Genomic DNA, 57,671 nt, shown 5'->3' on the forward strand with positions numbered 1-57,671 from the left:
AAAATTAAAAAAGATGATAATCCTCCTGCTCAAACACTCGATGCCAACGGCTTGCTGCTCAAGTACTACCTGGATTAATTTTATTTCTTATTTGACTTATGATTTTACAAATTCCTGTAAGAATGGATTAACGATTGATAGAAAGTCTGTTGTTGAGTGGCTACATTATGCATAAGGCTAGGCTGGCGTAGTGCTCTGTTTGCTGGCAGCTTTGAGGTGGTTCGAAGTTATCTGATTACTCTATTTTTCTAAAGTTTTAAGGAGAGCAAAAAATGGGAATTGAAACTTATGCTCTTTCTAACAAGTACACTTTTAGAAAGGTAGCAGCTTATTGCTATACAACTTAAAAAAAATACTATGAAATTCACAACTACTAAATGGCTCTTTAACCTTTTGTTTGTCTTCTTTACACTAACACTAACTGGATGTGATTTTGTAGGTGATGTGCTAGAATTTGGCTTTTGGGTTGCACTGATTATCATCGCTATCGTGGTTGGGATTATTTACTTTGTGGTAAGACTTTTTAAAAAGTAAGGTTATTTGAGTAAGCTGATGGGGTAGACCTGTTGCATATTCTTTTTATAGTATCACTGCTAAAGTATTCTATCTGAAACTAATTTAACACCAGCTTACACACGGCAATTATCGTTTTTAAGGTATTCTTATTGTTTTACTGTTTAAGGAAATTTTAATCCTGTCCGAATATCTAGAAAGTCTGCCACATGGCGGTGAGCCTTTAGGTTGATCCCCCAGAACATTTTCTTTGCAGTGTGGTACTCCAGTCCGTAGCGCTGGTAAGCAGGATCCCGGGCAGTGGCAGGTGCATACACATATATGCCCAACTGTTGGCTAAATCTGAAACGGCCAACCTGGAGTTCGTGTCCACCTAAAAGTGCCGCTCTTTGGAAGCCTTCTTTCTGTCCACGGTCTTGCAACTCTTCTTTTAAAGTGTAGTCTGCCACCCATTCTGCACCTGCTGTAAGTGCACTTAGTCTACTGATTTTTTGGCTTGCATAGAAGGAGGCTCCTAGTACTGGTAGCTTATCAGTTGGATTGTCTTTCCTGTCTTTTAAGGTAAACATAAACGCAACTAAATAATGCCTGGATTTATCCGGAAAATTAGTTGTTAACAGCTCACGAGTTGCAAAATAGGTAGGCCGTAGTGCATAATCTACACCTAAGGAGGCGGATGGGAAATTGATACCCTTATTCGGTTGGCGTATGCCTCCATTCGAGATATGCTTGTAAGTGCCACCAGCACGTAGATTTAGGTATTGGTTAAGTCTGTAATTGGCCATTAAATTAACCACTAAAGGAAAGCTGATTCTCGTGCTATAGAATAAATTTTCTGGGTTACGATCAGGATGATATACTTTATCCATGTAAGCTAAACCTGCACCTAGACGAAGTGAGATGCTAAATTTATGCTGTGCAGTTAGAAACGGCTCTACATAGAGAATAAGGGCATATCCTTTTCCTAATACTTCTGGATTATCAAAATTATAATACGTGAAGGTTATCCCTAATCTTGGGTAGGTTTGTAGGTACTGCCAGGATAAACTGTCTGAGAAGTGAAAGCTTAAATCAGCAGCCAGCCCCCATGGATTAGAAGTTGATAGATCCCGTATGTCTTTTGAATGCGGAATGATGAATCCATAGTGATTGTAAATTCCAAGGTTTATGGCTGGCCTTTGATTAGTTTGAGTAGTATCTGTACCTACTTTAGTAGAGGCATAGAGGGGAGGGGAGTCAGTCAAAACTTTTGCAACTAACAATACAAATAGAAAAAGTTTTACCACTTCTAAATTCTGCATACAACTCAGCCCATTATATACCTTACGCAGAAAAGAGGCTTGAAGCAGAAAGATACATGGTATAGTAAGTGAGAATAGAAAAGTGCTAATAGCTGAAGGACAATAAATATACAAAAACAGTGGAGTAACACCCCAATAATTCTTTTCTGTTACTCTGGAAACAAAAAAACCGCATATTTGATGAAATAAGTGGGTTTTGATGGGTTATCCAGTAGACTAAAGGATGGAATTTTTGAACCATTTCCATAAAGATTTGGCCGTTTTGCGCTTGTACCTGCTAGATCAATAAACAGCGGAAACCCTTAGGGCTTTAATATCTTTCGGACATGGTTAAAACTATCACTATATACCCTGAGGAAATAAATTCCAGCTACCTTGGTTGAAAAGTCTAGCTCGTGATTTTTGGTATTGGGGGTTAGACGAAAATCACTTTGCCCGCTTGGTCGAGCATTTCAATCTGCCGTATATTTTCCGGATGGGAGGGGTGAAACCTATCTAGAACAGGGTTCGGATATGCTACCAGTTTTCGGTCTATAACTTTCCGTGAATTGGGATCAATAGTGCTGCATCTTTTTATCTCACCATACAGTGTTTCCCCGTTTACAGTTCCTTTCAGCCTATAGAAATACCCAGTAACAGGTAAGAGGGTGCGCACTTCAGCTTTCACATTGGAAGTAGATGTGCTATACTTCACGCCACTCTTCTCATAAATGAATCCTTCCTGAATATCCTGCACGCTAACTTCTGCACTTCTTTAGCTTTGTTCTTTTCTTTGCTGCGTGTCTGTATATCCCAGGCAGATGCCTGCGCTATGTTAGTCATCATGGCTTTTGCCGCCTCTGAACCTGGCTTCCATAAAGACGAAGAGCCCGTAGCAAACCAGGCCTATGGCCACGCAAAGCAGCAGGTAGGGGCCGTAAGGCAGGCGCTCCAGGAACCGGAACACGCTGATACTCCCTTCGGCAGTACCGGCCCTGGTGTAGAGCGAGGTGTGGAGCAGAAGGTAGCCTACCACTACCCAGACAGTGCCACGGGAAATATAGCCAACGGTGCCAGCCCAGATCAGGACTTTTTCCCCATCATGCTTCCAGCCCGCATCTTTGATTTTCTTCCTGTATCTCCCGGAGAATCCTTGGTACACCTGGTAGGCTCCCGCCAAGGCGACCACCCCTGCCAGGGCAAAAAGGGCCGCGTGGCCCAGTGGTTTCTGGAGCACTAGAAGCAGGATTGTTTGCCGAAGGCTTTCCTCTTCATCTGTACTGCCCAGGGCCAGCTTAGCGGCAAGCAGTGTTAGCAACCCGTAGAAGGAGCTGCTGGCAGCATAGCGCGCCCGATACGCCAAACCCTTTAAGGCGTTACCTTTGTTCTCTGTGTCTTTCAATGCCTGCAGCAGACGCCAGAAGCAGTAAGAGGACAGACCGATTGCCTCCAGCAGAAGCAACGCCTTCCCCAGCCAGAGGTTTTCAATGAAAAGGAAAACACTTTTACGATCTATATCACTGGCAGCCTTTCCAAGCTCTAGCGCGGCTATAAATGCCAAAGCACCTAGCAAGCAATAAAGTACTCCTTTCGCTGTGAGCCCAACCTTTGCCAGCATGATTAACCACCTTTCCGGTACAGGTGGAAGGTAGGCCGCTATATCTTTCATTTTAAGTTTTCCAGTTAGTGAAAGGTATCAAATTCGAACAATAATAGGTCTTTATTTTAAGAATTTGTTAGACGAAGCTTACCTATAGAAGATCTTGTAAGTAATTTTTACCGGGGGATAAACAGCAATGCCGACTGTATCTATGATTAGAAGCTGAACCCTAATAAGTGATCGATTCTTAAAGCTATTGTAAACAAGAATTGCGGCGAGATAGTAAGAACACAGCCATTAGAGAGAAATTACTTCAAAAGGGATGTGTCGCAGCACCTGAATGACTCTATTTTATAGAGACAGATTCATTATCTAAAAGTTGTTACTCCTTTAGAGTGAAGTTCAGGTTATGTAAATAGCTCACCTGCAGTGTGTGATTAGTCTCAAATACAATTCCCTTTGCTTTTTGTACTTACTGGTTCAGGTAACCGAGCTCAAATGAGGAGTAAGACTTAATTTGTACCCGATGGCTACATATGCCCTGTTCTGGTCAAAGATGTTCTTCTTTACATTTTCTCCAAAACCTACAAACACTTCATCATAAGTGCCAGAAAAGGCTCACGCACCTCAAGGGTCTCTCCGGCTAAGGGCAGCGTTGCTTTTAGCATGTAACGGGCGCGCTTCAGGTAAGTATAATCGTCTGCATCAGGTTGCTTTACCTACTGTTGCTCCAGCCTGTAACGGTGGGAGAAACCTAGCCGACTAAGGGTGCCTTTTACCTGTAGCTGCTGCTAAAGGCGTTGTTCCGGGAATCTAGCTGCAGACGGATATTCCTATATGGGTGGGTTTCAACGTATCCGTTGCCCAGTGTGAACATGGCAGTTGGAGTGAGATCATAATTAATACCGGTGCGGAGTAGCAACTGCTGCGGATCTTTAATGATATGGTGTCTCCGGAGTTGAATTTCCGTATGAATTCCCCACTTCCCGGTAAACTAATGATCTCCAAAGTACATTTACCAGCCATTTGCATTCTCATCATAAACACGTTCGTTCTGTTCCTGAGCACTGTTTAAAAAACAGCGCTGGAGCCACTAAGATCAGGACCAGTATCAAATAATAATGTATTTGCTTCATATCCTTATGCATCTTTAACTGTAACCTATTCTACCACAACCCTAAATTTCGGGCTCTAGGTATTTATATTATTTTCTTTAATTTTTTCTGTTTCCCCAACAATAAGATACATGTCCCTTCAGACTGCTTGCTTTCTTTTTCAGGTTAGGAGGAAGACCAGATAAGCTACATACAGGGACAGCAGTACACCGCCTTCCCAGCGAGCCAGTTGCCGACCTCTTCCTGTAAAAATGAATGTAAAAAGCAGGAGGCTAGAAAACAGGTTTACCAGTATGTCTGGGGTAGAGACCGGGTTGACTTCGAGTGGCGTGATAACCGTGGAAATTCCTAGAATGAAGAATATATTGAAGATGTTGGAGCCTACCACATTGCCGATCGCAATATCAACGTTGCGCTTGCGAACTGCCACTACTGAAGTGGCCAGCTCCGGAAGGGATGTGCCGATGGATACTATCGTGAGGCCGATGATCCGCTCCGACAAGCCAAAGTTTTGGGCGATGCTTACAGCGCTTGTAACAATCAGCCTGCCACCGAGCACCAGCCCAGCCAGCCCCAGAAGAATGAACAAGATGGCCTTGGTGTAGGTGTAGTGCTCTGTGGGAGTCTCTTCGTCGGATTGTCCGGACTTGGCTATTGTCAGGTTGTAGACCAGAAAAACAGAAAAAAACAGAAGCAGGATGATGCCATCGGTGCGGGAGATGGCATTCAGCGGGGATCCGTCTAGGTAAATGTCATTTGCAATGACGAGTACCGTCAGAGCCGCCAGGAAGCTTAATGGTATCTCCAGCCAGGTGGTATTGGTTTTAACAGAGAGTGGATAGATCAAAGCCGTAATCCCAAGTATACCCAAGCCGTTAAAAATATTGCTGCCCAGCACATTTCCCAGCACTAGCTCTGTGCTGTTACTGAGCGAAGCGAATACGTTTACCACAAGTTCAGGGGCAGACGTGCCAAAGGCTACAATGGTGAGACCAATAACAATATTGGGGACACCTAACCGGGAAGCAAGGCTGGAGGCTGCATCGACTAGTTTTGTTGCTCCGAAGATTAGGAGTACAAATCCGGCAAGCAGCAGTAAGATGTTGAGCACCATAGGTTGTTGTTTTAACGTGCAACAAGGAGATGCTTTTGGTATACCCGAAGTTTAGAGGGTTTGTTTTCTAACAACTAATTGTATCATCCTGAACTAACTTTTAGAAATTCTAAGCAGCATAGGACACGACGTCTTTGGGTTGACGCTTTTTATACCCATTTACAACAATTACCTGCTGATTAGGGTAGTTAAAATATATGAATATGTGTTTAAATATATTAAAACTATGAAAAAAACGAAATTTATGAACAGGTTCTGCCAGGGAGCAGTACTAACACTGGCAATGCTTATGGGTGCGTGTGGCAGTGAAACGGAAAGCACGGTTGAGTCAGTAGAAAATGCTGTGAAAGAAGATGTTGCATCAGCTGAGGAAGAATGGGACTATGAAAATACGAACTGGGAAAACATCTCTGACAGCGAGTGCCGAAGCAATGTTCAATCCCCTGTCGATATAAAAGCAGAGGATGTAATAGAAGCAAACCTGGAGCCAATCAAGTACAACTACACGCCCTTTGATATGAGAATTGTAGATACCGGGCACGCCGTGCAGGTCTATGGCACAGAGAACAGCTCTATTACAGTGGAAGGTAAGGAACATCAGTTTAAACAGTTTCACTTCCACTATCCTGCTGAGCACACTGTAGATGGAAAGCGTTATCCGCTGGAGATGCACCTGGTACATCAGGAAAAAGGCTCCGACAACCTGGCTGTGCTGGGCATTTTTATAGAAGAAGGCGAGCAGGTAAATGAGTTTCTGGAAAAAGTATTTGTGCGTGTTCCAGAAGAGAAAGAGAAAGAAGTACAGACCGATGTCACCCTCACTCTCTCAGATTATATTCCGCCCGCTCAGACACATTATACTTATACAGGATCCCTGACAACCCCACCTTGTACTGTAGGAGTAGACTGGGTCCTGTACAAGGAGCCAATCAAAGCATCCCAGGCGCAGCTGGAGAATTTCGCTAAATATTACTCTAATAACGCGCGCCCGGTGCAGCCACTCAATAACAGAAAAATTCTCAAGACAATGGAATAGGAGGGAATTGGCTGATAATGCCACCGTTTCTAAAGCTCTGCCTGATTACGCTTCACAGGAATTATAACCGGCAGGCCTGATTATTCTGGTCTCTGGCCTGCGGCCTTGCGTTGGTAAATGCCGTCCAGGTTTAGCAAAGGCTGCTCCACAGCTACTTTGGTGGCGAAGTTGGTTACCCGCTCAGGGTTGTTAAGTGCATTTGGGTCAAAATCAAGTGGCGAGATGATCTCCTGGTTTAATTTGGAGCCAAAGGCCATCAGCGGGTTTGTGGTAGTATAGCCGGTATGCGACAGCGTGATGTTTGGTAGGAACACCGCATTGGTTTGTCTGTAGTCGGCAAGGGATTTCTGGTACTCCTGTTGGGAGATTTTGATCCCGCGGTTTTGTTCCACCACTTTCGTTAGCACCTCTTCCTTTGCAATGGGCCTTACTTCCTGCGCATGCAGCAACTTGCCCTGCAGTAAAAGCATTACCACGAAATAGAGTATTTTCTTTCTCATCTGATGTAGTACTTTGGGTTAGAAGTTTTTGAAAAACCAGTATTTTTCAGACCACCATTTAGACCAGTGACTCAGGTGCTCTGGTGTTTTCATTTTTACTTCCGGGGCAGGAGAGTCATAGAAGTTGCCTTCGGTAGCACTGGCCATCCCTTTGCCGTATTCTATAAAGAACTGGCCTTCGCCGTTAAAGCTTTTGTCAGGTTGCTTGCCAGCCATTTTCCTTCCGATGTTACGGGCCACCACTGCGCCTTGCTGCTTCGCGAAAAATCCGATCTTAGGTAACGACACGCCCATTTCAAGCGGAATATCTGTGATGTCGCCGATAGCATACACATCCGGGAAAGCGGTCTCCATAGTGTTCCTGTCTACATTCACCCAGCCTGAATTTCCTGCTAAAGCGCTTTGCTGTATGGCAACCGGGCTCTGGTGTTTCGGGGTGTATGCTAGCAGGTCAAATTCATACTTTTCACCATTGCTGAACTCCAGCGTATTTCCTGAAATGGACGTGAACTGGTGGTTAGGGTAGTACTTGATGCCTTTCTGCACCAGCAGTCCCTTCAGTTCATCCGATAGCTCTTTTCCGGCAAACTCCATCGGTCCGCCTTCGGGTGTGAACAGGCTGATCTCTGTTTTGCTGCTCATACCATGCTTCGCAATGAAATCATCTATCAGCATGGCTGCCTCATAAGGCGCCGCCGGGCTTTTGAATGGGAGGGAGGATACCAGGATAGCAATCTTACCGTCCTCAAACCTTTGCAGGTCTTGGTTAAATTTGGTGGCACCCTCAACCGTAAAAAAGTTGTGGCCATTCTTCGCCAGCGGCTCTTCATACACTTGCTCAACCCCCAGCGAGACAACCATGTAGTCGCCCTTGTACTCCTCGCCATTAACTGTAACCGAAATGTTTTTGGGATCAATATTTTCAATCTCTCCTGTGATAACCTTAAGGCCAGGCGCGTCTAATTTTTTGATGTCTTCATAGATCTGGTTAGGTTTTCTGCTGCCCACCATTAGCCAAGGAAGAGAAGGAGAGTAAAGGCTCTTATTCTCTTTTTCAAAGACAAAAATTTCTACAAGGTTAATGTCTTCCTCGTTACCGCTGTTTTTGCTGAGTTCTCTGGCAGTTACCACGCCGCCTGTTCCGGCACCTAGTACTAATATTCTTTTCATGATGTGAATAATGTTATATGTTACATTCCCCCGGCTAAGCGCCCTGCATTATTACTGTTATGTAAAGTGTCTCTTGAAGAGGATACCCTTAAACCGGGTGGGAAAAAAATCCCGTTTTTCTGATGACAAAGGAAGCGGGTAACGGAGCAGGTGTTTGTAACTATAGTCACACTCAAAAATGACATTCGTCATGTTTGAGGTGGTGAGAGAAGGGAGAAGATGAGGTATATAAGGGTATTACTTTTGGATTCATTAAAATGTAAAGAACTATTTTAAATAGTTTTTAGAATTGCTTAGGAGTAAATCGCTATAAGAGGAGCATGTGAAAGAACTTCACAGCTTAGGAATTAATGGATAAAGTAAAAAATGTATAAAGTAAATCTCTAACACTAACAGGCCATTAGCTTAATTTATTCAGGTTCTTGCAGAAGGTAAAAGTGCTAAAGTCAGGAGAATAATAATTATGCTTTATGACAATATTTAAATCATAAACATGAATGATAACTGGGATGAAGGACGGTGTAAATCATTTTAGCCTTCCGTATAGAGATACTGTTAAAATATCTCTATACGGAAGGCTAAAATGATTTCTTTCAAGCTTTTCTTTAATGAAAAGCTTGACGTGAGTTGGTATTACTTTGTATTACCCTTGGCTTCTATAATCGGTTGGAATGGGCCATATTTGTGTTGCTTCTCATCAAACTTATCAGAAAAGGGGCCGAAGGGGTGATCAAAAGGTTTTCCTGAAATATCCGGCCAGTCTTTACTCAAATCCTTTTTAGGGCGTGGCTGGGAATTTACAAAAGCTGCCACATCCCAGGCTTCTTCATCGGTGAGCAAGGGGTTATCATGCGTGGCGCCAAGCGGCATGTTAGCTTTCACGTACTTTGCAAAAGTGGAGATGCGATATAGACCGGCGCCATCGTTATAACTTTTTTTACCCCACAATGGCGGAAACTGGTATTCAGCGCTTCCTTCTGTTTTTATCCCTTCACCATCTTTACCGTGGCATACCTGGCACTTTTGTACATAAACAGTTTTACCTAATTTAGGGCTTGCAGCACGGTCCAGCATGGTAATGTCTGTTAATCCAGATCCTTTTGGTTTTTTCCCTTTCGCTACATCTTTGCCAACCCAATTTATATATGCAACCATGGCCTGCATTTCTTTAGAGTCTTTTGATAGTCCTTTTCCATTCAGGCTTCGTTCAAAGCAATCGTTTACGCGCTTTACCAGGTCTTCTTCTGTGCCTGATCTGGCCCTGAACTTAGGGTAGGTAGAGGCAACCAGCGAATAATTGTTTCCATACGGTTTTGTGCCAGCATCAAGATGGCAGTTCTGGCAATTCATGCCGTTAGAAATATGAAGTACGCTTCCTTCAGGGCCTAAATATTTAGCAGTATGTACTACCAGCTCACGGCCATACCGTATCTGATCGCCTTCAGGAGTAGCTGGCAACGAAGCAATATCAGCTGCACGCCACATTTCTTCAGATGATGTTTCAGTAGCTACTGCAGGTGCAGGAGCCGGTTGCTCGTGGGTTGTTTTGGCTAATTCAGATTTAAAAAACAGCTCCGGCTTTACAACCATATATACAATCAAGCCAAGCAGTAATATGCCTGCTACTGCACTTACAATTTTTAAAGTTGTTGTACTTCCAAGGAAATCTGTTTCTTCCTCGTCATGGTGTGATTTCATTTTGTGTTTTGTTAATGTTCTGTTTAATGAGTTTACAGGGTAATGAACAGGATACAGGTAATACAGCAAATAAAGCTATCTACAGGCCCAGGTTTTAGCTATGACTTTTGCCACCTAGGGCTTCTATATTAAAATACCAGGTGAGGTAAATTCCGTTAGCCCCTGTTCTTGTTTAAGATTTACAGGTATTTAAACGTAGGCTATAGTTAAAAGGAGAAATTAAATTCCTTTTCTGTTAATGTGACAGACTTAGTTCAAAGGTTTTTATGTGTCAATACCTCATGTGATTTATGTCACCAAGGTTAATTTAGGATATAACCAACTTTATAGGACATATTTTGGTAAAGTGTCATAGTAGGCTATAGTGGTTTATTCATTTGAATTCCTGCTCCATTTAAGCCAGCATTCATTTAAGGTCTTATTTAAACATGCTTAATACTATTTACTTTTTCAGAGGTTTCTTACTGGCAACTATAATTCTGTTTTCTGCTGTAGCATCAGTTTTTGCACAGCTACCAGTCTCTGCTGATACCGTTCAAAGTAAAGCACCTGTAGATACAATTTCCGCTTTCCTGCAGCAGGACACCCTAGAGTCTGTAGGAGCACAGATTGTAGAAAAGGAATCTTTGAAGTCGTTTCTGAAGAAGGGCCAATTTACGGGCCACGTTCGGAGTTTCTTTATGCACACAGATAACACCGGCGATTACCCGGATTACCATGCACTGGCACTCGGTACAGGTTTATACTATGAGTCTGCTAAACTTCATGGTTTCCAGATGGGTGTCGGGAGCTTTTTTATTTATAATCTATGGTCTGATGAGTTAGGTGCTGATCCTGCGACAGGTTTCAACAGCCGCTATGAGATCGGCTTGTTTGACTTGCTGGACCCAAATGACAAACATGAGCTTGGACGCCTTGAAAGTCTTTTTGTACGCTACAACCATAACAAGTCTAAAGTAACGCTTGGCAGGCAGAAAATTAACACTCCCTTTTTAAATCCACAGGATGGCCGCATGCGTCCCACACTAGTAAATGCGCTGTGGCTGGAAGTGAACGAACTGCAGAAACTAAAGTTCCAGGGCGGTTGGGTATTTAGTATAGGCCCACGCTCCACCCAGGACTGGTTTGACGTAGAGGAAAGTATAGGGTCGTTACCGGTAGGACGCAGCGCTTATGGCGGGCCGTCGCAGTTTTTGGGCAATATCAACAGTGCAGGTATGGCGGTGGGGCAGGTAGCCTATACACCAATAGAGCCCCTCACTACAACGCTCACGCACTATTTTGTCGAAAACCTTTTCCATTTTACCTTCTCTCAAACAGATGTCAATCTACCCCTTAGTCAGGATAAGAAGAGGGCTGTAGTACTGGGTTTGCAGGCTGGCTACCAGGCAGCCTCCGGAGATGGTGGAAACCAAGATCCTATGAAAGCTTATATAGAACCTGATGCAGAGACCTGGCTATACAGTGGAAGGGTCGGGTATAAAACACCACGTTTCTTTACCAGCCTGAACTATACACGCATCGGTGACGGCAACCGCTGGCTGTTCCCGCGTGAATGGGGCATTGAGACCTTTTACACGTTTATGCCCCGCGAGCGCCTGGAAGGGAGTGCTGATGTACATATGACATCTTTTATTACTGACATTAACCTGGGCAAGCAGTGGAAAGCACGCATAGGCTATGGTATAGCCGAGTTACCGGATGTAAAAAATGTGGCCCAGAACAAATACGCCCTACCATCTTACTCCCAGCTGCAACTGATAACCAATTATAGTTTTACAGGTTTTCTGGATGGCCTGGACCTGCAGGCTCTGTACATCTACAAAGGAGAGAGGGGTGAAACGTACGACACACCAAATTTTATAGTAAACAAGGTAGGTATGTCGCACTATAGTTTTGTAATGAACTATAGATTTTAAACGGAAGACTATAAAGCAGATTATTACCGGGGAAAAAGCATACTTATAAAGTATTCGTTAAACTATGAATAAAACAGCCAAACTAACGATACTGCAGCTTAATGACAGCCACGCTTACTTAGAACCGCACCAGGAAATGTTTTGGGAAGGCGGTGATAAAGTGTACCGCCAGGCAGGAGGTTTTGCCCGCATTGCCGGCTATCTAAAACAACTGCGCGAAGAAGGTGTGGTGTTGGCCCTTGATTGCGGCGACACCTTCCATGGTACTTACCCGGCTATCGCTACCAAAGGTGAGGTAATGGTGCCCATACTTAACAAGCTTGGCCTTGCGGCCATGACAGCTCACTGGGAGTTTGCCTACGGCCCTGAGCAGTTCAAAAAACTAACTTCGGTGCTGAATTATCCCATGCTAGCTATCAACATCTTCGACAAGCAGACCGATAAACTGGTGTACAAGCCTTATGTAGTGCAGGAGGTGAATGGGGTGAAAGTAGGTATTATTGGAATAGCCTGTAACATCGTGGATAAGACCATGCCACCACATTTCAGCGAAGGATTATACTTTACGCTTGGAAATGAAGAACTCCCCCGCTATATAAAAAAGTTAAAGGAGGAAGATCAGGTAGACCTTATAGTTCTGATCTCGCACCTGGGTTTTCCGCAGAATATGAAGTTGCTTTCTGAAGTGAAAGGCGTTGATGTTTGCCTGAGCAGCCATACCCATTACCGTACACCTAAGCCAGCCATGCAGGGCAAAACTATAGTTATCGAATCAGGTTGTCATGGCTCTTTTCTGGGCAGACTGGATCTGACTTTGGAGAACGGCAAGATCACGGGATTTAGTCACGAGATGGTGGAGGTGGGAGATAAACTGCCAGAGGACGTGGAAATTAAATCTATAGTTGTGGAAGCTATGCAACCTTACCGGGATATGCTATGCGAAAAGGTGGGCGAGACTAAAACTGCTTTAGACCGCAACACCATTCTGGAAGCAACTATGGATAACCTGCTGCTGCAAAGTATGGTCGAGGCCACCGATGCTGAACTAGCCTTCTCCAACGGCTGGCGCTACGGTGCGCCCATCGTTCCAGGGCCTGTTACCCTAAATGACCTATACAACATCATCCCGATGAACCCGCCGGTGCAGACCGTGGATATAAGTGGAGAGGAATTGCTGGAGATGCTGGAGGATAACCTGGAAAAGACCTTTGCACCCGATCCTTATAACCAGGCCGGAGGATTCGTGAAGCGGTGTATGGGGCTCAAAGCCTACATAAAGATAGAAGCGCCGAAGGTAAACCGCATACAGAAGCTTTTTGTGAACGGCAAAGAACTGGAACCGCAGCGAAGATATAAAGCAGCCTTTGTAACGGAGCAAGGCGTGCCGAAGAAGTATGGACAAAACCGCTCCGATAGCGGGATAAAGGCTATTGATGCTATGAAGCAGTACCTAAAGCAACATTCGCCAGTGGAGCTACAGTTGCTGGGCACTTTCACGGCAGTATAAATAATGTATAACGCTGGGGCGGGCCTGCAGCTCATCCCTTTAATCATATTATCTACTAAACCCAAAACTATGAATACTTACAAACGTCGGGTTATACCACTTCTGTTTGCGCCACTTTTTTTAGTTGGTGCCTGCACTTCAACAGCAACACAGGAGCAGCAAACAGACACAACCGAAACTATGGAAAATGACAATCAAAAGATCATCACCATTTTACACACTAATGATATGCATGGCTCTTACATGCCATTCCATGCGGTAACGGACAATGCCACGGCACAAACCGGTGATTCAGGACGGGATCAGCTTCTGAATTTTAAGAAAGAAGCGGATGTAGGTGGCTTTGCCTTTGTGGCCAGCGCCATAAGAAAAGTCCGTGCCGATAAAGGCGCAGAGAACGTGCTGCTGCTGGATGGCGGCGATACCTTCAGCGATGACCAGCTGGGAAACCTGACAAAAGGGGAAGCCATGATTCGATTGATGAGCATGGTAAACTATGACCTGATGGCCCTTGGTAACCACGACTTCGACTATGGACTGCAACGCACCCGTGAGCTGGAAGAACTCTCTAACTTCCCAATGCGTGCGGCCAACATCATCGACAACAAAACCGGCAAAACCATTTTCGGCGAACCCTACATCATCAAAGAAATGGGTGATGTGAAGGTGGCCGTTATTGCCCTGAGCTACCGCAACACGCCAAAAACCGGTAACCCAGACAACGTAAAGGAGCTGACTTTCAGCGAAGGGCAGCAGGCAGTGCAGAAGTATATGCCGGAGCTGCGAGCAAAGGCTGACATCATTGTGGTGCTATCGCATGAAGGTACGGCGATAGACTATAAAATGGCACAGGAAGTGGAAGGTATTGATGTGATCATCGGAGCACATAGCCACGATATTATTGAGCCGCGCAAAAAGTTTGGCAACACCTACGTGGTACAGGCCATGTCTGATGCTGCCGTGCTGGGTGATACCGAGCTGATACTGGAGGGCAAAAAGCTGGTAGATGTGAAAGATAATTATCACTTCCTATGGCATGACGAGTGGCAGGCAGACGAGGATGTACAGGCGCTGGTAGACGAGCTGCGTGCACCGCACAAGGCAAAGCTGGAAGAGGTTGTGGTGCAGAGCAAAGACGTGATCGGCAGGCAGTATAAATCCGAGAGTCCTTTCGACAGGCTTGTAGGTAACCTGATGAACGAAGGCTATAATGGTGATGTAGCCATTATGCCGGGCGTTGGCTATGGTATCTCGTTTACACCGGGGCCAATTACCAGCGAGCAGGTTTACAAACTGCTTCCACACCCATCTAAGATTGTGACCCTGAGCATGACGGGCGCACAGCTGAAGAAAACACTGGAGCAAAGTGCTACTAACCTGAAGCCGGAAGACCCAATGAAAGTAGTGGGTGGCCTTATTCAGACATCGGGAATACAGTATGATATGGATTTTACAAAGTCGGTGGGGCAGCGTGTAAGCAACGTGCGCGTAGGCAACCAGCCTATCAGTGATTCCAAGACCTATAAAGTGGTGACACACAACGGCCTGCTTACCGGCCTACACAATTATGTGGAGATCGGTAAAGGACAGAACATCAAGCGCACCGAAAAATCACTTACCGAGTTTATTATCGAGAAGCTGAAAGAGAAGAAAGAAGTCGGTATGCCTGAGAACATGGGCGAAGCGAATGTGAAGCGTAAGTAATCTATAACTTCTTAGTAAATAGCAAGAGTCACATGGCCTGCATTAGGTTATGTGACTCTTGTTGTTAATAAGTGATCTGAAGTTTATATGTTAGTTCAATTCGAATTGTAACTATGGCTACAAAATTATTGTCCCACGCCAAGCTTGAATATGCAAAAAATAAGCTGGCTGAATAAAGTTATCAGCCAGCTTATCTATAGTTATTACTTTACCATCTGCTGCAGGAAATCCCGCACTTCTTTAGTATCATAATCGGCCATGCCTTCGTGTTTAGCTACGATCTTCCCATCCGGTGAAATAATAAATGTAGTAGGAATAGCATTAGAAGCAAACTCTTGAGGGAACTGGCTTGCCGGCATGTACACCGGGAATGTGTAGCCTTTTTTGCTCACAAATTTCTTCACCTTTTCTATGCCGCCTTCATCAACCGAAAGCATCACAAAAGCAATCTTACCAGAACCTACTTTCTCGTACAGTTTCTGAATATTTGGCATCTCGGCAATACATGGCGGGCACCAGGTTGCCCAGATGTTCATAAATACCACTTTACCTTTCAGGCTTTCGAAGCTAACGGTTTTGCCATCCAGCCCAACCATCTTAAATCCAGCACCTGCCATAGGAGTATTTGCTACAGGAGTTGCCGCTTCAGTAGTTATGGCTGAGTTTTCAGCAACTGCAGGAACGTCTGCTTTCTTAACGCCTGTTGCCAGTAAAATACGTTGCACCTGGCCGACAGCTTCGGTGTGCAAACCGGTTAAGTATAAAACACCGAAAACAGCCAGCATTATAGCCCAGCCTGGTATGTTTTTCATTGAGGATTTATTCTTGCTCATCTTTATTAAGTTAACATAATTCAAGTATTACTTCGGTAATGAAGTAGTTAAAATTGTGGCGTGTGAGACATTTTTAAGATCAGTCCTTCGCACACTAATAGGATGTGTGATTTATGTTAAGAAAGCCGGGGAGGGGCATGGTCCGTTTCTAAAAACGGTGATAACAGTTGGCGTGAGTCCGAAACGATAGTTGTCCGTATCAGATAAGGTTGATAGAATGAATTTTGCCCGCCAGCGGGAGCTACGGCATATACCTGCTGACCGCAATCGGTTACGGTAGTTGCAGCGCCTTTAGGCTCGGAATGCGACTGGTGTTTGATGCATTTCCTGGCACAAGGTTTCTTGAATCCCTGTTTTGTATGGCTGCACGATTTTGCCAAGATAACCTGCTTCATTTCTGCAACACTAGGTAGTATACTGCTTTTCTGTATGCCGAAAAGCAGTAACATGATGCTTAGAAATAATAGAAGACTATTCTTCATTTTGTTTTGTACAATTTGCAGCAACTATAGTTGAGTTAGCCGCATTTGGTAGGCTAACAAAAGGACAACTATAAATTGTTCAGTTTGGAGTTTTGGATAAAGATAAAAAATCAGTTTGCCTTTATCAAAGTTGACCGGCATTTGCAGTAACAGAGCTGCTTTTTAGTGCAGCATATGCGTATTATAGAAGGCACACCTACCCCAACCGTAATTATAGCTGTATTTGCAGTGTTTCCCATAGTTCAGGTTGTAAGTATACTGTTGTTTTGATATGCCTGAAAGCCACCGCTATTATACCGGTGACTTCCAAAACATATTCCACTTTTAGCCAAAGTTTTTTTAATGCGGTAATCTGTCTTTTATTGCTCCATACATGTATGTGCCTGCTAAAGCACCAACTACCGCTATCAGGATAGACCAGTACTGGAAGCCGATATTGACGAACATAGGACCTGGACAAGCGCCCGTCAGTGCCCAGCCCAACCCGAAGATGGTACCCCCGATCAGGTAGCGGGGAACAGACATTTCCTTGGGTGTAAAGATGATCGGGTTGCCCTGGAAATCGCGTAGTTTATATTTTTTAATAACATAAGTTATGATGATACCCAGTACAACGGCTGTACCAATAATGCCATACATATGGAACGACTGGAAGCGGAACATCTCCTGGATACGGAACCAAGAAATGGCTTCCGATTTACTCATCACGATACCGAAAAGTATTCCGGCAACTATAAATTTTAATCCTTTCACGGCGAATTAATGACTAGTGATTAATGATGAATGAATAATTATGGATTTGTAATGATTAACTGATGTGATCAGCACTTAGCCTCACTTCTTATTATTCATTACTCAATGCTAATTAATCATTAAAAAATAAGCGGCATCAGCACGAATGTGGTAATCAGACCACCAATAAAGAAGCCGATAACTGCAATAAGCGATGGCAACTGCAGGTTAGAGATACCACTGATCGCGTGGCCTGATGTACATCCGCCCGCATAACGAGCTCCAAACCCAACAGCAAAGCCACCCAGCAACAGGATCAGGAAGCCTTTCAGTGAAAAGGCATTTTCCAGGCTGAAGATCTCTTCCGGCTGAATGCCTTCCGGGGCTGAAATACCAAGGGCGCTCAGGTCCTGAATAGTTGCTTGTGAGATCTGAACAGCCTCGCCATTCGATAAAAACTCTGACGCAATAAAGCCACCTATAATAGCACCTACCAGAAACAACAGGTTCCAGGTCTGCGAGCGCCAGTCAAAATCAAAGAATTTTACCGTTTTGCCGGCACCACAAGCGGAGCAAATGGTGCGCAGGTTGGCTGAGAAACCAAATGATTTACCAAAAAATAGCAGGACCAGCATCACAAGGGATATAACTATACCCGATGTATACCAGGGCCATGGCTGACTCAAAAATTCTAACATGTTTTGTGCGTTTAGTTTCGGTTCACTAAGTAGGGCAGGAGCCAGGTGTCAGATCGCTGCCCTTACAATTTTATACTATATTATTTTGGCCAGGCACCAATACCGCCTGACAGGTTATAAGCTTTAAAGCCTTCTTTGCTCATGATGTCGCAGGCAGAACCGCTGCGGTTACCACTGCGGCAGAACACGAAATACTCTTTGTTCTTGTCCATGGTCTTCAGCGCCTGCTGAAACTGAGACGAGGTTACATCCAGGTTTTTAGCGCCTTTAATGGAGCCTCCGGCAAACTCACCGGCAGTTCTTACATCCAATAGCTCGGCTTTGGCAGCTTTATTATAGTTTGCCTTGAACGTGGTGCCGTCCAGGTTCTCGTAATTTTTTGGTTTTGATCCGAATATGTTAAACATAGCTCTTCTTTCTTTATTGGTTGTTGTGTGTTAGATGACGCTACAAATTTCGGAATAATAAGTGCCTGTGTCTGTGACTTATATCACGCTAAAGGTCTTAGGTAAAAAATATTTCTTTGATGATGATATAGATACCCATCACGAGCACAAACCAGCCAAAAGAAGTCTTTAGTTTATCAGCATGGATCTTGGTAGAAAGGTAGGTGCCAATGAAGATACCGGCAATGGATATGGTGGAGAAAATGCCCAGGAACATCCAGTCAATTTCATAGTTAAACACGTCTCCGATAAAGCCGAACAGCGATTTTACAGCAATGATGAGCAGGGAAGTACCCACAGCCATTTTCATGTCGAGTTTACTGAAAAGTACCAGTGCCGGGATGATCAGGAAGCCACCACCTGCACCAACCAGGCCTGTAAGTGTACCAACTACCAGGCCTTCGGCCAGGATGCCGCCATAGTTGAATTTTGGTTTCGGATGCGTTTCTGTTTTGTCTGTGTGCTCCACATCCAGGTCGGTGTCAATATTTTCGTCTACCACATCCACAGGCTCAGCCGGTACTTCTTTCTTCTTTTTGATCATGGAGATAGAAGCAAACACCATCAGGCCGGCAAACAGGAGCATCAGCAGCACACCTTTGGTTACGGCCAGGTCGCCTACTGTAAACAGGTTTTCGGGAATGGCCGGTACCAGGTAACGGCGCGTCAGGTAGACAGCAACTATAGAAGGCAAGCCAAACACAACAGCTGTTTTCATGCTCACCAACCCTTTTTGGTAGAACTTATAAGAACCCACCAGACTTGTAAGACCAACTATAAAAAGAGAGTAAGCTGTAGAGATGACCGGGCTAAGACCCAGCAAATAAACCAGCACCGGCACGGTAAGTATAGAGCCACCACCACCGATCAGGCCAAGTGATAAGCCAATAAGCATAGCGGCAATGTATCCTAGTATTTCCATTTTCCTTCGTTTTATTAAGTTAACGATACAAAGGTACTGCAGGCTACAGGCAGGCACAGTGACAACAGTCACAGAGAAGCATTTTAGTAAGAAAGTTAGAGAGTAAGAAAGTTGGGAGGGTAATAATGGGAGCAAGGGCTTAAGTGGTTGAAATGAAAAAGAGTTAGAAAGTGGCAAAACCTCCACTCTCTAACTCTTAATGTCGAAGTCTTAAATTTTAAAATACCAAACGCTCATTCAGCCCATTAAAGACAATGATATTCAGTGTCTGCACTAGCTCACTTTTATATTAAGCCTCTATTTGCTAGTTCAACGTTTTTCCTATGTAGTAGGCTCGGTGGAATCTGTATGTTTAATCTTGCTCTGAGGAATGCTGCAACGTGATGAACTGCAACAACCTGTATTAGTAGCAGCCTGTCCTAAAAGTAAAAAGCCAAAAACACCTAATAGTGTATCACTTGTTCCTATAGCCTGCATGAGCAGTGCTGTTCCAAGTGCCAGTCGAATCCAACGGGCTAAGTGCCAGCCTGTAAGTAGTTGATATTTTAAGTTCTTTATCATTCCTTTTCTGATAAGCTAAGTACTGCGTCCTGATCCTGCTCTATTGCATGCTCCGATTCCAGAGATGCCAGATAGCGCTCCGCATCCAAGGCTGCCATACAGCCTGAGCCAGCTGCTGTCACGGCTTGTCGGTATGTAAAATCCTGCACATCCCCACAGGCAAATATGCCGTCTATATTTGTTTTGGATGTACCCGGTATGGTACGGATATAGCCGTTCTCATCCAGGTTCAGGTAATCAGCAAATATGTCGGAATTAGGCTTATGTCCAATTGCTACAAAAAATCCGTTTACCGGTATTTCCCGGATTTCATTGGTGACGGTGTTTTTTACTCTGATGCCTTCTACAGAGTGCTCACCAAGAATTTCGTCTGTTACCGTACTCCATAATATTTCTATGTTTTTGGTTCTTTTTACCCGGTCCTGCATGATAGTAGAAGCCCGCATTTCGTCGCGTCGCACGATCATGTAAACTTTGTTCGCAAGGTTAGCCAGGTAAGTAGCCTCTTCAGCAGCCGTGTCACCGGCGCCAACTATAGCCACATCTTGTCCCCGGTAAAAGAAGCCATCGCATACAGCGCAAGCCGACACGCCACTGCCATTCAGGCGCGCTTCTGATTCCAGCCCCAGCCATTTAGCTGATGCTCCTGTAGAGATAATAACAGCTTCGGCTTCAATTACCTTCTGATCATCTATCGTCACTTTGTGCGGCTTAGATGAAAAATCAACAGCAGTGGCAATGCCATAACGCACGTCGGTACCGAAGCGCTCGGCCTGGCGTTTGAAATCTTCCATCATCTGCGGACCGTTGATACCGTCCGGGTAGCCGGGATAGTTCTCTACATCATTGGTAATGGTTAACTGACCACCTGGCTGCAAGCCCTGGTATAAAACAGGATTAAGCCCTGCTCTGGACGCATAAATAGCAGCTGTATAGCCTGCCGGACCAGAACCAATGATCAATACTTTTACCTTTTCAGTTTCCATATCTATTTCTGAATTATAAAGTCACAAATGTTGAGGTGATACAAGCTTTTAACTCAAGCTATCACGGTTTACAAAGGAAGTGTTTTAAGTTATAATGGTGTGTGATCTAAGTCACAAACAAGCCGGTTGAAGGATTGTTGGTCCGGCAAATAAAGGATTGTCTTAAAAAACAGAAACTGCCCGTGCTTTAAAGCACAGGCAGTTATTAAAAGTAATTATTTCTTTGCTATAAACCTTCTGGATAATATAGCGCCTGCTACTGTTCCATATAGCGTGCTGTTCAAGGGACTAGAGGTGATAAGGCAGCTACCGTTACAACCATAAAAGGCGTAAAACAAATACCCAAAAATAGCCCCAACAATCATGCTTAATACCAGTTTTGTACCGGCACTAAGCGATAGTTTATTCAGTTTCATATGGCCAGTTGCCTATTCCACCGTTCAGGTTATATAGTTTGGTAAACCCCTGACCTGCCATATAATTGCAGGCCTGTGCACTTCTGTTGCCGGATCTGCAATAAACCACATAAGGCTTGTCTTTATCAAGTGCCTCCACTTTTTGAGGAAACTGTGCATCCATCAGGTCAATTACCTGTGCGCCCGGTATTTTGCCCTGGCTTACTTCCATAGGGGTGCGCACGTCCAGCATAACCGTGTCAGGTTGATTCTGCTGTAGCTTTTTTGCTTCTTCCCCGGATATATCTTTATAATTCATGATTTTTATAGTTTAGGTTAAAAGGAGTCCCTGTGCCAGAGACTCCTTCTATTGTTTATTTTTGTTTTAACTCCGTCACAGCTTCGCTCATATCAAGTACTTCTACTTCTGGCAAAGCCGCTTCTACAATACTGCTGCCTGCTGCCGAGCGGTAACCACCGGCGCAATGCACTACCACCGGTTTATCGGTCGGTATTTCCTTCACTCTTTCGCGCAATTCCGGTAACGGAATGTTGATGGCCTTGTCGAAGAACTTCCCGGATTTTACTTCTGAGGTGTTGCGGATGTCCACGATGGTATAAGCCTCTTTGTTATCTTCAAAAGATGACTTGTCGAATTTGTCGCTCGTTTCACCGTCCTGCTTGTCGTACACAAAAGCACCTTTTATCAGCAGCTCATAGCCGATCTTTGAGGCTTTAGAGATCAGCTCATTCAGTTGGGCATCGCTTTCACCTACCAGATAATAGTTTTCGTTCGGACCAACTATACTTCCCAGCCAGGTCTCAAATTTGCCACCGTTCTGGATGTTGATCGCGCCTTTATAATGTCCTTTCTTGAATACGTTTTCCGGACGTGCATCTACTATAACAGCACCCTCTTCCGGGCTATAGTTCTTCTCCAGTTTCTGAACACCCTCCAGGCTTGGTTTATAGTCCGGAGCGCCTTGCTTGTTCAGGCCTACATCGTAGCCAAAGTATTTCGGAATAAAAGGCTGGTCTTCTGTCAACACCTTTACAAACTCGTCTTCGCTCATCTGCTGCAGGGCATAGTTGCCTTTTTTCTCATCGCCGATGGTGCTGGTGTTGGCGTCGCTCAGGCCTTTACCGCAAAGTGAGCCTGCTCCGTGTGCCGGGTATACTACCACATCATCTGCCAGTTTCATCAGCTTCTCGCGGGTACTGTGGTACATCTGGCGGGCCAGTTCTTCGCGCTTGGCCGTTACGTTACCGGCACTCTCGCGCAGATCCGGACGACCCACATCACCTATAAACAAGGTATCACCCGTAAACACCGCTTTGTCTTTTCCGTCGTGCTCCAGCACAATGCTGATCGAGTCAGGGGAGTGGCCTGGTGTGTGTAGCGACTTGAGTTTTACGTCACCAATTTCCAGCACAGCGCCTTCGTCAAAAGCCTGGTGTGGGTAATCGGCACCTACCAAACTATGGGTATAAATGGTAGCACCGGTTTTGTTGGCGATCTCCAGGTGCGAGCTTACAAAGTCGGCATGCGGGTGTGTTTCTATAACCCCTACAATTTTAGCGTCGTGTTCTTTGGCATACTCATAGTATGGCCGCGGATCGCGGGCCGGGTCGATTAATACAACTTCCCTGCTATCTTCGCTAAGTATGGCATATGCGTAATGGGCTAAGCCTTTGTCTTCGAACTGCTTGATCTTCATAAGTCTTGTGATGTTTTATAGTTAATGAATGCTGAGATTTTATACTTGCTCTCAATATTTAATACAAAGATATAGCCTTGTAATACGGTATACAGTGACGTTTGTCACACAGGTAAAAAGTATATAAATGATTTATTAATAAACAGATAGCCCATCATTACAACTATACATGTAATGATGGGCTATACTAACTATGAATTGAATCTCTAACTAACTATAGACTTTTCTTAGCAAGATAGAAATCTACCATTTCCAAGTCACTGTTTACGCGTTCATCAAGAGCAGCCAGGTTTTTTGGGGGAGGAACAATTACTTTATCTCCAGGCTGCCAATTAAGCGGCAACGCAACCTGATTTTCTGAAGCAGTCTGCAAGGCGATCAGGACACGTTTAATTTCCTCCATATTACGACCTACATTCAAGGGGTAATACATGATAAGTCTTATAATGCCTTCAGGGTCAATAATGAAAACAGCTCGTACTGCTGCCGTTTCGCTTTCTCCTGGTTGCAGCATGCCATAAAGCTTAGCCACCTTCATGTCAATATCCGCGATGATCGGGAACTTGAAATAGACACCTGTCTTTTCGCGTACATTCTGCACCCAGGCTATGTGGGAGTGAATACTATCTATACTTAAACCAATCAGCTTTGTGTTGTGCTGTGCAAAGAAACCATCTTGTTCCTGCGCAAAGCCGGTGAGCTCTGTGGTACAAACTGGTGTGAAGTCTGCTGGGTGGGAGAACAGAATAACCCAGCTTCCTTTGTTGTATTCTGAAAATTTGAGTTGACCGGTCGTTGTGTTGGCCTCAAAATCCGGAGCCTTGTCCCCAATTCTTGGCATAGTGCTTATTGTATCTTCCATCGTTAAGTTTGATTAAGGTTTTATAAATGATCTGTTAATTTAAATGTGTTAACAACTATATTAGAGTTGATCCTTTAAATGATATGTCATTAAAGGGCGAATGCAGTGGTTTACCAGCGTTTCAGCGATGCTGCCATAGAACAGGTGACTGATGCCTTTCCGGCCATGGGTACCGATCAGGACCAGGTCCATAGCCGATAATTCGTTGAAGTTGCGCACACCTGCCGGCACTTTATAGTTGTGGTGCAGGTGCAGTTCATAGTTCTGCAGATCAAAGTTGTCGGCGAAGCGGCGCATGTTGATTTGTGTTTCCTGGTACTCATCTTCTTTACCTACAATCTGTAACAAATGTAACTGGGCATTAAACAGACGCTGAAGGTTTTTAATGGTAACTATAGTTTGCTCCGGCTGCTTTTCTGCTCCGAAATCTGCTACCCAAAGTATGTTCCGGATCGGCGTAATAGAAGCGAACTGATGGACAGTGATAACCGGAATATCGGTATAACGCACCACATGCTGTGCTTCAGAGCCAGACACTTTTTCAAGCCAGCCATCAGCACCTTCTGTACCAATCAAAACCAGATCAGCGTGTAGTTTTGCAGCATGTTTTGCAATGGCAGTGGTAAGTCCGCCATGTAAAATTTCTGTTGTAAACACGAAGTCTACCTGCTGTTTCAGTTCTTCAAACTGCTTTAAAGCCTTTTCTTCCTGGGCTCTTAATTGCTTTACATCAGCTGTATCTGACATGTCGGTAGCGCCAGCCCAGTCACCGGTATTTACTTCCATTACATGCACCAGGTGCGCTGTAACAGGTATAGTCTGTGTCAGGAAATTCAGGAACTCCAATGCTTTAAAAGACACTGGCGTAAAATCTACCGGAACCAGGATGTTTAAGTTTTTTTCCATGTGTGTTTATAGTTTAACCAGCTATTTGCAGGCGGTTAGTTTTATAATTTATAGTTTTTTATATTTGGTCAGCTGTTGGTTTAGTGGCTACCAGGCGGGTGACATAACCAGCTCCGTTATGGTAGATCCCTTCGTGTAGCGTAATCTCATACTCCTGCAGCACCTTGATCTTTAATCCTGTAAAGTCTGAGCGCAGCATGTCGGCTGTGTAAAGCATGGCATGGTTTTGCGGACCGCCGGAAGTATACCCATCCATTTGCTTCGGGTGAAAAGCTTCCAGCATAACCGTACCGCCCGGCTTTAGCCACCCCTTTACCTGCTGGTGTAGTTTGTGTCGGATGGCAGGAGGGAAGTGCGCATAGATGAGTGCGACAGCATCGTAGCTTTCAGGCCCTGAAGTGTAGTTTTCAGCTTCAGACAAGGTATAATCTATAGTTACTCCCAATGCATCTGCCAACTGTAAAGCTTTTGTGCGACCTGCCTCACTGTAATCAAATGCCTGTACCTGCCAGCCTATCGTGGCAGCATACACTGCATTCCGGCCTTCACCCTCCGCTGGCAGCAATAATTTGCCGGGTTGTAACTTATCTAACTGCTCCCTGAAAAATGCATTGGGCTCTTTGCCGTAGGCCATTTCGGGTTGCTTATACCGTTCGTTCCAGAATTCCTGCATCATACTTTTATTTGTTACAGGGGCTTAACCGCACAGGATCTTATAGTTTATCCTCATGTAGCCAGTGCTCCCTATAATTGTGTTTTAATCTATGGTACAAAAGTGCTGAATATAAAGGCCTGGTTCAGTGACATTGGTTACACAAGCATTTTAAGTTAAAATAGCCTATGTAACATTAGTCACTATTGCGGAGCATCGAAGCCTATACTTTTGTGGTGTTTAAATAATTGACACATGAAAAGTAGCTTATTAAATAAAACAGTAAGAGTGGTTACCCTGGTCGTAACGATGGGATTTGGAGGGATAACGCATGCGTCTGCACAGCACCATGAGACGGCAGATACAGAAGAACATAAATTTAAACATTTCAGGGTTAGTGCCATGCTGTATCATACCTACATCGGAACGGAAACAGTGGAAGGAAAGGAGCTATTGATAGTACCTTCTGTTGGGCTTGACCTGGAATACTGGTTTAATGAGAAATGGGGTATAGGCTCGCATAACGACCTTGAACATACCAGTTTTATAGTTAAACACGGAGATACAGACATACTGGAAAGAGAAAGCCCTGTGTTGTTAACAGTAGATGCGCTATGGAGGCCCTGGAAAGGCTTGGTGCTATTGGCAGGTCCGGGTGTTGAGCTCGAAAAACAGGAGAACCTGTTGGTGTTCAGGGGAGGGGTAGAGTATGAAATAGAAATAGGGAAACACTGGGATGTGGCGCCCACCATTTTTTATGATTCCCGCATAGATGCCTATGATTCTTTTTCGATAGGAATAGGTATCGGCAAACGTTTCTGATCAGACGTGATGGTAGTTAAAAGTTTATTAGTTTTGCTACAAACTTAATTACAGAAAATTGCCTGAATTTAGTAGTCGTAGTTAACAACCAATAAACAAGGCGTGACCGAATAGCCATAAGAGTAGGACAATTAAAAAGCAAACATGAAAGTATTTAGATTCTTAATGACAACAGTGATAGCAGGCCTGTTTATGGCCGGAATGAGCAGCTGCGATAAGTGTGATGATGAGAACCCGCGTGCAAGGGTCATCAACCAGGGAACTTTGGAAGCCAGTGTGCAGATTAAAACCTCAAACGGTAATACAGAAAACATCAACAACGTGATGCCTAACAGCACTTCAGCCGCAAGCAGTTATGCAAAAGGAACAGTTACCTTTACGATTACACTGGATAAGACTGAATTGGTGGAAACAGTACAAATGGATACGTGCCACGAGTATGACATTGTAATAGATGTCAACAACAATATCAGTACCGTTTCACGCGACCGAAACGACTAATGCAAACCTTATAGAAGCTAAGCGTAAAGCAAGCCCAACCTGTGATATGGTTGGGCTTCTTTTTTGCATCATATATGTAAGCATCTAAATAGGGCCACTGACATAAGTGGGGTGTAGCTATTCCGTATCAGGAGCTGCTTTTTTAGTTTTTTTCTTCTCTTTCTTTTTCGCGAATAATCCGACTGTATAGCGTTCGTATAGTTCAAATCAGTTTCCATGTGCTTAGCTTCTGTAATGAACGCATGCGGCCTGTAAGCGGTGTCTACAGCCTTATCCAGTTCTTGATGACCATCAATAAGTTTAATATTGTTGCTGTAGCAGGGAAGAGAAAATTCTTTTCAGAAAGTATACCTTCCAAATAAATAATAAAATTGTACGCGGCACTTACGTCTTACTTTTAAAAGGGTAAGGGGGAAACCGAATTTTCGACCTATCCCTAAAGGCTGTCGTAAAAGATGCTACAAATTCTTTTTTAAGTCGTATCAATTCGCCTACTTTTGCGTTTACTTGCAGTGTATTACGCTTTCTTATGCTTGAATTAACCAAGTTCCTGAACAAACTTACGAAATCAGATTTGCTGGTATTTACAGTAACAAGCGAACGCACGTATTGCCGTTTCTTTCTGGAAGGGGTGTATGTCAGCCGTATGTACATTACAGATGCGACGCTGCTGGCAGAACTGCTGCCGTTGGTAGGAGAAGAGATAGACGCAGCAGGGATTAACAAACTAAAGCAGCTATATTTGGCGTCAGATACACATTCTGCCGTTGATACTCTATAAAGACCATATCATTGAACTGGACTATCAGCCAGCACAAGACCTGTTAGTAACCTGCCAGCCATCTATTCGTCCCTACGATGCAAGAGAAGTTCGGAGTGCCTTTATCTCTATCATCACGTTCGTAAAAGAATACAACATCACCCGCTTGCTACTGGACTTTACCCGTAACACGCAAGACCTGTCCGAAACGGAATACAAAACCAATATGGCCCAACTGACCGTTGGCTTATTGCAAACGTCCCTTCAGAAAGTAGCCCGCCTGACCACTTCAGATGCTATCCGTGAACAAAAGATTGCTTCCATGTTAGTTAATATCAACGAAGCTTTACCGTTGCCGGTAGAAGTGCAGATGTTTTCATCTAAGGCAGATGCCGTCCGGTGGCTGCTGCATAAGGAAGGCTAACCTTTACATCATATTATCTTTATTTGCGTAACGACATTAAATGTTACGTTTTATCATGTGATACTATTCCATAACGGGTACATGGTGCTGGATTACGATGCAGCAACTGATATTTTATATGCGACCCGTCCTGACATGAAGCAGGAAGAAATGCTGCATATATATGCCGCCTTCGCCGTCATGGTCAAGACCCTGAAGGAAAAACATATCCCGTATTTGTTACTCGATACCAGCAGTAGCCAGCTGGACATGCATCAGGAAGATTACAACACCATCTTGACCCTGTTGTCAAATGATTTAGCTGTTACCGGACTGCAAAAGCTGGTAAGGCTTATATCCCCAGATGAGAAGCGGGAAAGTTTTGTAAGGCAATTCCTGAAGGAAATAGATGTGTTACAATCCCTGCCGTATGCGGTTGAGAACTTTACCAGCAGGGAAGCTGCTGTTACTTGGCTGAAGAAGAATAAATAATTCTCTATGTTTGAACTTAGCAATGTTTTTCAGCGTAGAAGCAGGTACTTTCATAAATATTGTTTGATGTTGGAACGGGAAGGGCAACAACTTCCTCTACTGTTATAGCAAGCCCTTCTTGTTTCTTTTCCAATCTGGGAAATGTATGGTGACTAGCAGCATAAACTTCAGTCATAAACATTCAATAACTTTAATATAATACCAGCGTAAACTTAATACCTAAGTGTTCTTTAGATTAGTTGTTTTTCTAGTTTTATAGTTGTTTTTCGGAGTAAGAAGGGCTGGTATTTATTAGCATTTGTCCTAAGTCCTTCTTGCTTTCCTTCCTCTTAATGGTGTAATACCCCATTTAAAAAAAAGATCTTTCTATAATCACTCCTGCTTTCTTTTCATTAACTATGCTTTTGCAGTTGGTGCTGGCATGTAATGCTGGTTTTCAATCGTATCTGATCGTGCTGAAAGTAGGAGAAACTTATACCATTTATTTCCAGCTTATAGTTTTGGAAAACTTACCTGATTACACGCCAAACTGGCTCAGGTGGTGATTTAGGTGTTTGTAAAACATATTATTCCACTGGCTGCTGTTCAGCGGACCAAATGAGTGCGATTCTTTCCCCTCAAAATAAGATTGGCCTAATTGCTGTGTCTTTTGCAGATAAGTGATCAGGCGGCTCTTTTCTGTTTCAAATTCTTTTGTATCCACAATTTTAAAATGCGGGGCTGAGTGCACATTCTGCTTAAAGGGCTTCTCATTTACCACGAAATCTTTTACAAACAACTTTGCCAAAAACTTCATAATTGGGTTTGGTTTCGGGTGCTTGTCTTCGTAAACCAGTTCGTAGGTTACGTTGCAATGGGCCAGCATCTGAGCTACGTTCATTTTGCCCCAAAGTGGTCTGGAGTATTTCTGTAGTTTGTGAATACGGGTGATGAGCTCCTCTGTCGTTGCCGGGTTAAATACGCTGTTCATTTCTCTCTAGTCATTTTACCTTATTAAATATACAGTTTATTAAAACAGAGCAAGTAAATATTCTTTGGTTATTAGTACTTAGCTTAAGAGTTTTTGAGTAGAGGAATATGCCATAGTTTATGGTAAAAGCTAACCTGATCTTACCGAATTCGCATATTATAATTACTATATCTGTCTTGCTGTATAAACAAACCGACTTACATGCAGCACCACATTCTAAAGCCGAAACTGGCCCTGAACAAAGCCTACCTGCGCCTGAAAACAAGCCGAACCGAAATTGAGCGTTTTAAAACAGCGCTGAAAAACCTGCTGCAAAGTATAGACCTGACCGAAACCGAAGAATACGCCAAGAACCACCTGCGCGATTTTCTGATGCAGGCATTCTACAGCAACTATGGCCTGAACACCAAGGGCAAAACCGACCTGGTGATACATACTGGCAACAGCACCAAAAGCAACGCCGGCGTACTGCTGGAAGTAAAACGGCCCACCAACAAAGCCGACATGCCTACCGAACAGAACCTGAACTATAAGGCCATGCACGAGCTGTTACTGTATTACCTGCGCGAGCGGGTGCAGCACAAAAACCACGACATCAAACACCTTGTAATTACTAGCGTGCACGAGTGGTTTGTATTTGATGCCCTGGAGTTTGACCGCCTGTTTTACCGTAACACGCAACTTAAGAAAGACTTTACCGACTGGAGCGAAGGCCGCAAGGCAAGCGCCGGAACCGACTTTTTTTATAAAGAGATTGCTGCACCTATACTTGCCAACTTATCTGAAACTATAACTTTTACCCACTTCAACCTTTTAGACTTTGAGAAGCCGCTGCACAACACAGACCTGAAAGACGATGTGAAACTGGTGGCGCTGTATAAGCTGCTTTCGCCGGCGCACTTATTAAAAGAACCTTTTGCCAACGATGCCAACTCACTGGACAAAGGGTTTTACCAGGAATTGCTGCACCTGATAGGACTGGAGGAAGTGAAGGAGGGAGGCCGCAAGCTCATCCAACGTAAAGCAAAACCTAACCACGGCTCGCTTTTGGAAAGTGCGTACCAGAAACTGAAATCCGAGGATTTGATTGGCGGGCTGGATAACCCCTATAGTTTTGGCAGCACCCGCGAAGAGCAACTGTTTAACGTGGCCCTGGAGCTGTGCATTACCTGGATGAACCGCATCCTGTTTTTGAAGCTGCTGGAAGCACAACTGATAAGCTACCACCACGGCGACAAGAAGTACAGCTTTATGAGCACGGCCAACTTGAAAGAGTTTGATGACCTGAACGAGCTGTTTTTTTGATGTGCTGGCTGAGCAACCTGAAAACCGAAGCAGCAACGTACGCCAGAAGTATAGCCATATCCCGTACCTGAACTCGTCGCTTTTTGAGACCACGGCACTGGAGAAACGCACGCTGCGCATCTCTAACTTAAAAGACCGAAGCCTGCTTCCGCTTTACCCCCAAACCGTACTGCGCGACCAGCAGGGCAAACCACTGGGCAAGACCGAACCCGAACTGCACACCCTGGAATATTTGCTGCGCTTTTTAGGTAGTTACGATTTTGGGGCTGAGGGCAAAGGCGAGATACAGGAGGAGAACAAAACGCTGATAACGGCTTCGGTGCTGGGGCTGATATTTGAAAAGATAAACGGCTACCGCGACGGCTCTTTTTACACGCCGGGCTTTATAACCATGTACATGAGCCGCGAAGCTATACGCCGTGCCGTGGTGCAGCGCTTTGCCGAGAAGTATAACTGGAACATAGATACAACTATAGCCGGACCGGCATTCGAATCCCTTGCTTTCTGCATCCATCAGAACTATAGTTTAGAAACCATAAAAGAGTATAACCAACTGCTGAACGAACTGCGCATCTGCGACCCGGCGGTTGGTTCGGGGCACTATTTGGTTAGCGCACTTGATGAGCTTATAGTTATAAAAGCTGAACTGAAACTGCTGCTGAACCGGCAGGGCAAACCACTGCACTATGGCAGCATAGAAGTGCAGAACGACGAGCTTATAGTTACCGATAACCACGGCGAGCCCTTCAGCTACACCGTGCACCAGCACCCCGACGGACACCGAACTATAAATCCGCATACACAGGAGCTGCAGGAAGCACTTTTCCATGAGAAGCAGACCATAATTGAGAACTGTTTGTTTGGCGTAGATATAAACCCGAACTCGGTGAAGATATGCCGCCTGCGCCTCTGGATAGAACTGCTCAAAAACGCCTACTACACTACTTCTGAAGGTGTAACCGAAAGCAGCACACCTGCCGCCAACTACACCCAGCTGCAGACGCTGCCTAACATCGACATTAACATAAAGCAAGGCAACTCGCTGCTGAGCCGCTACCCGCTCACCGCCGATCTGCACGAAGCGTTCGGGAAGAAGGGCCATAGTTTGTAGGCCTACCGCACGGCAGTTGCCAACTATAAAAACACCAACTCCAAAGACACCAAAAAGCAACTCGAAGCTTTTCTGGAAGAGATAAAGCAGGGCTTCAGGACGACGCTGGCCAACAACGACCCGATGCGTGAGCGCATGAGCAAGCTGCGCGGAACTATAGCCGTAATGCAGGACCCAGACCTGTTCGGAGCCAAAAAAGTAGACAAAACCAAACTAACCAAACTACAGAAAGAGCTGCAGCAACTGGAGCAGGAGCGGGCCGATATTGAAGCCAACAAAGTATACGAAGGCGCTTTTGAGTGGCGTTTCGAGTTTCCGGAAGTGCTGGACGAGGAAGGCAACTATAAAGGCTTTGATGTGGTGATCGGGAACCCACCGTACATACGCCAGGAAGAACTTGGCAACTTTAAACTATACCTGCAGAAAGCTTTTGAAGAACCGCCGACCTGTATGTTTACTTTGTGGAGCGCGGACTGCAACTGCTCAAAACAGGTGGCAAGTTCAGTTACATTATACCTAACAAATGGATGCGTGCCGGCTACGGACAGGCGCTGCGTCAGTGGCTGCAAAGCTATAGTTTAATGGAGCTGCTCGACTTTGGCGACTTGCCGGTATTTGAAGAAGCAACTACATACCCGCTTATAGTTTCGGTGACGAAGCAGCAACCGGAGCTAAACTATAGATTTAAAGCGGTAACTATAAATACGCTGCAATTCGAGAAAAGCTTAACCAACTATGTTGCAGAAAACGCTTTTGATGTCCAGGCTGATTTGCTGCCAGCTTCTGGCTGGACACTTTCCAACAGCATTGCACAACAGTTATTAGAGAAACTGAAAAACACCGGAACTCCACTTGGAGAATATGTGGATGGTAAGATTTATCGTGGAGTTTTAACTGGCTTAAACGAAGCTTTTGTTATTGATGAAGCTACAGCGGAGAGATTAATTGATGAAGATGAAAGAAGTGCACGAGTTATAAAGCGCTTCATCGCAGGCCGAGATGTTAAACGTTATCAAAAACCTAAAGTTGATAAGTACTTAATCCTTTTTCCAGCAGGTTTTACTTATGAAAGAATGGAAGATTCTGAATTAGAACCATGGGAATGGATTAAGGAAAATTATACTTCGTTGGCTAATTTCTTAGCACCACATGAAGAAAAAGCTAAGAAAAGAGCAGATAAAGGTAATTTTTGGTGGGAACTAAGGGCATGTGCTTACTATCATGAATTTCAAAAGAACAAAATTCTATTTCAAGAAATTGCTACTTTTCAGGCATTTACTTGGGATGAAGTTGGAGCTTATTCAAACAATAAAACCTTTATCATACCTAATGCAGATTTATACTTATTAGGTCTACTAAACTCTAAGGTTACATGGTACTTTATTAATCAAATTGCTTCTAAGTTGCAGGGTGGTGCCTTAGCTATGCAAACACCTTATACTTTTCAGATTCCTATAGTTAGTGGAGACGAAGAAACGAAAGCAACTATAACTTCGCTGGTAGAGCAGATACTAACTATAAAACAAGCCGATGCGGCTGCGAATACGTCGAGGCTGGAAGCGGAGATAGATGTGCTGGTGTACCGTTTGTATAACCTGACCTACGATGAAGTGCTGCTCGTAGATCCGGCTTTTGCCCTGACCGAGGCCGCCTACAACCAACCCGAAGTCAGTTACAACTAAACAGGTAGCTTCCGGTTTCGGGCGGGCAACTATAAACATTTAACACCCATGCCGTAAAAAAAGGGTTAAAAAGCATTACTAACTATAACCCAGGGCATGCACACGTTAATTTTAGAAACGGTACTGCAAAACGATTACGTAACCATACGCTACAGCTCAGAAGATAAACTGATCTGGAATGAGTGGCGAGGAACTATACCAACTGCTGATCTGAAAGAAGCCATGCTTTTTGCCTGTAACTTTATAGTTGCCAACAACATAGCCCTTATTTTAGCAGATTATACCCACTTGTCGCCCCCAACCCGCGAAGACCAGGTCTGGATAGCCAAAACCACATCAAAAATATTGCAGCACAGTAACTTACGCCGTGTAGCCAACATCAATGGGCATGACCTTTTCCAGCAGCTCGCTATCGACACCATCCACCAGATAGCAGCCCAGACACCCATGCCCTGCGAAACCCGCGATTTCCTGTCTAAAGCCGAAGCTAAAGAATGGCTGTTCTCAGTTAATAGTTAACGGTTATTGGTGTTTGGCGCAGTAAAAACGTCCCTCTGAAGTGTACTTTGGGTGAACTACAATAGCGGATTTTGCCTTAACAGAAAAGTGAAAAGCTTTTGTTGGGGTAACTGGTAAAATGCTACTTTAGAAGCATAGTGTAAAATAGTGATAAGTGCATGAAAGGTGAAACTATAGATTAGGCCAACTATAGCTGTTAAGTAGTAGAACAATAATGAGATTTATGAAACTACGTACATCCTGTGTTAATATGGTGTAATAGTAGGTTTTTTTCAAGTGCCGGAAATGGCTTTTTGCTTCCGCTAAAGAAGCCAGGTGAAAATACCTTTCCGCAATAGGGCATTTATAGTTTCCGCTTGCGGAAAAACCACCCTGTTTTAGTCAATTTCGTCTGGACTGGAAATCCGGAAAAGTATTCAGTAAAAACAGGTGCGGAAATGCGTGTAACATTCTGTAACAGCCTTTCCGTCTACGGAAAAATGTTCCGCGATTAAACGTGATCCTACCTATACCAAAAGCCTAGGTTGAGTAACTTTTTTCCGGCGATATTTCCGAATGCGTAGAAGCATGTTTTTAAGCTTACCCTTCACGAATTATAGAGCTTTTTTTAGCTTATTCATGTTTACCGAACTTGCAGTTACTATTTTGGTGATTTTACAGGTGTTTTTAATGGTATTTATCCATGAAATTTTCTTTTAACTATTTGGTATTCGATGAAGATCAAAAATACCACCTTTGAGTACCCTGCAACGCGTAAAGCGGTAGACCGCTGTTTTACATGTTTTCCGGACTCTAAAACTGCGTGTAACTAATTGATACAGCGTGTTTTGTGGGTGTTTTATTTGCTATGCTTTTATCTGTTTTCCGGAGACCTGGTGCGGACAGTGTTTTTACTGATTCCGCATCACCTTTCAGAAAATTATAGTTTCCGGCGTATTTCCGCACGTAAAAAACCCATACTCTGGTAACAATTTCACCTGTTTCCGGCAAGCTTAAAACTGACTGTAACTTCTTGTGCGCACGTAACTTACGTGTCCGCAATAGTGTCTGCAAAACTTAAAATTATTCAGCCAATACGGAAAGTTGCTTTTTTACCGCAAATGCTGCTTTTCCGGTGTGTCCGCAACCTATAGCAACACTTCTATAATCGCGCGCGCCTGCGCATGATACGCGCGTACATGCGGGCACGCGAGCTTCTTACTCACTTTCCATTACTATCTTTTTTGCATACCATCATTGCTATTTTGAACACCATGACTGGTTTCACAAAATATTTTATCCAGAAATAAAAAAAATATTACAAAGCTGTTGTATAGTTAAAACTAAATATTACCTTTGGGTAAAATAATTAATTTGACTACGCATGAGAGAGGAGACACCACAGCCGGAAACCAGCACCGAAGATTTTGCTTTGCAGCTTGACTTGCAGGAAATGAAGCAACTACCGGAACTCTATGAAAAGCTACGCGAGCCGATCTTTTCGTTAAAGCAAACCGGTATTGCTCCCAAGCTTTACGTGGACTGGAAGAAAGCCGGACTAGCGCCTAAGACCGAAGAACAGTCCTGGACCAAACTCTCGTTTCTGGAATACCTGTGGCTGAAGATGGCCAAAGAACTGCGCGAGCTGGGTTTGCCACTGGCACGGGTAAAAGCGTTGCGCGAGTATTTGTTTCAAGTTCAGGAAATACCGGCGGAAGCATTAACCCCGGCGATGATCGCCAAACTGCGCGACGAGCTCAGCAAAGTGATGTCCCCCAAACAGGTAGAAGCCTTTATCACCGAACAGCTAAGCGGGCAAATACAGGCCGCTCAGGCAAGTTACGGCGTGCAGCTTTGCTTGCTCGAATCCCTTGTTTATGCGGCCCTGTACCGCAAGCAGGAAGCCGGCATCCTGATCTTTCCTTCGGGCGACCTGGCACCGTGGCTGGATGAGATGCAGGGCATGGGGCCGGAAGGGCAAGTGCTGTTGGGCAGAACGCATGTATTCCTGTCCATTACCCAACACCTGGCAGCTTTTATCCTGGATGAAGACAAAGCTGATTACATTCCACGATTGGCCTTGCTATCTGATGAAGAACTTCAAGTAGTTCGTGCTATACGCAATAAAAGTTTCCGGCAGGTAACGATCACTTTTGATGAGAAGCGTCAAATCACCTTGCGAACTACCTCAGATGGGCATCTGGATGAAGAAGTATCAAAGCAATTAATCGAAACGCTGGCACTCAAGAATTATCAGTCAGTTGAATTAGAAAACCGTGGTGGCTCTAAGTTAAAGTTTACCAAAGAACACCGCCGAAGAATTTAGTACCAAGTAGCTCACTCTTACCAAACGTTGATTCGGTAAGAGCCAAGGGTAGCGGTTGCCCCGCACCCTAACGTAATAGCCCGCCTTAGTACCGGTAGCCCCGGACCTGTGGCACTGGCAAACACAACAGTGAAAACTTTATCTAAAAAACAGAAAAACCAACAACAGTACAGTAAACACAAACTAGTACAGCCGAAGGGCAAAATAAGCGTTTCTAACGCAGTAGAACTTGACGAAGCTGAACAACTGAGCGGGTATGATAGCTACTACAAGCAGCTCTCGGAAGAAGTAGAATCGGTAGAGCGCCATATACGCGAGCTACGGCAAACTCCGGGGCTGGAACACTTAACCGAAGCAGAAGCGCACGCAAAGGTAGATTTTATGCTTCGCTTTTCAGCCTGGGTGTTTAACCAACATCAGCAGGAAAAGCCGATAGCTATTATAGTTGATATTGAAAAAGAGGCTACGTCAGCTAACGTTTCGAAAGTACAAATACCCAAAGGCCAGAGTAACAAAAAAGTAACAAAGTCCCTTTCCCGTTGACCAGAATAGAACATGAAAAAACAAACAACAGCAGCCCTGCTTGAAGTAGCTAAAGCTGCACCCAAAACTAAGAAAGCAGCTAAAACAACGGTTGCAAAAGCTAAAGCCAAGACTGTTAATAACAAGCCTGCAACAGCTAAAAAGCCAGCTGCACTACGGTCTACAACAGGGAAAGGCAACGAGCTGAGCATTTTTGCCCGGCCACTGCAGAAGGGTAGTAAGAAAGCTACTCCACGCGGCAAGGTAGCCATCATCTACACCCGCGTATCGACCAAAGAACAGGCCGAGACGAACCAAAGCCTTTCGACGCAGTTAGATCGTTGCACGGCCTACGCTGAGCGCCATGGCTACCAGGTGGTGGGTAAGTTTGGTGGCACCTATGAAAGCGCGAAATCAGACGAGCGCAAGGAATTTCAAAAGATGCTCGAGTTTGTGAAAAAAAGCAAGCTTAGGGTAGGCTATATCATTGTCTACTCGCACGACCGCTTTTCCCGCACCGGCTCTTCTGCGATCGGTATTGTCGATGAACTAGGCCGTATGGGCATCTCGGTAGTAGCTGTTACCCAGCCGGTAGACACCCAGACAGCCGCCGGTAAGCTGCAACAGGGTATCCAGTTCCTGTTCTCGCAGTTCGATAACGACCAGCGACGAGAGAAATGTATGACAGGGATGGAAGCCCGCGTTCGGCGTGGTTTTTGGGTAGGTAAAGTGCCGATGGGCTATGATAAAGTGATTGTGGGTAAGGACGTGGTCTTAAAGCCTAATAAAACAGGTAAACTCATTCGCCTGGCTTTTCAGTTGAAAGCAGAACAGGGGTTATCTAATACAGATATTATCAAGCGCCTGAAAGCACAAGGTTTAGTGCTCTATAACCAAACTATCACCAAGCTGTTTAAAAACCCGTTTTACTGCGGTTTAATAAGCCATGGCTTACTGGAGGATGGCGAAGTGGTGGAAGGCCAGCACGAGCCGTTAATCACGCGTCAAATGTTTTTAAAGGTAAACGGTTTGCAGGCGCAGAACGCGCATGGCTATACGCAGGTAAAGGAAGACGAAGAACTACCGCTGCGTCATCACATCAAGTGTGGTAGCTGTCGTAAGCCGTTGACTGGCTACGAGATGAAGAAAAAGCAGATCCATTACTACAAGTGCAATACCATTGGCTGCAAGCTTAACCGTAACGCTAATAAGCTGCATAACCTGTACGAAGGCTTTTTAACTGAGCTAGAAGTAGACCCGCGCTATTTGCCGAAGCTGGCTGAGATCATGGAAGAGACTTATTATAAGTTAACAGAAGAAAGTAGGATAGATGAAAAGCGATTGACCACGCAGCACACCGAGCTCAAAAAGAAGCTGGACACGCTTGAGCGACGCTATGCATTCGGCGAAATTGAGAAAGACCTCTTCACAAAATTCAGCACAGAACTAAAAGCAGAGCTGCTGGAAATAGAGCAGAATCTGGAAAAGTGCGCGCCAGCGTTATCGAACCCTAAAGAGTTCATTAAAATGGGCTTAGAAAAAGCGGTAACTATCTCACAATCATGGAGTAAAGCAAATGTGCAAGCCCGTAAACAGCTGCAAGCGATGGTGTTTCCCGATGGCGTGTATTATGACCGTGAAATGGAGAGTTATCGAACCCAAAGAGTAAATGGCTTTTTCGCCCTTTCCAGCCAGATACAGGGGTTTTTGGTAGAAAAAGAAAAAGGGAAAAGCGATCAAAATAATCACTTTTCCCTTTCAGTAGTCCGTAGGGCAACTAAACCATTGATTGTTGCCAAATATCAACAAGTAAAACCGCTTTTTTAGCCAATTTAGACACTTTTGTCAGGCGCTTTCTGGCTAAGTATAGCCATAACAAAATATATTTTGTTACTATTTTGTTACTTTCATTTGCTTTTGCTACGTTTGATGGTCTGCAAAAAAGACTGAAAATAATACAACGAAACGATGGCAAACATCTCTACCAAAACCGCTCCTGCGAAGGCGCCTCAGACCCGTGTGGTCGTCAAAGGTAAACTTATAAAACTACGCGCCCGCCTTCTCTCATCCGGTGGCGAAACCTTATACTTAGACTACAATCAGAACGGCAAACGGAAGTATGATTTTCTGAATATTCACTTAATCGCAAATCCCAAAAACTCAGAAGAGCGGACCGCCAATAAAGATAATCAATTGCTGGCAGAACGCATACGCTCGGAGCGAGAATTGCAGTTGTCTAAGAACACACAGATTGTAAAAGCTTCGGTGCAACGAAAAGCTAACTTTCTGTCCTTTCTAGATGAGTATACTGAGCTCTATCCTAAAAAAGATGCCCGTGTGATCAAAGCGATGGCTTCACGTTTTAAGGACTTTGTAGGTAACCCTCCCATATTTCCTTTTAGTGAAGTGACTGTGCGGGTATGTTCTCGCTTTAGGTTATACCTAGAGCAAAACTGCTCCGGATCAACCCCCTACAACTACTTTAAAAAGTTTCGCAAGGTGCTCAAAGAAGCCATGAAAGAAGGGCTGATCGGGCAGAACCCTGCCGAAGATGTCGAAAACCGCTATACCGAAGGCATCGAAAAAGAAGTGCTCACCATGGAAGAGATCCAGAAGCTGGCCAGCAAGGAGTGTTTTCTCCCCGAAGTAAAACGGGCCTTCTTGTTTAGCTGCGTTACCGGACTTCGCTTTTGTGATGTAAAGGAGCTGGACTGGTCTTCCATTACAGGTAGTGTGATGCGGGTAAAACAGCAAAAGACGAGCAAAGATGTAGTAGTAAACTTAAACAGCACAGCGCTTAAGCTACTGGGCGAACGGCCAAAAGCCAAAGAAGCTAAAATAGAGAAGCCTGCAGGCCAGAAACGAACCAGAGCTGAAGAAGATAAGCTTCGTCGCCAGCCCGTTTTTACGCTTCCTTCTAATACGACCTGTGGCAAACACCTGCAAAACTGGGCTGACAAAGCCGAGCTCAATAAGAAGGTTACCTGGCACTGTGCCCGCCACTCGTTCGGTACTAATCTATTGCTTTCCGGAGCAGATGTGCGCTCTGTATCCGGGCTGCTGGGACACTCCAGTTTAGTAGAGACCCAGAAGTATGTTAGACTCGTGGAGTCTTTAAAGGAAAAGGCCGTAGAGAATTTACCTGAAATCAATTTTTAAGATAAAAGGCCATGAGTATTGATAATGCAATAGAGCCGCAAAGTATAGATGTTAATAGGCAGTATCCCTTAGCGATTACCGAGCGAGTGCAGGACTGGGCGCACCGTGTACTGCGTGAAGGATATGCCTTAGGCTTAGAAGAAGTAGGCATGCTTCAAAAGCAGTTGATTTATGATGCGGTGGATGAATACAGCTTTTATAACAAGGTTACAGCAGTTTATCAGAAAGCTTATAAAGCGCTTTTAAAGTGCAAAGGCATTCTGCGGGATACGCGTATACCCTTAGCTAGTACGGCAGTTGAACAGGGGCTAGTCAAGAAGTATCTGGATACGCTACCTGAAGAAGAAGCACTTACGTTCATGTTTAACCAACAGGAAATGTGGAATCTTCTGCAGCTAGAAAAAGAGCCCGTTAAAGTTAGAATACTACTGGATGAGCTTAAAAAGTTGCTGCAGCAGGGATTTGATGGCTGGGTTTCATCTGGTGAACTCGCTCCGACGCTGCAATGGAAAGAAGGCCCTTCAACTCGCAGGCAAGTGTTGAAATTATTTTCTGCGTTAAAAGCACAAGGATTTCTACATCCTAAAACATCATCAAAACTCTTTCTTTTACTTTTTATATCGAATAAAGCGCCATACAAAGTGGTGTGGATGCATCGTGGTCTGCCAAGCCTGATTTACCTGGCAGAGAAGTTATTGCAAGCTGATTTGCTAACAGCCCCTGAGCAAGTGCTCAGTGCTGCAAAGCAAAAGAAAGCCTTAGCACTGGATGCTGTGGTGATGCCTTGGCTTTTTGAAAGAATAAGTTCTGGGTTTGCCTATGTCAACTTGAAGGGCAGCCTGAAACATATCACACACGGCATGCTAATAGATGCACGATACAGAGCAGAATCTTACAATGAAAAGAGAAGCTTATTGCCACCCTGGTCTCTTAAACTTGACAAAATTATAAAGCAAGTTTTGAAGACAAACTAGTCCGGTGAAGTAGATCCTTAGGGACTATACCCTGTGGGTAACTTAGAATTTGTCCACAATTTTGATTTTATTTTAAAGGTATGTCCGACGAGAAACCGTCGGACATTTACTTTGGGTTCAGGCGGATTTACTTTTACATCACCAACTAAAAACGGTTATGGAAAAAGTAAATCTTACAGAATTGTTCACCCGCCTCGCAGCGAAGCAGGAAGAACAGGTTACCTTGACCAAACAAGGCACGGAGTTGCTCACAGAGCTTCTTCACAATCTTTACATGTCCCACGCCATTGAAAGCAAACCAGTGCTTAATGGCAGGGAAACAGCTTATATGCTGGATGTATCAGAAGATCATCTCTACCGGCTGACCAGTCAGAAGAAGCTGAAATTTTACAAACCGGAAGGCAAGAAGAACTACTTTTTAAAAGAAGATGTGATCGCCTTTATGCTGCGTGGCGAGCAGCGCACCGTAGAAGAAATCGGACGTGTTGCAGCTAACTACAAAGGGAAAGGAGGCCGCACATGGTAGCCGTCATCAGACCACAAAACAAAGCGGTTATCCCACACCAGGTACGCTTCAACAAACTCCTGAATGCATCAGAGAAAATGTTTTACGGCGAGCTAGTAGCCCTCAGTGGAAGCAAAGGGTACTGCTGGGCGAAGGATACACACTTTGCCACCCTTTTTGATAAAAGCGCCAAAAGTATTTCTCGCTGGATGAAAAAACTAGTCAAGTTAGGCTATATCCGCCTTGTGAAAAATCGCGAAATGTTTGACCGGCGCGAGATCCATTTGGTGTCGCTAGCCGGGACAACTGAAGGACATGATTTAGACACACATGTCCCCACATCTGGACAAACGCGTCCTCAAAACGTAGGGTCACTCTATATAGATAAGAATGACATACATAATGTCCCTTATAATGACGAGAGAGAATGGGCAGAGAACTCACGATCTCAGGAAAATAATAATTCATTTTCTTTTTTTAACGGAGCTACGCCCACTGTCGAGCAAGTTAGGTCTTGCATGCAACAACTGCCTGAAGAATTAACAGCAGGAGTAGACCTGGTGGAAGAAGCCAGAAAGTTTTACATCAACTACACAGCCACCGGCTGGATGATGGGCAGCGCCAAAATGAAAAGCTTACCTGCTGCCGTCGAAAAATGGATTACCCTTTCACATAATTTCAATTCTAAAAAAGCAACATCAAATGAACAATATAGCCGATATAATTCGAAACAATCCCCATACACGCACCTTCACGCCAAGCAATACGATGGCGACAAGTTCTAATCCTGTTCATGGTATGAAAGCTGAGCAACTATCCGATGAGTTAAGAAGACTGCACAACTATCTGGCAAAAGATACGCAACCCTTGTGGCATCCAGACATAATGCTTGATGCACACAACTACAAAGCCTGGATGATGGCTTGCGCAGCCTTTACGCAGGATAAAGAAGCATTAGCCAAATACGGTATGCGGCCTGGGCGAGGAGTGTTACTAACTGGGCCTTCCGGTGTTGGTAAATCCCATATTTTCATATTACTGCAAAAGTACCTAAATCATGTAGATCGGAACCAGCCACTTGCTTTTACCAAAGCGCAGACGGTGCAATATGCTTATGCCGATACAACTAACGGGGGCAATGCCGCTTTGAGTCGCATTGCAAATAAAAAGCACACGAATGGGCTACTTGTAAACCAGGTATTCGATGACATCCTAGCTGAACGGCCTACCAAGCATTTCCAAGAGCAGCCTGTGTATGCACTTCCAGAACTGATCACGATGCGGGAAGAGCTATTTACTTCGAAAGGGGTGCTGACACACTTTACTGCCAATTACCGCAGTGAAAGAATACGGGAAGTCTACGGTGATCGGGTATTGTCGCGCCTTCTCTGGATGTGTGATGTCATCGTCTTTACCGACAAGGCTACAGATTGGCGGGCTTTTAATCCATTACAAGTTTAATCTTTAGTTAAATGAAAAAGAAAAAAGATCCGACAGAACCGATAGCCTGCCGTGTAAGCCCAGAGCAGCGTGAACAGCTGTTACAAGAGGCCGATGAATTAGGTCTAAGTTTGGCTGAATACGTGGCGATGCTGGTTATTATGGCCATGTATGGTGATACTGACCTAGAAAAATTACGTGACCAAGTAAACAGTGCTACTGCTGAGCAGTTGAAACTATTGCAAGAACAGCTGGCACAGGAGCAAGGGTCTGTCTGGAAACAGGAACCCTACGCATCAATGCTGCACCAGGTGCTGCGAAATGATGAGATTCTGGCTACGCTGTACGAGCAGCATTTTGAAACACCGTTTCCAGCGACTGCTTTAAAACAAGCTGGCTTTGATTTCAATTTCCTGCTGCAGGGGGTAAATAAAGAGCAACGCACATTTTACTTTTCTGGCAGATTTGGGTGGGCATTTGCCGATTCAGAAAGTGAACGGGTAATTTTAAAAAGAAACACGTGATAGTAGAGAAAATAGATTTTCAGATCAACCCAGCTGATCTGCAGCTGATGCCTACTGTAACGGAAGGTAACCAAGGGGCTGGCCTGTTATGGCTGCTCGTGCTTCTAGGCGTTGTCGTACTCGGATTACTGCTCTACCAGCTCTTAACGGAGACTCGGCCTAAACGAGCTAAATTAGTGCCTAATGAATTCTAACGAACAGGATGCTTCTGCCCAGGCATCCTGTTCTGGCTTTATATCTATATCGAAAGCGCTTATACAGGCTGAAACAACTCAGCTTCCTGGATTACTTCTACTTTTTGCCTTACTCTCTGAAACGTCATAGTTCAGGTTAATGAAGATGAGGTAGTAGACTTTGTTAATGAACAGTATTCGTTGCAGATATTGCTGAACTGCAGTTGTCAGGTAGAGATGAATTTTAAAGATTTAATAAATTAGAATTTCGATTATAAATGGTTTTTAGTTTAAGCTAGGAGCTCCCATCATCATTGAATAATGCTCAAGGTGATTGGTATGGACAAATATTTTTTTGAAGACATCAAAATACTTGTCTATTGTAGTTGATTGACGCTCAATAAATAAGTCATCTGGTATACTATGAGATCCATCGTTTATCCAACTTATCATTGATCTACAAATTTCTTGTTCTTGGTAATCTGTGAATTTTTGTATTAGATCATCGTCTCCGTACTTACCAAGAATCTTAAAATAGTTTTCTATAATCCTGCGCATAGTGTTTTGAATCGTAAGACCCGAGTTTTCGTCTTTGTTCCTCAGTTCCATCCAAAGGAGTTCGTATGAGTTCTGAATCGGGTTCTTCATTCCATAACTCTCAATAGAAGAAACATTGTAGTTCTTTCTAAGTATCCAAAACGCGGTTTCGCTACATTCCTTTGTGCGACCGTCTATGAATGATGCCTCTTTATGAAAGTACACATTATGAGTCAACAAAATTAGTTGTTTGATATTACCTTCACTCTTCTTTATCCCCTTAATTATTTCTTTCAATAAAGCACTTACTACAAACAAAATATTACTATCTAAACTAGAGATTGGATCATCAATTACCAATATCCTTTCATCTGAAATATCATCTTCTGTACTGCCTCCTTTAGCTAGTTGAAGGAAGTATAGAAAAGTAATAAATGTTACTTCACCCTCACTTAATGTTGATTCTGCCAAGGTTCCATCCCCTCGCTGAATTTGATATTGATTCTTTTCAGTTTTACAAGGCACAATGCTGAAGTTTTGAAAACCGTAAAAGCTTAGTGATCTATTTATCTCATCAATTGAAGGTTGAATACTTGTAGAATTTTTGGTCAAGTTTTTTACTTCTTGATCCAGCTTCTTGTAGTCTATTCGTAGATTATCAATCCGCTTTGTAAGCGCATCTATTCCTTTTAAGTGCCCTGCTTTATGCTTTAAGAAATTCTGAATACGCAGCCTACTTTCTTCTATTAGATATTTCCAGATTAATTTAATTAAGTCTGATTTTTCAGTTGTATAATTAGCAACAATCGTGTTGTGTTTTTCAATATCAGAATTTGCTGCAGATATTAGCTCCTTAATATTACCTAATTGCTCCTTAACTGGAATAAATTCAATACTTCTGCTAGGTTCTTTTACTTTATTATGGGACAGTCCTTTATTGGTTACAAGTTGGCTTAACAACGTTTTTATGTAGGCCGTGAAAGTTTCTATATTAAGCTTGGTGTTTTCATTTAATTTTTCAGCAGACTCAATTTGTTGTAAAATATTTAAGAGGTTTGCTGTAAGGAGACTGTACTCTTCTGAGCATGACTTAATGAGTTCAATATCCTTTAAAAATGTTTCATCAAAGTAGCTTTCAAGTTTTTTCTTAAATTCTACAGTTATCGTTTTCTCTTGGCAGAAGGGGCAAGTTTCTTCTTCTTGTAAATACCCGCGACCTTCATTTACCCAGTCATTTAAGTTTAGCTTTTGTATTAGGTTTGCAATATCAACATCAGCTTTACCTACAACTTTCTTTTTCCAAATGTTATCTTCTTCAATCTCGACAACTCTTTCAAAGCTAATGTTTTGGATAATTGATAATAGAGTGGGTGCTTTACCAAAAATAGTATCAGCTTTTTCTTTTAGCTTTTCGTGTGTTAAATGGCCTGAAATATTTGTCTCATATTCATCAAGAAGCTTTTGCTTAAATAACTCTTTCTGCATAAACCCTTTAAAAGCTTCCTTAAATTCAGGTTCATACTTCTTATAAATTTCCACCCATACCTCTTCTTTGAAATCGTTTTCAAGTTCCTGAAGTTTAAAATTCAAAGTTTCAAGAGACTTTTTCTCTTTTCGTCCTTTTTCTTTAATCTCTTCACGATTCTTAGTTTTTTGTTCGATTTCCTCGATCTGCTCTTTTGTGGCTTGTCCAAGTGTGAAAACTCCATCTATATTCCCTTTTCCGAAGTTTCTATTTCTAAAATCTTTATTGTAGACTAAAGCCTTAACTGGGGTTCCACCTAACCAACCCAAGTTACACTTATGGAATACAGTGTCTTCAGGATTATAGAAGTATTTAGTAACAGTTGTTTTGCCACTACCATTGGCACCATATATGAAGTTTATTTTTTTTAATCCTGCAACTTGAATACCTGATTCATCATAAGTCGCAACTTCTTTTATGGAAAAATGTTCTATCATTTCTTAATATAACCTGGGATTAAACTTTGATCTAACTTTATTCTATGTGGGTAATGTTCCTATACTAAAATTCTAAAACTCAGCTCAGACCTTCTTTCCCTTTAAGTTAAAAAATGATATATAGATAAATGCTAATATAAAAAAGAATAGTTTGATCAAGTTTGGATATAAACAAAAATCAGATGTTTCTTAAAATTTATCCGAATTTCCTGTAAGCGTTATATCATATTCTATGAATTTTATAGCATTATAAACAATAAAGGAAGCTACTACACTTAATAAGTGCCGATTATACACTTACAACAGCTTCTTATTACTACTTCACATACTGCTCTTTTTCCGTTTTCCTTAATAGACCCAACCCATGAAGCGTTTGCAGCAGGCTGTCTATTTGTTTCAGGCGCTGCGGTTGCTGTGGTTTGGCTACAGGCTTAAACTGAAGGATAAGATCTTCAGCGGTAGCCGGGCGCTCGTGTAGTTGCAGGGCGCGTTGCACGGCCTGTGCTTGCTCCGAGAGCGTTTTTGGCCAGGCAAGGGTTTCTTTGGCGGTGGCTTTTATAGTTTTAACTTTTGTTTCAATGCCCATGTCGGTTTGCTGGGTGCCTTGCGGGTTCTGGTACTCGGGGCGGAGCCAGCGGATGTGGCCGCGTGCTTCTTCGGCGGCGCGTTCTTTGTTAAGCGCTACCAGGCGTTCCAGTATTTCTTCTTCGGGAAGGTTGGTGGGCCAACTATAGGCGGCGGCTACGGCGGCATCTAACTCGGTGTGCAGCTGCAACAGTATACTTAACAGCCCTTGTTCGTGGGTTTTCTGCTCTTTGGCGTTCAGCGCTTCGCCCGACCGAAGTTTCTCGAGCACGTTATACATGTCGGTGATGGTGAGCGTGGGGTGCTGCGCCTGCCGCTGCTTGCGGTGCGGGTCCAACTGCTCGGCTATAGTTCGGATCTGCTCCTGCTGCGCTTCGGTAGCGGCAGGGAAGGGGAAGGTGTCGAAGCAACGGGATTTATCATAAACCGAGTCATTGCCAACTCCCAATCTACTTCCAGTTGCTAATGAATAAACAACGTGAATTTTAGATTGTAGCACACCCAAGAAATAAGCATCTTCCAGGGATATAGCAATTAGTTTGTCATCTGGTAGAACATCCATATCTAAAAACTGAAAGATTCTATGCTTCGCAGTTTGTGGGGTTGCAATGTATCGTTCTAATCCATTTAAAGCTTTTCTAATTGTCTTGCGTGGCTCTGCAAAAATCCACCACTTATCCCTTATTGCTGCCCTTTTATTTTCATCACGATGTGGCTTAACATTTAAAAGAACATGCTGATAAAGTTCAGGATAATGAGAACGCACTTCATCTATACTTAATCCAAGCAAATCAATTACCATTAAACCACGCGGCCTTGTGGTAAAATCTTTACCATTCCAATAATTTCTAATGTGTTTTTCAATCCCAGCTATAGTTCCTAAGCCAAGTGTTGAAGCTTCTTCAGGTGTAACAATCAATCCAGCACCGTGAGGAATTACACCCCTTGAACTCATGTTTTCTGTAGCCTTTAAAGCTTTCACATCTGCTACATTAGCACCTACTTTAATATCTGAATGTATTGAGCCAATTTTCTCGCCAAGTATAACTTCTCGTCCTAACTCACCGGTATCTTTTTCAGCTATAACATGATTTAGTCTACCTAAATGTACACCTTTTTCAGCTACAGTCATGGCGATCCTAACTTGAGCTCCATCGCCGCTATCTACCCACGGGTGATCAGGAATAGCATACGTGATAGAGATAGTTTCATTGGCATCCATAAAAGTCTGTAACACTCTCCGGTTGAAAGACTGTGTTATACTATTGGTTGTGATAAAACCGAAACGTTCTGTTTTATCAGCCGCTAAAATCTCCCCAGCTTTATACCACCAGTACATCACGAAATCTGCACTATCCGGAACAGCACCTTTGTATGCTTTTCTCAAAGCTTCGGTATAGCCATCTCCCAAGGCATCGCGCATGCGCTTATTACCCACAAACGGCGGGTTGCCAACTATAAAATCGGCTTCGGGCCAGGTGGCGGGTTTGGGGTCGAGGTAATCGTAAACTATAGTTCGGGCGGTTTCGTCGGGTACTTCCTGACCGGTAACCGGGTGCGGTTTGGTGCTGTGGCCGTCCCAGCGGGTAACAGGCTGGCCGCCAGCGTCGAGGCGCTCTTTGCGGTCGGAGTAGCTCAGCACCGCGTCCTGCTGCTTTATGTTGCCGTACTCGCGCAAAATAGGGTTGCTCAGGCGGGTGGCCGAGCCATGCGCCCGGAAGTGCCACTGCAAATACCCGATCCAGAGCACCACGTCGGCAATGGCCGCTGCGCGTGGGTTTACTTCCAGGCCCAGCAGCTGCGCTGGTGTTACGGTATAGCCGCCTGTCATATCCAGGGTCCGCTGCCCCGGGAAATGCTCCAGGTACTCCAGCACTTCGCCTTCCAGCCTTTTGAGGTGCTCCAGGGTAACGTACAAAAAGTTGCCGCTTCCACAGGCCGGGTCCAGCACGCGCACCGAGCACAAACGCCTGTGGAAATGCTCGATCTCTTTGCGGGCTCCGGCTTCGTCGTTGTTATCTTCCAGTATAGCTGAGGCAGTGCGGGCTGCTTCCCACTCTTCGCGCAGCGGCTCAATTACGGTTGGCATTACCAGGCGCTCCACGTAGGCGCGGGGCGTGTAGTGGGCACCCAGCTTGTGGCGCTCGCGCGGCTGCAAGGCCCGCTCCAGCAAGGTTCCGAAAATAGCAGGCTCCACATCCGTCCAACTGGCGTCAGCAGCATCAATCAGCAGATCCAGCTGCGCTTCTGAAATAGGTAAAGCTTCTGGGTTTTTAAACAGGTAGCCGTTAAACTGTGGTATTTCTCTGTGCAGCGCCGGTGCAAAGCCACCTTTATCCATGTTCTCCCAAAGGGCTTTCAGCGCACTCGGGAAATACTGCATGTTCTGACGGTACAGCTTCAAAAGTTCTTTGAAAGAATCTTTTGGCAGTAGCTCCACATCTTCGGCAAACATGGTGAACAAACAGCGCATCAGGAAACCCGACACCTGCTCCGGTGTATAGCCGGTGTTTTCCAGCGAGGCCGCCAGTTTTGCCAGCCGTTCGGCCAGTTGCCTTGTTACGCGGGCAGCACGCCGGCTCGAGTCCAGTTCCAGCGGCTCGGTAAAGAGCAAACGCAGGCGCTCGCGCACTTCAATGCGGTGCAGCTCATCTAAGGTAATTCTATAGTTCTGCGGATCGGGGAAGGGTACATAGGTCTTTCCCTGCCGCGCGAAGTCAGCATACAGGTCAATGCAGTATCCCACATCCACCACCGCCAGGAACGGTGGCCAGCCTTCGGTGGTCGGCAAAGAGCGGGCGTAGCGCAGGGCCTGTTCCTTGGCCTTTTTCATTTCGCGGTCCCAGGTACGGGTGTCGCGGGTGGCGGTGCCGGTTTTAGTCTTTGCCCGTTCAGCGCCCAGTAGTTCGGCTTCGGTTAATTTTGCTTTGTCGGCGCCCTGCTTGGCTTCCAGCACAAAGCAGTCTTTCTTGTAGAGGTCAATAAAGTTGGTGCTCGTCTTGCCCTCGCCGTCATCAAACACTACTGGCCGCTCAAAAGTATAGCTTGCCTCGTGCACCTTGTCGGTGGCCGGCTGCGGCTTCTCCACGCCCAACAGCTCACACAGCTCGGTTAAAAACAGCTGGTAGTTAGCACGTTCCGAAGCGCCGGAAGCTTTCCAGCGGCTGATGAAGTTTTCTATAGTTGGGGCAGCGGTGTGGGGCATGCTGAAAGTGTTGTCTGTTTCCGTTTTTGGGTCCGTAACTATTTGTTACTGGCTCAAATGTTATATTTACCTTATACTATATAAAGTTAAAGTATTTATCTATTGAGACGAAACTTTACAGTAAATTTAAGTTATACAGACTACCAGGTTAGCGTGTAACTTATTGTAACAGCATCGAGCATCTTATCTATAGTTTTGATAGTTATAGCTGTTTTCTTGGCTTCTAAAACTATAGATTTTATCCGGTAAAAAATACACTGAAAAATAGCAGTTACTAATTGTTACAGCTATAAATTACCGGTCAGTTTATAGATCATTCACTACAAAGAGAGGTAGTTATATGTGTGGTAGATATTCCGTAGTAATTACGGTAAAAGATAAAAATAACAAAGCCTCGCGGGTAGCACGATTGCTTGAGAAGTATAAGTTAGAAGCACACTATAATGCCGCACCTTCGCAGCCGTTACCAGTTGTTACAAGCGATAAGCCGGATCAGGTACAACATTTTTCTTGGGGCTGTTACCCCGTTGGTCCAAAGACGGAAACTCTAAAATCAAACCAATCAATGCGCGAGCCGAAACGTTGCTGGAGAAACCCAGCTTCCGTGAACTGATCAGTAGTAAGCGCTGCCTGGTTCCGGCTGATGGATTCTATGAATGGCGTACATCAACAGCCGGTAAAGCACCTTACCGTTTCCTGCTTAAAAGCGAAGAGCTGTTTTCATTTGCCGGATTATGGGATGCATGGGCTGATGCGGAAACAGGCGAGGTACTGAACACTTTTACGATCATCACGACACAGGCCAACGAACTGGTAAAGCCGACGCATGACCGGATGCCGGTAATTTTAGCTCCGGCAAATGAAGATCACTGGCTGGATAAAAACTCAAGTAACAAGTTGTTACTTGACTTATTGCAGCCTTTTCCGGCTGCTGAGATGAAGTCCTATGCGGTATCTCCGTTAGTAAATTCCGTTACGAATAATACACCCGCCATATTAATTCCGGCACCAGAACAAGGAAGTCTGTTTTAAGCGTGTAACTAATTGTTACGGGTAAATTTTAAGGTAAGATTAAACAAGAATCTAGCTTACTCTTATGTTATCCTTTAAAACAGAAAAACCGCTTAATCGATTAAATAAGCGGTCTTCCTATTTTAAGTTTCTGTGTAAATCTATGGAGATTTAAAAAAGCTATTTATTATTCTGTTGCTGCCAGGCTTCCAGCTCTTTTATTTCTTTGGTTTGCTGGTCTATAGTTTTCTGGGCCAATTGTTTCATTTCCTGTGTCTTTCCAATCTTCAGAAACTCTTTCGACATTTCATTACCCATCTGATGGTGGTGGATCATTATAGCGGCAAAGTTCTGGTCAATATTCATACCGCTCATGTCCTGCTGATGCATCTGCTGCATCATACGGCTCATCGGGTGCATCATACGCATGGTAGTGGTAGTGTCGCCTTTAGCAGGCGTGTGCTTGCTGGTAAATGCCTGTAGTTTTTGTATATCGGCCTGGTTAGATGTCTTTGTTTTCTGAGCCATCTCCTTCATTTTAGCATCTGTGCCGTTTGCCATTTCTTCATCTGCCATTCTGATGGCCCCTTGGTGGTGGTGGGTCATCATCAGGGCAAAATCATAATCGGGATCGCCGGTCATATTAGCTTTCATACCCTGCATTTCTTCCATGTTCTGGTGCATGTGTGCCATCATGCCACCGCCCGCCATTGCGGTATCCATAGTAGTTTCTGAAGCAGTATCAATTGTTGTCTCTTCTGTAGTGGTTGTAGTGGTTTCTTCTGTTTTACTTTCTTGTTCCCCGCAAGCCGTAACGAACAGAGCCGTTACTGCACATAGGGCCAATATTTGGACCTGCTTTCCTAAGTTTTTCATAGTCTTAAATTTATTTGTGTGTCTATAAGATCAGTTTATACGCCTTGATATTTAGGTAGTTGTATAAGAGAGCGATGCCTTGTTGCAACAAGCTTACTTTATTTGCCTTCTCAGTAACTGGGCATTAATGGCCACAATTACAGTGCTCAGGCTCATGAGAGCTGCACCCACGGCAGGCGACACCATGATGCCCTGGTTGTAGAGCACGCCAGCTGCCAGCGGTAAAGCTATGACGTTATAACCTGTAGCCCATATCAGGTTCTGAATCATTTTGCGGTAGGTTGCTTTCCCAAAAAGTATAAGCGAGGCAATATCCGCCGGGTTACTGTTCACCAATATAATATCAGCGGTTTCGGCGGCTACATCGGTTCCGGATCCTACGGCAATCCCTACGTCGGCTTGTGCAAGGGCAGGGGCATCATTCACGCCGTCGCCGGTCATAGCTACAAATTCGCCTTTAGCCTGCAGCTCTTTTACTTTTTCCTGTTTCTGGTGGGGAAGTACGTTGGCCAAGTAACCGTCCATCTGCAGTTTGTCGCTCACGCTTTTGGCTACACGCTCGTTATCACCGGTCAGCAGCAGGTTTTTGATTCCGTTTTCTTTTAACACCCGTATGGCTTCTGCAGATTCTGGGCGAATTTGGTCGCGCATAGCAATGTAACCGACAGGTGTTCCGTCTACTATCGTGTAAACTACTGTTTCCACACCTTCTTCGGCTTGGCTGGCTGGTACGGCAATGTTGTACTCTTTTATATAGTTTGGACCTACCACTTTTACATCTCTACCTTCTACTAGGCCTTCCAAGCCTTTGCCTGGCAGGTAGTTAAAAGCTTCGGAAGGTGGCACAGTTATACTTTGTTCCTTTGCCCTGCGAAGTATACTTTGGGAAATAAAATGCTCCGAATTCTGCTCCACACCTGATGCCAGGCGCAGCATTTCACGCTCAGTTATCTCATTATCAAATGTTACCACAGAGGCAATTTCATGGGAGCCCTGCGTAAGGGTACCGGTTTTATCGAAGATGATGGTGGTGATAAGGCGGGAGTTTTCAAAGGCAGTGCGGTTGCGAATAAGTAGCCCGTTATTGGCAGAAACAGCTGTGGAAATTGCCACCACCAGCGGCACGGCCAGACCCAGCGCATGCGGACAAGAAATAACCATAACCGTTACCATACGCTCCAGTGCAAAGGCAAAGTCCTGCCCCAATATTAGCCAGACGGCAAACGTACCAAAGCCGGCAAATAAGGCAATATAGGTCAGCCACTTTGCAGCGCGGTCAGCTAGGCGCTGTGTTTCCGACTTAGTCTTCTGTGCGTCCTGCACCAGCTTGATAACCTTGTTCAGGTAGCTCTCTTTGCCGGTATACTCCACCCGCACCCGCAATACCCCGTTGCCGTTGATGGAGCCGCCGATTACTTTGTCGTCCTTGTTCTTTTTTACCGGTTTGCTCTCGCCGGTCAGCATACTTTCGTTGAGGTAACTTTCGCCATCCTCCACTTTACCATCTGCAGGTACTTTCTCGCCGGGCTTTACCAGTATCAGGTCTCCTTTCTGCAGGTCCTCGATACGTACTTTTATGGGTTCGCCATCCCGTATAAGCATGGCTTCAGCAGGCATCATACTTACCAGCAGCTCCAGCGCTTTGGATGCCCCCAATACAGACCTCATTTCGATCCAGTGGCCCAGCAACATGATAACTATAAGCGTTGCCAGCTCCCAGAAAAAGTCCATCCCTTTCAGCCCAAACACGATGGCCGTACTGTAGAGGTACGCCACTGTGATAGCCACACCGATTAGCGTCATCATACCTGGCACACCTTTCTTCACCTCTTCGGCCAGACCTGTTAAAAAAGGCCAGCCACCGTAAAAATAGATGATAGAGGAGAGTACAAAAGCGATGTACATGCCAAAGGGTACATTCAGTGTAAAGCCCAAAATGTGCTGCACCATCGGGCTCAGGATGATCACAGGTATAGACAGCGCGAGCGAGATCCAAAAGCGCTTTTTAAAGTCCTCGATCATCATGCGGTGATGGTCGTGGCCGTGCGCCCCGTGCGGTGGATGGCCAGAGGTATCCTGGTGCATGGCTTGCTCATGGCCGTGCAGCGTTTTTTCTTCCAGCCTTTCCGTTACCTGGTCTTTCTGCTGCCTTGCTTGTTGTTTTATATTATGCCCGTGGTGCTGATGGTTGTGGTCCATGTTTTTTTATTTGTTCATAATAAAAGAGCGGCCTTTGCCTGTTTTTTATACTCCTGATGAGGATGTTCAGTTTCTAATTTACTTTGCTGGTGGATCCTTATCTATTTATGCATGTGTTGCGCTCCATCAACTCCCAACGATTAGCACTATTAAGCTGTGCCTGTAAGTATAATTGCTTTCAATTTTAATCTTTTGTAACCGACAGTTACGGGTATGGGTATACTTTTAGAATATTACACTTAAACGATAAAACCATGAACGTAACTATGAATAAGCAACTTATCTCAGTGCTGGCCGAATGTGCAGCCGCTTGTAACTATTGTGCCGTTTCCTGTTTACAAGAAGATGATGTGAAGATGATGGAGCGCTGCATTCGCCTCGATTTGGATTGTGCTGCGATCTGTAAAATGGCACTGGACTATGTATCCCGCGACTCTACTATGCAAAGGGAAGTTCTGGATCTTTGCGCCAGAGTGTGCCGCGAGTGCGGTGCAGAGTGTGAGAAACATTCGCATATGGAACATTGCCAGATGTGCGCCGAAGCATGCCGCCGCTGCGAGCAAGCTTGCCAGCAGGCGTAGTACTAATATAAATTTAGTACCCAATACATGCTAACTTAATACTTACTTATACAATCACCCTGATTATTCTATGCCTGATAGAATTGTCAGGGTGATTTTTTTAGCGACAGTCCGATACAGGGCCAAGGCATACGTTTCTCTAAGATAAAGAGACTTAATAAGTGATTACTTGATCAACATTTTTTAACCACATATTCTATTACTTATGAAAACAAAATTTAACAGTTTCAAGAGCATTGCGCTTATGGTAGTTGCCGTCTTTGTGTTCAGCAGCTGCGAAAAAGATCAGGATGTTGTCAGTCCATTAACTGCTACTTCAGAACAAGCGGCTAAAGGATCATACTGGGAAGCTGACAAAGCATTTGACAAAGAAATGCAGCAGATCATCAACTCCATGATGAAGATGATGAACCAGATGGAAATGACCTGCGACCCCGACATTGACTTTGCCAATATGATGATCATGCACCACGAGATGGGGATTAAAATGGCGGATCTGGAACTAAAGTACGGCCATGAGCCGGAAGCACTTGAGTTGGCCGAGAAAACAAAGGTAGGCAACATGGAAAGCAAAGAACGGCTGGAAGCTTTTCTTGCTTCACACCCCGGTGCAGAGCCACTATCGAAGGAAGAGTGCAAGATGTTTATGATGGAAATGCGGGAAGATATGATGGCCATGATGCACTGCATGCGTTCCGTAAAAGATACGCCTGATCCGGATGTTGATTTTGCCCAGTTAATGATATGCCACCACCAGGGTGCGATAGCTATGTCAGAAACTGAGTTGAAGTGGGGAGATGATGCAATGGCATTAGAAGAAGCCAGACTAATTATAGAAGAGCAATCACAGGAAATAATGGAGCTAGCGACATTCTTAAATGAACATGGTATACCTACCAAACAGCATAAAATGTAGTAATCCAATCTGATTCGACTTAAAATTTACGATTTAAAAGCCCGGCTGCCATTTCCAGTAGCCGGGCTTTTTATGTAAGTGCCGTTTTCTGAGGAGTATAAAATTTGTAGTTTTAAACTTTAGTTAAATAAAACAGCACGTAATGGTTACTTTGCTAGAACCAGCTTTACATCCATACTACACCCTTATACCATGATCTCCAAAATTTCTAACAGCTTTTTAGCCCTTGTACTTTGCGGCACCCTGTCTTTTTGCAACCAGCAGGTGCCGGAGCAGGAAACACCTGCAGCCCAGTCAACAGAACATGCTAACCATACTCCAAAAGTAAGCGAAGGTGCCGTGGTGATACAGGAACAGGCAGAGCCGGATACGTTGAAGGGCAGCCTGAAAGCGGAAGCGCATGGTATGATAGATGATGCACATCTAACGATCAACTACCATTCACCAGCCGTGCGCGGACGTAACATCTGGGGTGGACTGGTGGCTTACGATCAGGTGTGGGTTACGGGCGCACATTCGGCTACCAGCCTGACTACAGACAAAGACATAACCATAGGAGGGAAGCAGTTGCCTGCCGGTAAGTATGCCTTGTTTACCATACCGGGTAAAGACGAGTGGACCATCATCATCAACAAGAACTGGGAGCAGCACCTGGTAGACGATTACTCGGAGAAGGAAGACGTATTGCGCATTACCATAAAGCCTGAAATAACAGCTCAGCCACAGGAGCGCCTTCGTTACGAGATCGCAGCAGAAGCCGACGGTAAAGGTGTCATTAACATAAGCTGGGACAAGTTGAAAGTTACAGTACCGGTTGCTGTATAGGTATTACTCATCAAAATATTTTTATTTAAAAGCCACTCTGACTGTTTCCAGAGTGGCTTTTAGATTAATCACAGAACCTGAGTATAGGTGTATGGGTATAATGAACAAATGCAATATTGCTTACCTGAAGAAGTCAAGTAAGTGTACGGTTATACTTTAACAGTCAAAAAATGGAAAAAGGAAATTATAAGAAGTTTCTGTTAATGCTCGGCGTATCGTTTGTAATCATGTACGGGGTAATGTATCTGAATGCTGATAAGTTTGATCATGTGTACCTGAACCTGAACAGGCTGTACATGGCCCTTCTGATGGTGGCACCAATGGCACTTGTTATGTTAGGTTTTATGTCAGGGATGTATAAAAACAAGAAACTGAACACTATAATTGTAGTTGTAAGTATAGTTGTGTTTGCCGGCACACTATTCATGTTAAGGAATCAGGCATTAGTGGATGATGAACAGTTTTTAAAATCCATGATCCCACATCACTCCTCGGCCATATTGGTAAGCCAGGAAGCAAATATAAATGACCCTGAAGTGAAGAAGTTAACTGAGCAAATTATTGAAGCTCAGGAAAAGGAAATAGCAGAAATGAAGGCGATCCTTAAGCGAATGGAATAGAACTTAGTGGTGTACTTATTTCCCTTTTTACCAACACCAAAGCCTGACTAAGACCTAACTATATCATATTAATTTATTGTTATATTAGCTGAATGAAGCTAAAGAGCAATAACTACTATATCCGCAAATCTCACCGCTACCTGGGTATTATTCTTGGTGTGCAATTCCTGTTCTGGACCCTTGGTGGCCTATATTTCAGCTGGAATGATATAGATGAAGTACACGGTGATCATCTGCGTAAGGAGAAGCGCTATTACCCCAGCGATCTGAAACTGGTATCTCCCGGGTTGGTGATGAATGCCCTTAAAACCAGCTCTAAAGTCGATTCTGTACATTCTGTTCAGTTAATTGACATTGCAGGTATGCCTGCTTACCAGGTCCGGTATTTTTCAGGAGAGATGGACCACTCGGTACATGAGGCAGGAGCGCATATGCCTGCTCAGCCAACCAATATAAAAGTACAGCTGGCCAATGCAGAAACCGGAAAACTTATACCTGCGCTTACTGAGGCAGAAGCTGTAACTGTAGCCAAAAACCAGATGGCAGACCCTGTAAAAGTGGAGAAGGTAGAGTATTTAACAGAAGTAGGCGCACACCACGAGTACCGCGAAAAGCCTTTGCCAGCATACGCTGTTACCTTTAGCCAGCCGGATAACTGCACAGTATATGTTTCTGCGGAGTTGGGTACTTTTCAGGCGATCCGGCATAACCAGTGGCGCGTGTTCGACTTTTTATGGATGCTACACACGATGGATTATGAAGGAAGGGATAACTTTGGCAATATACTGCTAAGAGCATTTTCTATATTCGGACTATTTACTGTTCTCTCCGGCTTTGT

53 protein-coding genes and 4 pseudogenes (1 of these 57 running past the window's edge) are annotated in these 57,671 nt (G+C 44.3%); 30 read left to right on the top strand and 27 right to left on the bottom strand.

Annotated elements, in window-relative coordinates; all coding sequences use genetic code 11:
* Positions 1-357: 357 nt before the first annotated feature.
* Positions 358-534, top strand: coding sequence for a hypothetical protein (locus ABS362_RS16425; RefSeq protein WP_350413747.1), 177 nt, complete (start codon positions 358-360; stop codon positions 532-534).
* A 143-nt stretch (positions 535-677) separates the two neighbouring features.
* On the opposite strand, the gene ABS362_RS16430 is transcribed toward ABS362_RS16425, so the two are convergent.
* From ABS362_RS16430 to ABS362_RS16460, 7 genes and pseudogenes are all read right to left on the bottom strand, one after another.
* Complete coding sequence (locus ABS362_RS16430; protein ID WP_350413749.1) at positions 678-1,814, bottom strand: acyloxyacyl hydrolase; 1,137 nt, start codon at positions 1,812-1,814, stop codon at positions 678-680.
* Between the two features lie 302 nt (positions 1,815-2,116).
* A pseudogene (locus ABS362_RS16435) lies at positions 2,117-2,224 on the bottom strand (T9SS type A sorting domain-containing protein); the annotation flags it as partial.
* Positions 2,225-2,504: 280 nt separating this feature from the next.
* Positions 2,505-2,639 carry a hypothetical protein gene (locus tag ABS362_RS16440; protein WP_350413750.1) on the bottom strand — a complete coding sequence of 45 codons (135 nt, stop codon included), beginning with the start codon at positions 2,637-2,639 and terminating at the stop codon, positions 2,505-2,507.
* On the bottom strand, positions 2,629-3,462 hold the full coding sequence (locus ABS362_RS16445; RefSeq protein ID WP_350413752.1) for a DUF1206 domain-containing protein: 834 nt from the start codon (positions 3,460-3,462) through the stop codon (positions 2,629-2,631). The genes ABS362_RS16440 and ABS362_RS16445 overlap by 11 nt, the downstream gene beginning before the upstream one ends.
* Before the next feature lie 411 nt (positions 3,463-3,873).
* Positions 3,874-3,987, bottom strand: coding sequence for a hypothetical protein (locus ABS362_RS16450; RefSeq protein ID WP_350413754.1), 114 nt, complete (start codon positions 3,985-3,987; stop codon positions 3,874-3,876).
* Positions 3,988-4,168: 181 nt separating this feature from the next.
* Positions 4,169-4,375: pseudogene (locus ABS362_RS16455) on the bottom strand (DUF2490 domain-containing protein); the annotation flags it as partial.
* 293 nt (positions 4,376-4,668) lie between these two features.
* The gene (locus ABS362_RS16460) at positions 4,669-5,622 is read right to left on the bottom strand and encodes a calcium/sodium antiporter (protein ID WP_350413756.1); all 954 of its coding nucleotides are present in this window, start codon (positions 5,620-5,622) and stop codon (positions 4,669-4,671) included.
* A 226-nt stretch (positions 5,623-5,848) separates the two neighbouring features.
* Here ABS362_RS16460 and ABS362_RS16465 point away from each other — a divergent pair, with 226 nt between their 5' ends.
* Positions 5,849-6,658, top strand: coding sequence for a carbonic anhydrase (locus ABS362_RS16465; protein WP_350413758.1), 810 nt, complete (start codon positions 5,849-5,851; stop codon positions 6,656-6,658).
* 80 nt (positions 6,659-6,738) lie between these two features.
* Here ABS362_RS16465 and ABS362_RS16470 read toward each other — a convergent pair whose 3' ends face one another.
* The 3 genes from ABS362_RS16470 to ABS362_RS16480 all read right to left on the bottom strand — a co-directional run bounded on the left by ABS362_RS16470 (position 6,739) and on the right by ABS362_RS16480 (position 10,026).
* The gene (locus ABS362_RS16470) at positions 6,739-7,158 is read right to left on the bottom strand and encodes a TolC family protein (RefSeq protein WP_350413760.1); all 420 of its coding nucleotides are present in this window, start codon (positions 7,156-7,158) and stop codon (positions 6,739-6,741) included.
* A gap of 18 nt (positions 7,159-7,176) precedes the next feature.
* Positions 7,177-8,328: an NAD(P)/FAD-dependent oxidoreductase gene (locus ABS362_RS16475; RefSeq protein WP_350413762.1), complete on the bottom strand. Its 1,152-nt coding sequence runs from the start codon at positions 8,326-8,328 to the stop codon at positions 7,177-7,179.
* A gap of 633 nt (positions 8,329-8,961) precedes the next feature.
* Positions 8,962-10,026, bottom strand: coding sequence for a c-type cytochrome (locus ABS362_RS16480; RefSeq protein WP_350413764.1), 1,065 nt, complete (start codon positions 10,024-10,026; stop codon positions 8,962-8,964).
* Between the two features lie 428 nt (positions 10,027-10,454).
* Here ABS362_RS16480 and ABS362_RS16485 point away from each other — a divergent pair, with 428 nt between their 5' ends.
* The 3 genes from ABS362_RS16485 to ABS362_RS16495 all read left to right on the top strand — a co-directional run bounded on the left by ABS362_RS16485 (position 10,455) and on the right by ABS362_RS16495 (position 15,156).
* Positions 10,455-11,945, top strand: coding sequence for an OprD family outer membrane porin (locus tag ABS362_RS16485; protein WP_350413766.1), 1,491 nt, complete (start codon positions 10,455-10,457; stop codon positions 11,943-11,945).
* A gap of 64 nt (positions 11,946-12,009) precedes the next feature.
* Complete coding sequence (locus tag ABS362_RS16490) at positions 12,010-13,452, top strand: bifunctional metallophosphatase/5'-nucleotidase (RefSeq protein ID WP_350413768.1); 1,443 nt, start codon at positions 12,010-12,012, stop codon at positions 13,450-13,452.
* Between the two features lie 69 nt (positions 13,453-13,521).
* Positions 13,522-15,156: a bifunctional metallophosphatase/5'-nucleotidase gene (locus ABS362_RS16495; protein ID WP_350413770.1), complete on the top strand. Its 1,635-nt coding sequence runs from the start codon at positions 13,522-13,524 to the stop codon at positions 15,154-15,156.
* 203 nt (positions 15,157-15,359) lie between these two features.
* On the opposite strand, the gene ABS362_RS16500 is transcribed toward ABS362_RS16495, so the two are convergent.
* From ABS362_RS16500 to ABS362_RS16555, 12 genes are all read right to left on the bottom strand, one after another.
* Complete coding sequence (locus ABS362_RS16500) at positions 15,360-15,989, bottom strand: TlpA family protein disulfide reductase (RefSeq protein WP_350413771.1); 630 nt, start codon at positions 15,987-15,989, stop codon at positions 15,360-15,362.
* A 116-nt stretch (positions 15,990-16,105) separates the two neighbouring features.
* On the bottom strand, positions 16,106-16,471 hold the full coding sequence (locus tag ABS362_RS16505) for a hypothetical protein (protein ID WP_350413773.1): 366 nt from the start codon (positions 16,469-16,471) through the stop codon (positions 16,106-16,108).
* 339 nt (positions 16,472-16,810) lie between these two features.
* Positions 16,811-17,224, bottom strand: coding sequence for a DUF6691 family protein (locus tag ABS362_RS16510; protein WP_350413775.1), 414 nt, complete (start codon positions 17,222-17,224; stop codon positions 16,811-16,813).
* Between the two features lie 119 nt (positions 17,225-17,343).
* Complete coding sequence (locus ABS362_RS16515; RefSeq protein ID WP_350413777.1) at positions 17,344-17,901, bottom strand: YeeE/YedE family protein; 558 nt, start codon at positions 17,899-17,901, stop codon at positions 17,344-17,346.
* Positions 17,902-17,981: 80 nt separating this feature from the next.
* Positions 17,982-18,308, bottom strand: coding sequence for a rhodanese-like domain-containing protein (locus ABS362_RS16520; RefSeq protein ID WP_350413779.1), 327 nt, complete (start codon positions 18,306-18,308; stop codon positions 17,982-17,984).
* Between the two features lie 97 nt (positions 18,309-18,405).
* Entirely contained in the window at positions 18,406-19,269 is an 864-nt protein-coding gene (locus tag ABS362_RS16525) for a sulfite exporter TauE/SafE family protein (RefSeq protein WP_350413781.1), read from the bottom strand.
* A gap of 557 nt (positions 19,270-19,826) precedes the next feature.
* On the bottom strand, positions 19,827-20,816 hold the full coding sequence (gene trxB / locus ABS362_RS16530; RefSeq protein ID WP_350413783.1) for a thioredoxin-disulfide reductase: 990 nt from the start codon (positions 20,814-20,816) through the stop codon (positions 19,827-19,829).
* 402 nt (positions 20,817-21,218) lie between these two features.
* Entirely contained in the window at positions 21,219-21,530 is a 312-nt protein-coding gene (locus tag ABS362_RS16535) for a rhodanese-like domain-containing protein (protein WP_350413785.1), read from the bottom strand.
* Positions 21,531-21,585: 55 nt separating this feature from the next.
* The gene (locus ABS362_RS16540; protein ID WP_350413786.1) at positions 21,586-22,929 is read right to left on the bottom strand and encodes an MBL fold metallo-hydrolase; all 1,344 of its coding nucleotides are present in this window, start codon (positions 22,927-22,929) and stop codon (positions 21,586-21,588) included.
* A 214-nt stretch (positions 22,930-23,143) separates the two neighbouring features.
* Complete coding sequence (locus ABS362_RS16545) at positions 23,144-23,791, bottom strand: peroxiredoxin (RefSeq protein ID WP_350413788.1); 648 nt, start codon at positions 23,789-23,791, stop codon at positions 23,144-23,146.
* A gap of 60 nt (positions 23,792-23,851) precedes the next feature.
* Positions 23,852-24,697: a universal stress protein gene (locus tag ABS362_RS16550; protein ID WP_350413790.1), complete on the bottom strand. Its 846-nt coding sequence runs from the start codon at positions 24,695-24,697 to the stop codon at positions 23,852-23,854.
* Between the two features lie 58 nt (positions 24,698-24,755).
* A complete protein-coding gene (locus ABS362_RS16555; RefSeq protein WP_350413792.1) occupies positions 24,756-25,373 on the bottom strand; it encodes a class I SAM-dependent methyltransferase in 618 nt (205 codons plus the stop codon).
* Between the two features lie 231 nt (positions 25,374-25,604).
* Between ABS362_RS16555 and ABS362_RS16560 the strand changes: the two genes are divergently transcribed.
* The 5 genes from ABS362_RS16560 (at position 25,605) to ABS362_RS16580 (ending at position 28,327) form a co-directional block, all read left to right on the top strand.
* Positions 25,605-26,171 (top strand): hypothetical protein, encoded by a 567-nt coding sequence (locus ABS362_RS16560; protein ID WP_350413794.1) that lies wholly within the window; start codon positions 25,605-25,607, stop codon positions 26,169-26,171.
* Positions 26,172-26,315: 144 nt separating this feature from the next.
* Positions 26,316-26,672, top strand: a complete 357-nt coding sequence (locus tag ABS362_RS16565) for a hypothetical protein (protein WP_350413796.1) — start codon at positions 26,316-26,318, stop codon at positions 26,670-26,672.
* Positions 26,673-27,201: 529 nt separating this feature from the next.
* Positions 27,202-27,453 carry a hypothetical protein gene (locus ABS362_RS16570; RefSeq protein ID WP_350413798.1) on the top strand — a complete coding sequence of 84 codons (252 nt, stop codon included), beginning with the start codon at positions 27,202-27,204 and terminating at the stop codon, positions 27,451-27,453.
* A complete protein-coding gene (locus tag ABS362_RS16575) occupies positions 27,440-27,856 on the top strand; it encodes a hypothetical protein (protein WP_350413800.1) in 417 nt (138 codons plus the stop codon). The genes ABS362_RS16570 and ABS362_RS16575 overlap by 14 nt, the downstream gene beginning before the upstream one ends.
* Positions 27,857-27,937: 81 nt before the next feature.
* A complete protein-coding gene (locus tag ABS362_RS16580; protein WP_350413802.1) occupies positions 27,938-28,327 on the top strand; it encodes a hypothetical protein in 390 nt (129 codons plus the stop codon).
* A 517-nt stretch (positions 28,328-28,844) separates the two neighbouring features.
* Here ABS362_RS16580 and ABS362_RS16585 read toward each other — a convergent pair.
* Complete coding sequence (locus ABS362_RS16585; protein WP_350413804.1) at positions 28,845-29,297, bottom strand: DUF1569 domain-containing protein; 453 nt, start codon at positions 29,295-29,297, stop codon at positions 28,845-28,847.
* 201 nt (positions 29,298-29,498) lie between these two features.
* Here ABS362_RS16585 and ABS362_RS16590 point away from each other — a divergent pair, with 201 nt between their 5' ends.
* The 14 genes and pseudogenes from ABS362_RS16590 to ABS362_RS16655 all read left to right on the top strand — a co-directional run bounded on the left by ABS362_RS16590 (position 29,499) and on the right by ABS362_RS16655 (position 43,343).
* Positions 29,499-30,602, top strand: coding sequence for a DUF7149 domain-containing protein (locus ABS362_RS16590; RefSeq protein ID WP_350413805.1), 1,104 nt, complete (start codon positions 29,499-29,501; stop codon positions 30,600-30,602).
* A gap of 1 nt (position 30,603) precedes the next feature.
* Entirely contained in the window at positions 30,604-31,713 is a 1,110-nt protein-coding gene (locus tag ABS362_RS16595) for a type IIG restriction enzyme/methyltransferase (protein ID WP_350413807.1), read from the top strand.
* Positions 31,714-31,878: 165 nt separating this feature from the next.
* Positions 31,879-32,270: pseudogene (locus ABS362_RS16600) on the top strand (Eco57I restriction-modification methylase domain-containing protein); the annotation flags it as partial.
* Between the two features lie 24 nt (positions 32,271-32,294).
* A complete protein-coding gene (locus ABS362_RS16605) occupies positions 32,295-33,395 on the top strand; it encodes a TaqI-like C-terminal specificity domain-containing protein (protein WP_434086530.1) in 1,101 nt (366 codons plus the stop codon).
* A gap of 96 nt (positions 33,396-33,491) precedes the next feature.
* Entirely contained in the window at positions 33,492-33,914 is a 423-nt protein-coding gene (locus tag ABS362_RS16610; RefSeq protein ID WP_350413811.1) for a hypothetical protein, read from the top strand.
* A gap of 1,363 nt (positions 33,915-35,277) precedes the next feature.
* Positions 35,278-36,219: a hypothetical protein gene (locus ABS362_RS16615; protein ID WP_350413813.1), complete on the top strand. Its 942-nt coding sequence runs from the start codon at positions 35,278-35,280 to the stop codon at positions 36,217-36,219.
* A gap of 129 nt (positions 36,220-36,348) precedes the next feature.
* Positions 36,349-36,762, top strand: coding sequence for a hypothetical protein (locus tag ABS362_RS16620; RefSeq protein ID WP_350413815.1), 414 nt, complete (start codon positions 36,349-36,351; stop codon positions 36,760-36,762).
* A 12-nt stretch (positions 36,763-36,774) separates the two neighbouring features.
* Positions 36,775-38,568, top strand: a complete 1,794-nt coding sequence (locus ABS362_RS16625; protein WP_350413817.1) for a recombinase family protein — start codon at positions 36,775-36,777, stop codon at positions 38,566-38,568.
* Positions 38,569-38,709: 141 nt separating this feature from the next.
* Complete coding sequence (locus ABS362_RS16630; RefSeq protein ID WP_350413819.1) at positions 38,710-39,900, top strand: tyrosine-type recombinase/integrase; 1,191 nt, start codon at positions 38,710-38,712, stop codon at positions 39,898-39,900.
* An 11-nt stretch (positions 39,901-39,911) separates the two neighbouring features.
* A complete protein-coding gene (locus ABS362_RS16635; protein WP_350413821.1) occupies positions 39,912-40,874 on the top strand; it encodes a hypothetical protein in 963 nt (320 codons plus the stop codon).
* Between the two features lie 157 nt (positions 40,875-41,031).
* Positions 41,032-41,400 (top strand): helix-turn-helix domain-containing protein, encoded by a 369-nt coding sequence (locus tag ABS362_RS16640; RefSeq protein ID WP_350413823.1) that lies wholly within the window; start codon positions 41,032-41,034, stop codon positions 41,398-41,400.
* Positions 41,394-42,164, top strand: coding sequence for a helix-turn-helix domain-containing protein (locus ABS362_RS16645; protein WP_350413825.1), 771 nt, complete (start codon positions 41,394-41,396; stop codon positions 42,162-42,164). The genes ABS362_RS16640 and ABS362_RS16645 overlap by 7 nt, the downstream gene beginning before the upstream one ends.
* Before the next feature lie 13 nt (positions 42,165-42,177).
* Positions 42,178-42,840: a P-loop NTPase family protein gene (locus ABS362_RS16650; RefSeq protein ID WP_350413827.1), complete on the top strand. Its 663-nt coding sequence runs from the start codon at positions 42,178-42,180 to the stop codon at positions 42,838-42,840.
* 11 nt (positions 42,841-42,851) lie between these two features.
* Positions 42,852-43,343, top strand: a complete 492-nt coding sequence (locus tag ABS362_RS16655; protein ID WP_350413829.1) for a hypothetical protein — start codon at positions 42,852-42,854, stop codon at positions 43,341-43,343.
* A gap of 458 nt (positions 43,344-43,801) precedes the next feature.
* On the opposite strand, the gene ABS362_RS16660 is transcribed toward ABS362_RS16655, so the two are convergent.
* Entirely contained in the window at positions 43,802-46,015 is a 2,214-nt protein-coding gene (locus ABS362_RS16660) for an AAA family ATPase (protein ID WP_350413831.1), read from the bottom strand.
* A 316-nt stretch (positions 46,016-46,331) separates the two neighbouring features.
* Positions 46,332-49,805: a class I SAM-dependent DNA methyltransferase gene (locus ABS362_RS16665; protein WP_350413833.1), complete on the bottom strand. Its 3,474-nt coding sequence runs from the start codon at positions 49,803-49,805 to the stop codon at positions 46,332-46,334.
* A 340-nt stretch (positions 49,806-50,145) separates the two neighbouring features.
* Here ABS362_RS16665 and ABS362_RS16670 point away from each other — a divergent pair.
* Positions 50,146-50,837 (top strand): annotated as a pseudogene (locus tag ABS362_RS16670) (SOS response-associated peptidase).
* A 159-nt stretch (positions 50,838-50,996) separates the two neighbouring features.
* Here the strand turns inward: ABS362_RS16670 and ABS362_RS16675 are convergent.
* Positions 50,997-51,692, bottom strand: coding sequence for a DUF305 domain-containing protein (locus ABS362_RS16675; RefSeq protein ID WP_350413835.1), 696 nt, complete (start codon positions 51,690-51,692; stop codon positions 50,997-50,999).
* Positions 51,693-51,785: 93 nt separating this feature from the next.
* Positions 51,786-53,891, bottom strand: coding sequence for a copper-translocating P-type ATPase (locus ABS362_RS16680; RefSeq protein WP_350413837.1), 2,106 nt, complete (start codon positions 53,889-53,891; stop codon positions 51,786-51,788).
* A gap of 266 nt (positions 53,892-54,157) precedes the next feature.
* On the opposite strand from ABS362_RS16680, the gene ABS362_RS16685 reads away from it, so the two are divergent.
* The 5 genes from ABS362_RS16685 to ABS362_RS16705 form a co-directional block, all read left to right on the top strand.
* Positions 54,158-54,472 (top strand): four-helix bundle copper-binding protein, encoded by a 315-nt coding sequence (locus ABS362_RS16685; protein WP_350413839.1) that lies wholly within the window; start codon positions 54,158-54,160, stop codon positions 54,470-54,472.
* 205 nt (positions 54,473-54,677) lie between these two features.
* Complete coding sequence (locus tag ABS362_RS16690) at positions 54,678-55,388, top strand: DUF305 domain-containing protein (RefSeq protein ID WP_350413840.1); 711 nt, start codon at positions 54,678-54,680, stop codon at positions 55,386-55,388.
* A 192-nt stretch (positions 55,389-55,580) separates the two neighbouring features.
* A complete protein-coding gene (locus ABS362_RS16695) occupies positions 55,581-56,213 on the top strand; it encodes a DUF2911 domain-containing protein (RefSeq protein WP_350413842.1) in 633 nt (210 codons plus the stop codon).
* A 170-nt stretch (positions 56,214-56,383) separates the two neighbouring features.
* Positions 56,384-56,833: a DUF305 domain-containing protein gene (locus ABS362_RS16700; protein ID WP_350413844.1), complete on the top strand. Its 450-nt coding sequence runs from the start codon at positions 56,384-56,386 to the stop codon at positions 56,831-56,833.
* Between the two features lie 92 nt (positions 56,834-56,925).
* A protein-coding gene (locus ABS362_RS16705; RefSeq protein ID WP_350413846.1) for a hypothetical protein crosses the window boundary here: on the top strand, positions 56,926-57,671 show its 5' portion. The gene runs 64 nt beyond the window's last position; only the first 746 of its 810 coding nucleotides appear in the window; it begins with the start codon at positions 56,926-56,928; its stop codon lies beyond the right edge, outside the window.

Origin of the sequence: Pontibacter populi (assembly GCF_040278685.1) — a bacterium.
GTDB classification, from domain to species: Bacteria; Bacteroidota; Bacteroidia; order Cytophagales; family Hymenobacteraceae; genus Pontibacter; species Pontibacter populi.

Coding starts and splice junctions, on each gene's coding strand:
- ABS362_RS16430 (WP_350413749.1), bottom strand. CDS start 1,814: ATGCAGAATTTAGAAGTGGTAAAACTTTTTCTATTTGTATTGTTAGTT.
- ABS362_RS16500 (WP_350413771.1), bottom strand. CDS start 15,989: ATGAGCAAGAATAAATCCTCAATGAAAAACATACCAGGCTGGGCTATA.
- ABS362_RS16440 (WP_350413750.1), bottom strand. CDS start 2,639: ATGATGACTAACATAGCGCAGGCATCTGCCTGGGATATACAGACACGC.
- ABS362_RS16700 (WP_350413844.1), top strand. CDS start 56,384: ATGGAAAAAGGAAATTATAAGAAGTTTCTGTTAATGCTCGGCGTATCG.
- ABS362_RS16520 (WP_350413779.1), bottom strand. CDS start 18,308: ATGTTTAACATATTCGGATCAAAACCAAAAAATTACGAGAACCTGGAC.
- ABS362_RS16680 (WP_350413837.1), bottom strand. CDS start 53,891: ATGGACCACAACCATCAGCACCACGGGCATAATATAAAACAACAAGCA.
- ABS362_RS16555 (WP_350413792.1), bottom strand. CDS start 25,373: ATGATGCAGGAATTCTGGAACGAACGGTATAAGCAACCCGAAATGGCC.
- ABS362_RS16525 (WP_350413781.1), bottom strand. CDS start 19,269: ATGGAAATACTAGGATACATTGCCGCTATGCTTATTGGCTTATCACTT.
- ABS362_RS16465 (WP_350413758.1), top strand. CDS start 5,849: ATGAAAAAAACGAAATTTATGAACAGGTTCTGCCAGGGAGCAGTACTA.
- ABS362_RS16635 (WP_350413821.1), top strand. CDS start 39,912: ATGAGTATTGATAATGCAATAGAGCCGCAAAGTATAGATGTTAATAGG.
- ABS362_RS16460 (WP_350413756.1), bottom strand. CDS start 5,622: ATGGTGCTCAACATCTTACTGCTGCTTGCCGGATTTGTACTCCTAATC.
- ABS362_RS16605 (WP_434086530.1), top strand. CDS start 32,295: ATGGAGCTGCTCGACTTTGGCGACTTGCCGGTATTTGAAGAAGCAACT.
- ABS362_RS16475 (WP_350413762.1), bottom strand. CDS start 8,328: ATGAAAAGAATATTAGTACTAGGTGCCGGAACAGGCGGCGTGGTAACT.
- ABS362_RS16570 (WP_350413798.1), top strand. CDS start 27,202: ATGCTTGAATTAACCAAGTTCCTGAACAAACTTACGAAATCAGATTTG.
- ABS362_RS16445 (WP_350413752.1), bottom strand. CDS start 3,462: ATGAAAGATATAGCGGCCTACCTTCCACCTGTACCGGAAAGGTGGTTA.
- trxB (WP_350413783.1), bottom strand. CDS start 20,816: ATGGAAACTGAAAAGGTAAAAGTATTGATCATTGGTTCTGGTCCGGCA.
- ABS362_RS16685 (WP_350413839.1), top strand. CDS start 54,158: ATGAATAAGCAACTTATCTCAGTGCTGGCCGAATGTGCAGCCGCTTGT.
- ABS362_RS16655 (WP_350413829.1), top strand. CDS start 42,852: ATGAAAAAGAAAAAAGATCCGACAGAACCGATAGCCTGCCGTGTAAGC.
- ABS362_RS16565 (WP_350413796.1), top strand. CDS start 26,316: ATGAAAGTATTTAGATTCTTAATGACAACAGTGATAGCAGGCCTGTTT.
- ABS362_RS16560 (WP_350413794.1), top strand. CDS start 25,605: ATGAAAAGTAGCTTATTAAATAAAACAGTAAGAGTGGTTACCCTGGTC.
- ABS362_RS16545 (WP_350413788.1), bottom strand. CDS start 23,791: ATGGAAGATACAATAAGCACTATGCCAAGAATTGGGGACAAGGCTCCG.
- ABS362_RS16550 (WP_350413790.1), bottom strand. CDS start 24,697: ATGGAAAAAAACTTAAACATCCTGGTTCCGGTAGATTTTACGCCAGTG.
- ABS362_RS16585 (WP_350413804.1), bottom strand. CDS start 29,297: ATGAACAGCGTATTTAACCCGGCAACGACAGAGGAGCTCATCACCCGT.
- ABS362_RS16695 (WP_350413842.1), top strand. CDS start 55,581: ATGATCTCCAAAATTTCTAACAGCTTTTTAGCCCTTGTACTTTGCGGC.
- ABS362_RS16470 (WP_350413760.1), bottom strand. CDS start 7,158: ATGAGAAAGAAAATACTCTATTTCGTGGTAATGCTTTTACTGCAGGGC.
- ABS362_RS16590 (WP_350413805.1), top strand. CDS start 29,499: ATGCAGCACCACATTCTAAAGCCGAAACTGGCCCTGAACAAAGCCTAC.
- ABS362_RS16650 (WP_350413827.1), top strand. CDS start 42,178: ATGAAAGCTGAGCAACTATCCGATGAGTTAAGAAGACTGCACAACTAT.
- ABS362_RS16540 (WP_350413786.1), bottom strand. CDS start 22,929: ATGAAGATCAAGCAGTTCGAAGACAAAGGCTTAGCCCATTACGCATAT.
- ABS362_RS16505 (WP_350413773.1), bottom strand. CDS start 16,471: ATGAAGAATAGTCTTCTATTATTTCTAAGCATCATGTTACTGCTTTTC.
- ABS362_RS16490 (WP_350413768.1), top strand. CDS start 12,010: ATGAATAAAACAGCCAAACTAACGATACTGCAGCTTAATGACAGCCAC.
- ABS362_RS16535 (WP_350413785.1), bottom strand. CDS start 21,530: ATGAATTATAAAGATATATCCGGGGAAGAAGCAAAAAAGCTACAGCAG.
- ABS362_RS16660 (WP_350413831.1), bottom strand. CDS start 46,015: ATGATAGAACATTTTTCCATAAAAGAAGTTGCGACTTATGATGAATCA.
- ABS362_RS16615 (WP_350413813.1), top strand. CDS start 35,278: ATGAGAGAGGAGACACCACAGCCGGAAACCAGCACCGAAGATTTTGCT.
- ABS362_RS16480 (WP_350413764.1), bottom strand. CDS start 10,026: ATGAAATCACACCATGACGAGGAAGAAACAGATTTCCTTGGAAGTACA.
- ABS362_RS16690 (WP_350413840.1), top strand. CDS start 54,678: ATGAAAACAAAATTTAACAGTTTCAAGAGCATTGCGCTTATGGTAGTT.
- ABS362_RS16610 (WP_350413811.1), top strand. CDS start 33,492: ATGCACACGTTAATTTTAGAAACGGTACTGCAAAACGATTACGTAACC.
- ABS362_RS16630 (WP_350413819.1), top strand. CDS start 38,710: ATGGCAAACATCTCTACCAAAACCGCTCCTGCGAAGGCGCCTCAGACC.
- ABS362_RS16580 (WP_350413802.1), top strand. CDS start 27,938: ATGGTGCTGGATTACGATGCAGCAACTGATATTTTATATGCGACCCGT.
- ABS362_RS16425 (WP_350413747.1), top strand. CDS start 358: ATGAAATTCACAACTACTAAATGGCTCTTTAACCTTTTGTTTGTCTTC.
- ABS362_RS16515 (WP_350413777.1), bottom strand. CDS start 17,901: ATGTTAGAATTTTTGAGTCAGCCATGGCCCTGGTATACATCGGGTATA.
- ABS362_RS16625 (WP_350413817.1), top strand. CDS start 36,775: ATGAAAAAACAAACAACAGCAGCCCTGCTTGAAGTAGCTAAAGCTGCA.
- ABS362_RS16665 (WP_350413833.1), bottom strand. CDS start 49,805: ATGCCCCACACCGCTGCCCCAACTATAGAAAACTTCATCAGCCGCTGG.
- ABS362_RS16495 (WP_350413770.1), top strand. CDS start 13,522: ATGAATACTTACAAACGTCGGGTTATACCACTTCTGTTTGCGCCACTT.
- ABS362_RS16675 (WP_350413835.1), bottom strand. CDS start 51,692: ATGAAAAACTTAGGAAAGCAGGTCCAAATATTGGCCCTATGTGCAGTA.
- ABS362_RS16645 (WP_350413825.1), top strand. CDS start 41,394: ATGGTAGCCGTCATCAGACCACAAAACAAAGCGGTTATCCCACACCAG.
- ABS362_RS16485 (WP_350413766.1), top strand. CDS start 10,455: ATGCTTAATACTATTTACTTTTTCAGAGGTTTCTTACTGGCAACTATA.
- ABS362_RS16640 (WP_350413823.1), top strand. CDS start 41,032: ATGGAAAAAGTAAATCTTACAGAATTGTTCACCCGCCTCGCAGCGAAG.